The organism is Streptomyces sp. NPDC014676, from assembly GCF_043084105.1.
Classification (GTDB): Bacteria; Actinomycetota; Actinomycetes; order Streptomycetales; family Streptomycetaceae; genus Streptomyces.
Genome location: NZ_JBIBZI010000001.1, coordinates 1 through 57671 on the forward strand (window position 1 = coordinate 1; position 57671 = coordinate 57671).

At 72.0% G+C, this 57671-nt stretch carries 36 protein-coding genes, 1 other RNA gene and 2 pseudogenes; 18 read left to right on the forward strand and 21 right to left on the reverse strand.

Annotated elements, in window-relative coordinates; translation table 11 throughout:
• A partial coding sequence (locus ACF1DX_RS00005) for an ABC transporter permease (RefSeq protein WP_391788975.1) occupies nt 1-634 on the reverse strand: 634 nt, incomplete at its 3' end.
• 145 nt (nt 635-779) lie between these two features.
• Here ACF1DX_RS00005 and ACF1DX_RS00010 point away from each other — a divergent pair.
• Together ACF1DX_RS00010 and ACF1DX_RS00015 are read left to right on the forward strand one after the other, a co-directional pair.
• Nucleotides 780-1406, forward strand: a complete 627-nt coding sequence (locus ACF1DX_RS00010) for a TetR/AcrR family transcriptional regulator (protein WP_391788976.1) — start codon at nt 780-782, stop codon at nt 1404-1406.
• A gap of 167 nt (nt 1407-1573) precedes the next feature.
• Nucleotides 1574-2218: a dihydrofolate reductase family protein gene (locus ACF1DX_RS00015; RefSeq protein ID WP_391788977.1), complete on the forward strand. Its 645-nt coding sequence runs from the start codon at nt 1574-1576 to the stop codon at nt 2216-2218.
• A gap of 78 nt (nt 2219-2296) precedes the next feature.
• Here ACF1DX_RS00015 and ACF1DX_RS00020 read toward each other — a convergent pair.
• From ACF1DX_RS00020 to ACF1DX_RS00035, 4 genes and pseudogenes are all read right to left on the reverse strand, one after another.
• Nucleotides 2297-2419: pseudogene (locus ACF1DX_RS00020) on the reverse strand (ADP-ribosylglycohydrolase family protein); the annotation flags it as partial.
• Nucleotides 2419-3402, reverse strand: a complete 984-nt coding sequence (gene galE, locus ACF1DX_RS00025; RefSeq protein WP_391788978.1) for a UDP-glucose 4-epimerase GalE — start codon at nt 3400-3402, stop codon at nt 2419-2421. The pseudogene ACF1DX_RS00020 and the gene galE, both read right to left, overlap by 1 nt.
• A 55-nt stretch (nt 3403-3457) precedes the next feature.
• Nucleotides 3458-5059 (reverse strand): glycosyltransferase, encoded by a 1602-nt coding sequence (locus tag ACF1DX_RS00030; protein WP_391788979.1) that lies wholly within the window; start codon nt 5057-5059, stop codon nt 3458-3460.
• Between the two features lie 78 nt (nt 5060-5137).
• Nucleotides 5138-5635, reverse strand: coding sequence for a MarR family winged helix-turn-helix transcriptional regulator (locus ACF1DX_RS00035; RefSeq protein ID WP_391788980.1), 498 nt, complete (start codon nt 5633-5635; stop codon nt 5138-5140).
• A gap of 135 nt (nt 5636-5770) precedes the next feature.
• Here ACF1DX_RS00035 and ACF1DX_RS00040 point away from each other — a divergent pair, with 135 nt between their 5' ends.
• Nucleotides 5771-6184, forward strand: a complete 414-nt coding sequence (locus ACF1DX_RS00040; protein WP_384712989.1) for an organic hydroperoxide resistance protein — start codon at nt 5771-5773, stop codon at nt 6182-6184.
• On the opposite strand, the gene ACF1DX_RS00045 is transcribed toward ACF1DX_RS00040, so the two are convergent.
• The 9 genes from ACF1DX_RS00045 to ACF1DX_RS00085 form a co-directional block, all read right to left on the reverse strand.
• A complete protein-coding gene (locus tag ACF1DX_RS00045; protein ID WP_391788981.1) occupies nt 6174-7727 on the reverse strand; it encodes a hypothetical protein in 1554 nt (517 codons plus the stop codon). The genes ACF1DX_RS00040 and ACF1DX_RS00045 overlap by 11 nt on opposite strands.
• A gap of 101 nt (nt 7728-7828) precedes the next feature.
• Nucleotides 7829-9094 (reverse strand): hypothetical protein, encoded by a 1266-nt coding sequence (locus tag ACF1DX_RS00050; RefSeq protein WP_391788982.1) that lies wholly within the window; start codon nt 9092-9094, stop codon nt 7829-7831.
• Nucleotides 9091-11310 (reverse strand): CDP-glycerol glycerophosphotransferase family protein, encoded by a 2220-nt coding sequence (locus ACF1DX_RS00055; protein WP_391788983.1) that lies wholly within the window; start codon nt 11308-11310, stop codon nt 9091-9093. Before ACF1DX_RS00055 ends, ACF1DX_RS00050 begins: the two co-directional genes overlap by 4 nt.
• A 7-nt stretch (nt 11311-11317) precedes the next feature.
• Nucleotides 11318-13522, reverse strand: a complete 2205-nt coding sequence (locus ACF1DX_RS00060) for a CDP-glycerol glycerophosphotransferase family protein (protein WP_391788984.1) — start codon at nt 13520-13522, stop codon at nt 11318-11320.
• A 165-nt stretch (nt 13523-13687) separates the two neighbouring features.
• Nucleotides 13688-15958 (reverse strand): CDP-glycerol glycerophosphotransferase family protein, encoded by a 2271-nt coding sequence (locus ACF1DX_RS00065; RefSeq protein WP_391788985.1) that lies wholly within the window; start codon nt 15956-15958, stop codon nt 13688-13690.
• Nucleotides 15959-16106: 148 nt separating this feature from the next.
• The gene (locus ACF1DX_RS00070; RefSeq protein ID WP_391788986.1) at nt 16107-17009 is read right to left on the reverse strand and encodes a carbohydrate ABC transporter permease; all 903 of its coding nucleotides are present in this window, start codon (nt 17007-17009) and stop codon (nt 16107-16109) included.
• A gap of 91 nt (nt 17010-17100) precedes the next feature.
• The gene (locus tag ACF1DX_RS00075; protein WP_391788987.1) at nt 17101-18450 is read right to left on the reverse strand and encodes a carbohydrate ABC transporter permease; all 1350 of its coding nucleotides are present in this window, start codon (nt 18448-18450) and stop codon (nt 17101-17103) included.
• 7 nt (nt 18451-18457) lie between these two features.
• Entirely contained in the window at nt 18458-19864 is a 1407-nt protein-coding gene (locus ACF1DX_RS00080) for an ABC transporter substrate-binding protein (protein ID WP_391788988.1), read from the reverse strand.
• Nucleotides 19865-20210: 346 nt separating this feature from the next.
• The gene (locus ACF1DX_RS00085; protein WP_391788989.1) at nt 20211-23915 is read right to left on the reverse strand and encodes an FHA domain-containing protein; all 3705 of its coding nucleotides are present in this window, start codon (nt 23913-23915) and stop codon (nt 20211-20213) included.
• Between the two features lie 507 nt (nt 23916-24422).
• Between ACF1DX_RS00085 and ACF1DX_RS00090 the strand changes: the two genes are divergently transcribed.
• From ACF1DX_RS00090 to ACF1DX_RS00105, 4 genes are all read left to right on the forward strand, one after another.
• Nucleotides 24423-26120 (forward strand): serine/threonine-protein kinase, encoded by a 1698-nt coding sequence (locus ACF1DX_RS00090; RefSeq protein WP_391788990.1) that lies wholly within the window; start codon nt 24423-24425, stop codon nt 26118-26120.
• Nucleotides 26121-26229: 109 nt separating this feature from the next.
• Nucleotides 26230-27474, forward strand: coding sequence for a serine/threonine-protein kinase (locus ACF1DX_RS00095; RefSeq protein ID WP_391788991.1), 1245 nt, complete (start codon nt 26230-26232; stop codon nt 27472-27474).
• Between the two features lie 249 nt (nt 27475-27723).
• Nucleotides 27724-28830, forward strand: a complete 1107-nt coding sequence (prfB, locus tag ACF1DX_RS00100; RefSeq protein WP_391788992.1) for a peptide chain release factor 2 — start codon at nt 27724-27726, stop codon at nt 28828-28830.
• Nucleotides 28831-29137: 307 nt separating this feature from the next.
• Nucleotides 29138-29860: a hypothetical protein gene (locus tag ACF1DX_RS00105; RefSeq protein ID WP_391788993.1), complete on the forward strand. Its 723-nt coding sequence runs from the start codon at nt 29138-29140 to the stop codon at nt 29858-29860.
• Between the two features lie 99 nt (nt 29861-29959).
• Here the strand turns inward: ACF1DX_RS00105 and ACF1DX_RS00110 are convergent, their stop codons facing one another.
• Complete coding sequence (locus ACF1DX_RS00110) at nt 29960-30151, reverse strand: hypothetical protein (RefSeq protein WP_030868504.1); 192 nt, start codon at nt 30149-30151, stop codon at nt 29960-29962.
• A 331-nt stretch (nt 30152-30482) separates the two neighbouring features.
• On the opposite strand from ACF1DX_RS00110, the gene ftsE reads away from it, so the two are divergent.
• From ftsE to ssrA, 5 genes are all read left to right on the forward strand, one after another.
• The gene (ftsE, locus tag ACF1DX_RS00115; RefSeq protein WP_030834344.1) at nt 30483-31172 is read left to right on the forward strand and encodes a cell division ATP-binding protein FtsE; all 690 of its coding nucleotides are present in this window, start codon (nt 30483-30485) and stop codon (nt 31170-31172) included.
• Between the two features lie 29 nt (nt 31173-31201).
• Complete coding sequence (gene ftsX / locus ACF1DX_RS00120) at nt 31202-32119, forward strand: permease-like cell division protein FtsX (protein WP_030868508.1); 918 nt, start codon at nt 31202-31204, stop codon at nt 32117-32119.
• A 67-nt stretch (nt 32120-32186) separates the two neighbouring features.
• On the forward strand, nt 32187-33347 hold the full coding sequence (locus tag ACF1DX_RS00125; RefSeq protein ID WP_391788994.1) for a S41 family peptidase: 1161 nt from the start codon (nt 32187-32189) through the stop codon (nt 33345-33347).
• A 60-nt stretch (nt 33348-33407) separates the two neighbouring features.
• On the forward strand, nt 33408-33887 hold the full coding sequence (gene smpB / locus ACF1DX_RS00130) for an SsrA-binding protein SmpB (protein ID WP_030868512.1): 480 nt from the start codon (nt 33408-33410) through the stop codon (nt 33885-33887).
• 118 nt (nt 33888-34005) lie between these two features.
• Nucleotides 34006-34409: a transfer-messenger RNA gene (gene ssrA, locus ACF1DX_RS00135) on the forward strand.
• A gap of 177 nt (nt 34410-34586) precedes the next feature.
• Here ssrA and ACF1DX_RS00140 read toward each other — a convergent pair.
• On the reverse strand, nt 34587-35594 hold the full coding sequence (locus tag ACF1DX_RS00140) for a LacI family DNA-binding transcriptional regulator (RefSeq protein WP_391788995.1): 1008 nt from the start codon (nt 35592-35594) through the stop codon (nt 34587-34589).
• Nucleotides 35595-35684: 90 nt separating this feature from the next.
• Nucleotides 35685-37028, reverse strand: coding sequence for an MFS transporter (locus tag ACF1DX_RS00145; protein ID WP_391788996.1), 1344 nt, complete (start codon nt 37026-37028; stop codon nt 35685-35687).
• An 83-nt stretch (nt 37029-37111) separates the two neighbouring features.
• Here ACF1DX_RS00145 and ACF1DX_RS00150 point away from each other — a divergent pair, with 83 nt between their 5' ends.
• From ACF1DX_RS00150 to ACF1DX_RS00165, 4 genes are all read left to right on the forward strand, one after another.
• Nucleotides 37112-38080 (forward strand): LysR family transcriptional regulator, encoded by a 969-nt coding sequence (locus ACF1DX_RS00150; RefSeq protein ID WP_391788997.1) that lies wholly within the window; start codon nt 37112-37114, stop codon nt 38078-38080.
• Between the two features lie 179 nt (nt 38081-38259).
• On the forward strand, nt 38260-39861 hold the full coding sequence (locus tag ACF1DX_RS00155; protein WP_391788998.1) for a hypothetical protein: 1602 nt from the start codon (nt 38260-38262) through the stop codon (nt 39859-39861).
• Entirely contained in the window at nt 39861-42059 is a 2199-nt protein-coding gene (locus ACF1DX_RS00160) for a polysaccharide deacetylase family protein (protein ID WP_391788999.1), read from the forward strand. The genes ACF1DX_RS00155 and ACF1DX_RS00160 overlap by 1 nt, the downstream gene beginning before the upstream one ends.
• Nucleotides 42056-43369 carry an acyltransferase gene (locus ACF1DX_RS00165; protein WP_391789000.1) on the forward strand — a complete coding sequence of 438 codons (1314 nt, stop codon included), beginning with the start codon at nt 42056-42058 and terminating at the stop codon, nt 43367-43369. Before ACF1DX_RS00160 ends, ACF1DX_RS00165 begins: the two co-directional genes overlap by 4 nt.
• A gap of 87 nt (nt 43370-43456) precedes the next feature.
• On the opposite strand, the gene ACF1DX_RS00170 is transcribed toward ACF1DX_RS00165, so the two are convergent.
• Nucleotides 43457-46942 (reverse strand): DNRLRE domain-containing protein, encoded by a 3486-nt coding sequence (locus tag ACF1DX_RS00170; protein ID WP_391789001.1) that lies wholly within the window; start codon nt 46940-46942, stop codon nt 43457-43459.
• 541 nt (nt 46943-47483) lie between these two features.
• On the opposite strand from ACF1DX_RS00170, the gene ACF1DX_RS00175 reads away from it, so the two are divergent.
• The gene (locus ACF1DX_RS00175) at nt 47484-54656 is read left to right on the forward strand and encodes a polymorphic toxin-type HINT domain-containing protein (RefSeq protein ID WP_391789002.1); all 7173 of its coding nucleotides are present in this window, start codon (nt 47484-47486) and stop codon (nt 54654-54656) included.
• Nucleotides 54657-54672: 16 nt separating this feature from the next.
• On the forward strand, nt 54673-55119 hold the full coding sequence (locus ACF1DX_RS00180) for a hypothetical protein (RefSeq protein WP_391789003.1): 447 nt from the start codon (nt 54673-54675) through the stop codon (nt 55117-55119).
• Nucleotides 55120-55202: 83 nt separating this feature from the next.
• On the opposite strand, the pseudogene ACF1DX_RS00185 reads toward ACF1DX_RS00180, so the two are convergent.
• The 3 genes and pseudogenes from ACF1DX_RS00185 to ACF1DX_RS00195 all read right to left on the reverse strand — a co-directional run.
• A pseudogene (locus ACF1DX_RS00185) lies at nt 55203-55901 on the reverse strand (site-specific integrase); the annotation flags it as partial.
• Between the two features lie 635 nt (nt 55902-56536).
• Complete coding sequence (locus tag ACF1DX_RS00190) at nt 56537-56710, reverse strand: DUF397 domain-containing protein (protein WP_391789004.1); 174 nt, start codon at nt 56708-56710, stop codon at nt 56537-56539.
• 8 nt (nt 56711-56718) lie between these two features.
• Entirely contained in the window at nt 56719-57570 is an 852-nt protein-coding gene (locus tag ACF1DX_RS00195) for a helix-turn-helix domain-containing protein (protein WP_391789005.1), read from the reverse strand.
• Nucleotides 57571-57671: the final 101 nt, after the last annotated feature.

Below are 57671 nucleotides of genomic sequence, written 5' to 3' on the forward strand. Positions count from 1 at the left end.
GCGTCTTGCTGCCCATCCGCGCGAAGATCAGCGCCAGCCCGGTGTTGAACACGAACTGCAGCAGCAGCGCCGGGACCACCAGCAGCCACGACAGGGCGGGCAGGCTGCCGGAGGCCACCATGACGACGACCAGCACGATCATCGAGAACAGGAGCTGCTGGAGCTGCTGGAGCGCGAAGGAGACGGGCAGTGAGGCTCTGGGGAAGTGCAGGGCCCGCACCAGTCCCAGGTTCCCGGAGATGGCCCGTACCCCGGCCAGCACCGAGCTCTGGGTGAAGGTGAACACGAACACGCCCGTCACCAGGAACGGCACGTACACGTCCTTCGGGATGCCCCGGTTGGCGCCGAGCAGCAGGCCGAAGATGAAGAAGTACACGGCCGCGTTCAGCAGCGGGGTCGCCACCTGCCAGAGCTGGCCGAGCTTGGCCTGGCTGTACTGGGCGGTCAGCTTCGCCCGGGAGAAGGCGAGGATGAAGTGCCGCCGGTCCCAGAGCTGACGGACGTACTCCCTGAGGGACGGCCGGGCGCCGCTGACCGTGAGGCCGTGCCGGGCGGCGAGGGCCGCGAGGTCGCCCTCGGCGGGGGGGACCGGGGCGCCCGGTGCGGGGGGCGGTGTGTGGAGGACCTGACTCACATCCGGCGCTTTCGCTAGAGAGAGGGGGTGGCGACGGGCCGGTCGTACGTCGGAACGGGACCGTACCGTCGCAACGGGAGCGTAAGTCGAAAGAACGTCGGAACGCAACCGTTTCGTCGTGACGGTGGCGGCCTATGCTGTCCGCATGACGACGAACGCCGACGAGCCCCAGCCGCGTCCGCGCCGCAGGGCCCCCGCCGGGGCCGCCGTACTGCGCCAGGACGTGACGGAGGCGATCCGGGCGGCCGTCTTCGAGGAGCTGGCCGCGGCCGGCTACGCGCGGATGTCGATCGAGGGGATCGCGCGCCGCGCGGGTGTCGGCAAGACCGCGGTCTACCGCCGCTGGCGCTCCAAACTGCACCTCGTCCTCGACCTGGTCTCCGCGATCGCCGTCCAGGGCCTGCCCGCGCCGGACACCGGCTCCCTGGAGGGCGACCTGCGCCTGCTGTACGAGGTCACCTCCCGCGCCCTGCGCCACCCCGTCGCCTCGCAGATCCTCCCCGACCTCCAGGCCGAGGCCGCCCGCAACCCCGAGATCGCCGAGGCCCTCCAGAAGGCGCTGCGCGAGGGCCAGGACTCCGTCGCCCGGGGGATCGTCGCGGCGGCACAGGAGCGCGGCGACCTCCGCCCCGGCGCCGACCACGCCCTGGCCCTCGACCTGATCTCGGGCCCCCTGTACTGGCGCTCGGTGGTCATCCGCGGCCCGAAGCCGCCGAAGGGCTACCTGGAGGCGCTGACCCGGGCGACGGCGGAGGCGCTGAAGGCGCTGTGAGGGCGGCGGCCACGGGCACGGAGAAACCCGGCGGGTGCGCGGCGGCCCGTGAACCCGCCGGCTCGGAACACCGGGCAGCCGGATTTCCGGCCGGTCACGGACACGGCGATGACTTTCTCCGGCTCGGAGGGTCTTATCACCGTTGTCCGGCAACCCTGGAGGAACGCGTGACTCAGCTCCTGAGAGTCCAGAACTTCAACGTCTCGAGCGACGGCATCGCCGCCGGCGAGGACCAGAGCCTCGAGCTGCCGTTCGGTCTCGAGCACCCCGAGCGGCTGTTCGCGTGGGCCGGCGCCACGGCGAGCTGGCCCATGCGCACCGACCCCGGGGGCAGCCGGGGGCTCGACGACTACTTCACCCGGGACTTCGCGCGCAACATCGGCGCCGAGATCATGGGCCGCAACAAGTTCGGGCCTCAGCGCGGGCCCTGGCAGGACCACGAGTGGCGCGGCTGGTGGGGGGAGAAGCCCCCGTTCCGCACCCCGGTGTTCGTCATGACCCACCACGAGCGTCCCTCGTTCACGCTCTCCGACACCACGTTCCACTTCGTCGCCGGCGACCCGGCCGCAGTCCTCGAGCGGGCGCGGGAAGCGGCGCGGGGCAAGGACGTCCGGCTCGGCGGCGGGGTGACCACCATCCGGCAGTTCCTCGACGCCGGCCTCGTCGACACCCTGCACGTGGCGGTCTCGCCGGTGAAGCTCGGCTCCGGACTGCGGCTGTGGGAGTCCCCCGACGAACTGCGCGACCGGTACCACCTGGAGGTCGTGCCCAGCCCGAGCGGCGTGACCCACCATCTGTTCTGGCGGAAGTGACCGACCCTCAGGACCACCCCGACCGGTCGCGGAGGTCAGCCCGTCGTGGGGGGCTCCTGCTCCACAGGGTCACCGCGGCCCCGGTGCCGGGAAGCGGGCCGAGAAGGCGCCCTCCGGGCCGAACTCGAAGGGGGCGCCCAGGGCGTCGCCCACGGCGGAGCCGATGACGGCGCCCAGGGCACGTTCGGTGCGGGTCGGCATCAGGAGCGGGTCGCCGCCGACGGGTGCAGGTGCTGCCAGCCCGCCCAGGCCGAGGTGATCATGTCGTCGATGCCGTGGCGGGCCTTCCAGCCCAGTTCCGTGGCCGCGCGGTCGGCGGAGGCGACGACGCGGGGCGGGTCGCCGGGGCGGCGCGGGGTGACCACGGGCGGGAGGTCGTGGCCGGTGAGGGCGTTGACGCGGTCGATCATCTCCCGCACGGAGACGCCCTCGCCGCGGCCGATGTTGAGGGTGAGGTCCCGGCCGGGGGCGGAGCGCAGCGCGCGGGCCGCCGCGACATGGGCCTCGGCCAGGTCGACGACGTGGATGTAGTCGCGGACACAGGTGCCGTCGGGGGTCGGGTAGTCGTCGCCGAACACGCGCGGGGGCAGGCCGTCCGTCAGCCTCTCGAAGATCATGGGGACGAGGTTGGAGACGCCCGTGTCGGCGAGGTCCGGGCGGGCGGCGCCGGCCACGTTGAAGTAGCGCAGGCAGGCCGTCGAGAGCCCGGCCGCTCCGCCGGCCGCGCGGACCAGCCACTCGCCGGCCAGCTTCGTCTCGCCGTACGGCGACATGGGCACGCACGGGGTCTCCTCCGTCACGAGGCCCACGTCCGGCATGCCGTACACCGCCGCCGAGGAGGAGAAGACGAAGGAGCGGACCCCGGCCGACGTGACCGCGTCCAGCAGGACGCGCAGGCCCTCGACGTTCTCCCGGTAGTAGTGCAGGGGGAGGGAGAGCGACTCGGCGACCTGCTTCTTCGCCGCGAGGTGGACGACCCCGGTGACCTCGTGGTCCGTGAGGGCGCGCGCGACCCGCTCGCCGTCCAGGGTGGAGCCCACCACCAGCGGCACCCCGTCCGGCACCCGGTCGGCGAGGCCGGTGGACAGGTCGTCGTACACCACCGCCCGTTCGCCCGCCTCGGTCATCGCCCGTACGACGTGCGCCCCGATGTAGCCGGCGCCGCCGGTGATCAACCAGGTCATGGACGGCCCTCCCCTCGTCGTTGGCCCGTGCTTCCGCAATCGAACAGGTCGACCCTCAGTGAAGCAGGCGCCACAGCCTTCCGCGCAGCACCGGGACGATTCCGCGTACGCCGGCCGCCACGCGCAGGGCCAGCGCACCCGAGTGCGTGGCGTACGGCCGCACCAGCACCACGCCGTGCCAGGGACTCGGCAGCACACAGCGGCGCAGCAGGCCCGGCCCGGCGAGCGCGTGCGCGGTCACCCGGCGGCTCGAACCGTCCCGGAAGCGCACCCGCAGCCGCAGGTCCCAGGTGCCCGTGCCGAGCGCGGCCAGCCGGTCCGGCCGTACGGTCGTCTCCGCGACCCAGGTGCCGTCCGCCGCCGTCCGCAGCGGCACCGTACGGCGGACCCGGGCGCCGCCTTGGTCCCGGTGGCGCCACTCCACCTCCGCCGCCACCGGTCCGGCCCGCGCCACCCGGCCGTACAGCTCGTGCAGGCGCACCCGCAGCCGCGGGCCGTGCGCGCGGGGGCGCAGTTCCGCGTCCACGGCGAGCGGGAGGAGGGGGACGGGACGGGTCAGCAGGTGCTCCAGGGTGAGTCCGGGCAGGTCGGCCGACCAGCAGGGCGTGCCGTCCGCCGCGCGGGCGTACGGCGGGCACAGCCGGGCCGGCCGGGCCGCCAGTTCCCGCAGCCGGGGCAGGTCGCACGGCTCGGGGGAGGCCAGTACGACCCGCCCGATCAGCCGCCCGGGGGCGACCGGGTCGCGGGCCCGGTCGGCGGCGTCGTACTCCGCGAGGAACGCCCGTGTGTGCGCCCACCACTGCCGCCGGTACTCCTCGTCGTGCAGCGGCACCTCACGGGCGTACATGCGCAGGTCGTGGTCGAGGAACTTGGCCCTCGCCCGGCGCGCCAGCCGTTTCTCCCCGGCGGCCAGCAGGATCCCGTGGGCGGTGCGGCACGCGCGCGTGCGGGCCCGCCAGTTGTCGACGCCCGCGCGGTCCAGCGAGATCGACAGCCGCCGCGCGGACCGGCGGACGTGCCAGACGTACACCCGGTCGGGGACCAGCGCGACGCGCGGGGCGGCGGCCCACACCCGCGCGGTGAACACGACGTCCTCGTAGGGGAAGCGGCCGTCGGGGAAGCGGATGCCGTGCGCGCGCAGGAAGGCCGTGGCGTAGAGCTTGTTGACGCACAGCGTGTCGTGGACCAGGCGCGGGCGCAGCGCGGGGCGGGCGAGCACGGCGGGCGCGGCGTACAGGGCCGGCTCCCACGGCACCTCGTGCCCCGACGGCAGCTCGCGGCGCACGCACAGGCCGCCCGCGACCTGCGCGTCCGCCCCGGTCGCGGCGGTGAGCAGCGCGTCCACCGCGCCGGGCGGCAGTACGTCGTCGCTGTCCAGGAACATCACGTACGGCGAGGTCACCGCGGCGAGCCCGGTGTTGCGCGGGGTGCCGCAGCCGCCGCTGTTGACGGGAAGCCGGATCACCCGCAGCCGGGGTTCGCCCTCGGCGAGCCGGTCCAGCAGGCCGGCGCTGCCGTCCGTCGAGCAGTCGTCGACGGCGACGACCTCCCGTACGGCGGGCCCCTGCCCGAGCGCCGAGCGCACGGCGTCGGTCACATGGGCGGCGTCGTCGTAGCCGATGACGACGACGGAGACCTGGGGCTGAGGGGGCTGCATGGCGTCCTCGGGCGCGTCACGGGGCTGCTCCTGCCTCCATTGAGGACGCTCGGCGCGCGCGGCGCACGTCGGCCGCCGTCACGCGCCCTCGGCCACCGCCGTGTCCAGTGCCGCCGTGAGCCGGTGCAGACGGGTGCCGAGGTCGCGGATCTCGTCGATGCCGAAGCCGGTCGCGGCCATGATCCGGCGCGGCACCTCCAGGGCCCGCTCCCGCAGCGCCGTGCCCTCCTCGGTGGGCCGGACCTCCACCGACCGCTCGTCGCGCGCACTGCGCTCCCGGCGTACCAGGCCGGCCGCCTCCAGCCGCTTGAGCAGCGGGGACAGGGTGCCGGAGTCCAGTCGCAGGTGCTCGCCGAGCTTCTTCACCGGCAGCGTGCCGTGCTCCCACAGCACCAGCATGACCAGGTACTGCGGATAGGTGAGCCCGAGATCCTTGAGGACCACCCGGTAGACGCCGTTGAAGGCGCGGGAGGCCGCGTTCAGGTTGAAGCAGATCTGCTGGTCGAGGCGGAGCCAGTCGTCCGCGGCGCCCGGCAGCGGGGCCGTCGCGGGGGGTGGGCTCGGGGTGGCTGTCATGGCTCCAGGGTAGCTCTCGCGGGCCATTTGGTTGCACACAATTCAATTGCGTGCTCTACTTGTGGTCGTACGGCGGCCGGACCCACCGAACCGAGGGGCCCGGCCGAGCCACGACTCGAGAGGGAAGGTCCTCCCATGGACGCGCTCTACACCGCTGTCGCCACCGCCACCCACGGCCGCGAGGGCCGCGCCGTCACCTCCGACGGCAAGCTGGACCTCGGCCTGAGCGCCCCCGTGGAGCTCGGCGGCAACGGCGAGGGCACCAACCCGGAGCAGCTCTTCGCCGCCGGTTACGCGGCCTGCTTCGGCAGCGCCCTCGGCGTGGTCGGCCGGGCGGCGAAGGTCGACGTCAGCGACGCCGCGGTGACCGCCGAGGTCGTCCTCGGCAAGCAGGGTGAGGGCTTCGCGCTCGCGGTGACGCTGCGCGTCGAGCTGCCCGAGGGCATCGAGGAGGAGACCGGCCGCAAGCTGGTCGAGCAGGCCCACCAGGTCTGCCCCTACTCCAACGCCACCCGCGGCAACATCCCCGTCGACCTCGTCATCGAGTAGTCCCCGGCACCCGCGCCAGCACCTCCCCCGTCCGCCGGCTCCACGCCACCACCACCGCCTCCTCGGGCACCCGCTGCGCGGGCGTCAGCAGCAGCCAGCGCGCGTGGTACCGGCGGACGACCGCGGCCCGCTCCGCGCGGGTCGAACCGGGGTCCAGATACGCCCGCACATCGGCCGCCCGCCGCAGCCGCTCCCCCTCGTCCAGCGAGGCGTCCGGCCAGGCGGGCGCGGCGAGGTTCGGGCCGTACCCGGCGAGCGCGTGGACGGCGTGGTAGCCGTCGGTGATCACCACCTCGCCCGGCCCGACGTACCGCGCGGCCCAGTCGTACGACGGCCAGTCCGGCGGCCGTGCGAAGCCCGCCGGCACCACCGCCCCCGCGTGCACGGTCAGGAACGCCGCGCACGCCCCCGCCGCCGCGGCCCCGCCCAGCAGCCGCCGCCGCACCGGCCACGGCCGCGGCGCCGCCAGCTCCACCGCCAGCGCGAACTGCAACGGCACCAGCGTCAGCCCGAGGATCCTGCCGTAGGTGTAGTGGCCGCTGACCCAGCCGTACGCCACCACCAGGCAGTCCAGGACGAACATCAGCACCAGCGGGTCGCGCCACGAGGTGCGCCGGGCCCGCAGCCACAGCGCCGGCAGCCCGAGCAGCGCCAGCCCGAACCGCCCGCCGAGGTCCAGGTACAGCCGCCGGTGCATCGCGTCCACGCTGTCGTCCCCGGCCAGCGCGAACACGTCGAAGTACGGCCAGCAGGCGGCCGTCAGCAGCGCCACCGCCCCCGTCACCGCCCACCGCCCGGCGACCGAGGCCCCCCACCGCCGCTGCCACCCGGCGACCAGCGCCACCGCCCCCAGCGCCGCCGCGACCGCGGTGATCGGGTGCACCAGCAGGACCAGCCCGTACAGCGCGCCCAGCGCCGCGTACCCGGACACCGGGCGCAGCCCGCTCGGCCCCACGTACCGCACGGCCCCCGCGTTCCGGGCCCGCGCCCCCGTCAGCGCCCACGCCCAGAAGGTGAGGCCGATCGCGCACGCCGACGGGTAGGCCAGGTTGCCCGTCATCGACATCAGGTTCAGATAGCCGCTCCACCAGGCCCGCTCCACCCCCCACAGCAGCGTCATCGCGCCGAGCGCCAGCACCGGCGCCCAGGGGCGCGGGGTCAGCACGCGCACGAAGCGGCCGATCCCGGTCAGCAGCACCAGCAGGTTCAGCGGCCCGGTGAGCCTGAGCACCTCCCAGCCGCCCAGCCCCGTCAGCCGGGCGGCCACGCCCTGCGCCAGCGCGAACGGCGAATAGTAGGGGCTGCCCGCCCCCGGCAGGTCCGCCATCGGGTGCCGGGGGTTCAGCAGGTCGTCCTTGAGACGCTCGATGACCGCCGCGTGCTGCCCGGCGTCGCAGCACAGCGGCACCCTCCAGTACGCCAGCGACATCACGAGCCAGAACAGGAAGCCGAAGAGCCGGTACGGGGTGGGACGCCAGGCCCCGCCGCCGCGCAGCGCCGTGGCACCGCGCACGGCCGGCCGGACGAGGACTCCGGAGCTCATCGGGCGGTGAGGGAGAAGGGGAGCGTCTCGGGCATCTGCCGTATGTTCCCGGCGCGGCCGGCGGCATGACCTCGCATCACCTCATCGAGTGATACGACGGTTCAGCGCGCCGACTCCACCGGCGCCCCCTGCGCCGGCACCACCGCCCGCCGCACCACCGGCTCCAGCAGCAGCGGCACCCCCAGCACCGGCAGCAGCCAGGCCAGCGTGATCAGCCGGTCGCCCCAGATGTTGATGTCCGGATGCCCGGCCTGGTTGAGGAACCCCGTACAGGCGGCGCCCACCAGGAAGGCGCCGAACGCCGGCCGCCGCGGCGCCCCCGCGACACCGGCCGCCAGGAACGCGACGAACACCGGCTCCCACAACTGCCGCCGCAGCCACTCCGTCCAGAAGTTCCCCTGCAACTGGAGGAACTCCGCCCACGGCCGCTCCCGGTCGGGACGGGCGAAGTGACCGGTGAGCAGGTCCTGCACGCTCTCCGACGCCGACGGATACCCCAGCAGCCGGGCCAGCAGCACCGTGCCGAACACCCCCGCGCACCCGGCCCCCGCGAGCGCCGCGATCCCGCGCCCCGGCTCCAGGCCCCGCCACCGGCGCCGTACGGCGATCACCGCGCCCGCGCCCGCCAGGCACAGCCCGAGGAACAGGGCCTGCGAGTGCTTGACGGTGAACAGCGCGAGCAGCGCCGCACCCACCAGCACCAGACCCGCCCGCGTCCTGTGACCCTCCAGCACCAGCGCACAACCCCACAGCGCCGCCAGGGTGAGCGCCAGCAGCAGCCCCTCGGTCATCGGACGCATCGCCGTCGTCCCGCACGGCAGGACGAGGAACAGCGCCTGCCCGGTGAGCGCGAGCGGCACCGGCACCGACAGGGCGCGCAGCACCAGGAAGGCGAGCACCCCGCCCGCGCAGGTCACCGCCACGCCCGCCGCCCACACCCCCCAGGTCACCCCGAACAGGGCGACGAACGGCGCCAGGAACACCGGGTAGCCGGGCCGCACCTCGAAGATCCGCATGAACCGCTCCGGCATGAACGGCACGGTGTGCCCGCCGGTCCGCCCGGCCGCCGACATCGCCTCCACCTGCCGCCACTCCCGCTCCCGGCACTCCCGCAGGACCTCCGGAGCGGGGTCGGGGGCGTGGAAGCGGATCACGTCCACGTTCTGCTCGCGGTGCGCGATCGTCGCCCGGCCCGCACAGAACCAGTCGATGGTGGCGGTGGCCGCCTCCCGCTTGTCCGCACCGGTCAGACTCAACGCGTACGACAGGTAGTTCTTGCTGTCGGGGGTGTCCCGGCCGGTGACGTTGGCGAGTTGCAGCAGCGCGAAGACGGCGGCCAGCAGCAGGACCCGGGCGCGCGGCGTCACGACGGGGCCGGCAGGCCGGCGCCGGTGGCCTGGGCCGGCACCCGGGCCGGTCCGGGTGCCGGCCGCCCGGGCATCGGCTCGCCCAGCATCAGCGTCCGCACCACCCGCTCGGCGGCCCGCCCGTCGTCGAACTCGCAGAACCGCCTCCGGAACGCCGACCGCAGCCGCGCCGCCTCCTCGTCCCGCCAGGTCCCGGAGTCGAACAGCCACGCCAGCTCCCAGGGGGAGCGCGCCACATGACCCGGCGCCTCGGCCGTGATGTCCAGGTAGGCGCCCCGGCTCGCCCGGTAGGCGTCCCAGTCGTCGGCGTACACCACGATCGGCCGGTCCAGCAGGGCGTAGTCGAACATGACCGACGAGTAGTCCGTGACCAGCACGTCGGCGGCGAGCAGCACGTCCTGCACCTCCGGTTCGTCCGTCGCGTCGACGAGCACGCCCCGCCGGTGCAGCTCGGACAGCCCGAGCCCGCGCGCCGGCCCGGCGGCCAGCGAGGGGTGCAGGCGGACCACGAGGGTGCGGCCCTCGCCCAGGTCGGCGGCGAACCGGGCCAGGTCGAGCCGCTCCACCAGCCCGTCCCTGCGGTAGTCGCGGCGGGTCGGCGCGTACAGCACCACCGTGTCGCCGTCCGGGACGCCGAGCCGTGCGCGCACCGCACGCCCCCGCTCCTTGGACGCCCCGACCAGCACGTCGTTGCGCGGGCTGCCGCTGCGCAGGGAGGTGAAGTGGCAGGGGTAGGCCCGCTCCCACACCAGCTCGGAGTGCCGGTTGGCGACCAGGCTGTAGTCCCAGCGGTCGGCCCGGCGCAGCATCCGCGGCACGTCGAAGCCGAGCCGGGAGCCGGGCCGGTCCAGCAGATCGGCGCCCAGGTACTTCAGCGGGGTGCCGTGGTGGGTGTGGATGTGCACGCTTCCGGGGCGTTTGACCAGCGCCCCGGACCAGTTGACGTTGTTGACGAAGTACGTGGCCCGCTCGGTCACCCGGCGGTATCCGGGCGAGCCGGGCAGCACGTACTCGGTGCCCGGCTCGAGCCCGGCCGCCTGCTCCTCGTCGGCCAGCACCCACACGTTCCTGAGGTGCGGGGCGAGGGCGCGCGCCGCGCGGTGGATCGCCGCCGGGTCGCCGAGCACGCCCCGGTGCGAGAACGCCGAGTACACGGCGAGGTCCGGATCGAGCGGGCGGCGGAAGGCGGACCGGGCCCGGGACCGGGCGTACCGCGCCGCCGTCGCCGTACCCGCCTGCCGGGCCCGCCGCCCCAGCTCCCGCCCGGCCGTCCCCGCCCGCTGCTTCAGGACGTACCCGGCGTAACTCCCCTCCAGCACCCGCAGTTCCGCCGGGACCACCGCGCCCTCCGGCCGGTGCGTCCGGAACATCTCGGCCGTACGGCGGAAGAACTCGCCCTTGTCGGACGGCGGCAGCCGGTCCGGCTTGGAGAGGATGTCGAGGCAGTGCTCGCCCATCTTGGCGTGCAGGAAGGGCCGCCAGTGCGCGAGCGCCGGGCGGGCGTCGACGAACCGGAACACCCGCGCGTACTGCTCGTGGACGTCGAAGTGCCCGCGGCCGGTGGTGGACAGGATGCTGCCCCGGCGGCGCTGCCGGTAGTACACGCAGATCCGGTCCAGGGTCGCGATGCGCTCCGCGCTGAGCAGCACCGGGAACGTCCAGGGCGTGTCCTCGTAGTAGCCGGGCGGGAAGACGAAGCCCTCCCGTGCGACGAAGTCGCGGCGGTAGACCTTGTTCCACACCACCATCAGCAGATCGAGGATCTCCGGCCGCTCGGCCGCCGTGAACACCTCCTCGACGGCCAGCAGACGGGCCAGCACGTTGCGGCGGGTGCCGCCCCACCAGTGGGTGCGGGCGTAGTCGAAGACCAGGACGTCCGGGTCGCCGGTCTCGTCGAGCCGGTCGGCCACCGCGCGCAGCGCGCCCGGCGTGAGGGTGTCGTCGCTGTCGAGGAAGAACAGGTGGTCGCCCGTCGCGTGCTCCATCCCCGCGTTGCGGGCCCGGCCGAGGCCCACGTTCTCCGACAGGCGCACCACCCGCACCCGCTCGTCGCGGGCCGCGTACGCGTCGAGGATCGCGCCGCAGCCGTCGGGGGAGCGGTCGTCGACGGCGATCACCTCGAGGTCGCGGTACGACTGCCCGAGCACCGAGTCGAGGCAGGCGTGCAGGTACCCCCGCACCTTGTGGACGGGAACGATGACGCTGAAGCGGGGCACTGTTCTGTCAGCTCCTCACCAGGGTGGTGGCGGCCGCGGGGGCGGGGACGCGCTCCGCGAGCGGGATCACGGGCGGCAGGGCCTCGGGCGGCTCACCGAGCAGCACCCGGCGTACGACCCGTTCGGCGGCCCGCCCGTCGTCGAACGGGCAGAACCGCTCCCGGAACCGGGCCCGCAGCGCCGCCGACCCCGCGTCCGCGTACGAGCCGTCGCGGAACACGCGGGCCAGCTCCTCGGGGGTGCGGACCACCGGCCCCGGCGGCCCCTCCATCAGGTCGAGGCAGACGCCCCGGACCTCCCGGTAGACGTCCCAGTCGTCGGCGTACACGACGATCGGCCGGTCCAGGTTGGCGTAGTCGAACATGATCGACGAGTAGTCGGTGACCAGCGCGTCGGCGGCCAGGCACACGTCCTCCGACGAAGGGTGCGCGGTGACGTCGATGACCCGGCCCCCGGCCCGCGCGGTGCCCCGGTCGTAGAAGTAGTGGGCGCGCAGCAGGACCACGACGTCCTCGCCGGCCGCCGCGCAGAACGCCTCCAGGTCGAGGCCGGGCTCGAAGCCGGTGCGGTGGTCGCGGTGGGTGGGCGCGTACAGCACGGCCCGCGCGCCCTCCGGCACGCCCAGCTCCGCGCGGATCCGGGCCACGTCGCCGGCGCCGGCCGTCAGATACACGTCGTTGCGCGGATAGCCGTACTCCAGGTGCTCGTAGGAGCCGGGGAAGGCGCGCTCCCACACGCGCGTGGAGTGCGGGTTGGCGGAGAGGTTGTAGTCCCAGCGGTCCACCCGGCCCAGCAGCTTGGCGAAGCTGCCGGTGGCGGCGGCCACCACCGGGTACACCGACTGGTCGACGCCCATCGTCTTCAGCGGGGTGCCGTGCTGCGTCTGGAGGTGGACGCTGCCGGGGCGCTTGACCACGCCCTCCGCGAAGTTGGCGTTGTTGACCAGGTACGTGGCGCGGGCCAGCACCTCCCAGCAGCGCCGGCTGCCGAGGACCGCGTACTCGACGCCGTCCGGCACGGTGTGTTCCCGGCCGGCCTCCACCAGGAACACCGAGCGGATGTGCGGGGCGAGTTCGCGCGCCTTGGCGTGGATCGCGGCCGGGTTGCAGGCGTAACCCCGGCCCCAGTACGCGCAGTACACGGCGAGGTCCGGATCGAGCGGGCGGCACAGGTGCATCCGGTACAGCAGCCGGGTGCGCAGACCTCTGGGGCGCGGCACCGCCGCCACGGTCCGCGCCACCGCGCGGCGGGCGCCGCGCAGGGCGGCGAAGGCCCCGTAGGAGCCCGACGCCAGCAGCCGGTGCTGCACCCCGAGGCTGCCGCGCGGGGGCCGGTGTCCGGCGGGGCGGTGGCGGCGGTACAGGGTGCTCGCCCGGCGGAAGAAGGCGCGGCGGCCCGACGGGAGCCGCCGGGGACGGGCGGCCGTCCTCAGCACGGCGGTGAAGAGCTGGTCGAACAGCGGCGCCGACCGCTCGGCGGACAGCCCCAGCCCGGCGGCCCGCTCCAGCACCAGTTCGACCTGGTCCAGCAGTTCGGCGTGGTGCTCCCCGGGCAGGTTCAGCCGGCTGCCCTGCCGCCGCACCAGATGCCGTACGACGACCGCGCGCAGCACCGCCACCCGCTCGGCGAGGAGCATCGCCTGCCCGCCCCAGCCGATGTCCGTGAAGTGACCCGCGGGGAAGGCGAGACCCCGCTCGGCGACGAAGGCACGGCGCCAGGCCGCGCTCCACGCCGGGAGACCCACGCCGGTGAGGTACGGGGCACGGTCGGGGGAGAACGCGCCGTCGGGGGCCCTCGCCAGCAGGGGCGCGGCCGGATTGCCGGGCTCGCCCTCCCACCAGGGCGCCCGCTCGTGCTCGAAGTGCAGCACGTCCACCGGGCCGGTCTCGGCCAGACGCGCGTCCAGAGCCGCGAGCGCGCCCGGTACGAGGACGTCGTCACCGTCGAGGAACAGCAGGTACGTCCCCGTGGCCGCCCGCGTCCCCGCGTTGCGCGCCCCCGCCAGCCCGGCCGACGGCGGCGCGTGCACCGGCGCCACCCGCGAGTCCCGCTCGGCGTGCCGGGCGGCCACGTCGGCCGCGGCGGACCCGGGCGCCTCGCAGACCGGGATCAGCTCGAAGTCACCGAAGGACTGGGCGAGGACCGAGTCCAGCGCCCGGCCCAGCCGGCCGGCGACCCCGTGGGACGGGACGATGATGCTGAAGCGGGGCATTCTGCTCTTTCCGTGGTCCGTGGTCCGTGATCCGTGGAGGATGGCGTGGTGCCCTCAGCGGGCGGGGCGCCGGCCGGGCCGTCCCGCCGGGGGCCGGGTCGGGGGTGGGCCGTGACGATCCGGATGACATGGGAACTCCCTGTCCGCACAAGGGGGAAACGACGGTCAGCCGCGGTCGGTGACGGCCCGGACACCGGCGGGCTGCTGCCGCGGCACCGTCGTGAGCGCCGACGGGCCGGACACGGCACCGGCCGCCGGCACCGGGCGGCGTCCCTCCAGCGGCACCACCGGCGGCAGGTCGCTCTCCCCGAACACCACCCGGCGCACCACCCGCTCGGCGGCGCGGCCGTCGTCGTACGGGCAGAAACGGGCGCGGAAGTCCGCCCGCAGCCGGGTGGAGCGGGCGCCACACCAGTGACCGCTCGCGAAGACGTCGATCAGCTCGTCCTCGCCGCCCGCGACCGCGCCCGGCGGGAACGCCCGCGGATCGAAGTAGACGCCGCGGGCCGCCTCGTACGCCTCCCAGTCGTCGATGTGCAGCACCACCGGCCGGTCCAGGCCCGCGTAGTCGAACATCAGCGGCGAGTAGTCCGTGACCAGGGCGTCCGAGGCCAGGCACAGCGCGGTGACGTCCGGGTGGCCGGAGACGTCCAGGACCCGGTCGGAGGCGGCCTCGCGCGGCCCGCCGTACGGGTGGCGGTCGGCGAGGGACAGGACGACGAACCGCGGGCCGAGACGGCGCGCCACGCGCTCCAGGTCGAGCAGCCGGCGCTGGGTGCGCCGGTAGTCGCGGTGGGCCGGCGCGTACAGGATCGCCACCGACCCCTCCGGGACGCCGAACGACTCCCGCAGCCGGGCCACGTCCGTTTCGGTCGCCGTGTGGAACCGGTCGGTGCGCGGCCTGCCGTACTCCAGGGTGGTGTAGCGGCCGGGGCAGACCCGCTCCCAGGTCAGGGTCGAGTGGCGGTCGGCGGAGACGACGTAGTCCCACTGGTCGACCCCCGCGAGGAACCGCGCGAAGTCGGTGTCCCGGGCCGCCGCGGGACGTTCCAGCAGGTCCAGGCCCTCGTGCCCGAGGGGGGTGCCGCGCCGCGTCTGCACCAGGACCTGCCCCTTGCGCTTGACCAGCCCCGGCACGGTGTCGGCGTCGGTCACCAGGTACGCGGACCGGGCGAGCGCGCTCCAGTGGGCGGCCGTGCCGGGCACGAGCCGGCGGGCGCCCGGCGGCAGGGTGTGGTGGTACTCGGGACGGGCCACCCAGGCGGTGCGGATGTGCGGGGCCAGCTCGCGCAGCGCCGACTCCAGGGCGCCCGGGTCACCGCCGTGACCGCGGCCCCCGTCGGCGGCGAAGACGGCCCGGTCGGCACGGAGCGGGAGCAGCCGCTGGAACCGGTAGTGCAGGCGCAGGGCCGCGCGGCGCAGGGCGCGCGGCAGCCGCCCCGCGATCCGGGCCCACCTGCGGCGCAGCGCCGCCGCCAGCCGCAGCGCCCGGTAGGTGCGGTGCAGTCCGAGACGGACCATCGTGTGGTGGACCCGGGCGCGCGCGGACCCGGCCGCACCGGGCGTCCGATGGTGCCGGCAGTGGACACGCGCCCGGCGCAGGAAGGCGGCGCGCGACCCGCGCGGCAGCCGTTCCCGCCGGGTGTACACCGTCGCCAGGTGGTCGACCATGCGGTGGAACAGCACCGGCCGCCAGCGCCGCAGCTCCGGCCGCTCGTCGAGGAACGCGAAGACCCGGTCGTACTGGTCGAAGACGTCGAAGTGCCGTTCGCTGGTGGTGCGCAGGATGCCGCCGGCCCGGCGCTGCCGGTAGTGCACGCACACCCGGTCCAGGGTGGCGATCGACTCCGCCGTCATCAGGACCGGGTACGTCCACGGGGTGTCCTCGTAGTAGCCGGGCGGGAAGGTGAAGCCCGCACGCTCGACGAACTCCCGCCGGTACGCCTTGTTCCAGGCCACCATCAGCAGGTTCAACAGCCCCGGCCGGTCCTCGAGACGGAACGGCGCCGGTCCGTGCTCGGTGAGTTCGGCGGCGGCCCGGTTGCGCACGGCCTCGCCCGACCAGTAGGTGCGCGCGTAGTCGTAGACCAGCACGTCCGGTTCGCCCGTCTCCTTCAGCCGGTCGGCGAGGGCGAGCAGCGCGTCGGGCGTGAGGGTGTCGTCGCCGTCCAGGAACACCAGGTAGTCACCGGTCGCCCGCTCCATCCCGGCGTTGCGGGCCGGGCCGAGACCGGCGTTCCGGGGCAGGTGCACGGCCCGTACGCGCGGGTCGCGGGCCGCGAACTCGTCGATCACCGCACCGCAGGCGTCCGGCGAGCCGTCGTCGACGGCGATCAGTTCGAGATCGGGGTACGACTGGGACAGCACCGATTCCAGGCACTCGTGCAGATACGCCTGAACCTGGTACGCGGGGACAATGACACTGAACCTGGGCAAGGGGCATCCAACGGTCGGTGCGGGCGTTCGGCCCGGCAACGGCCGCCGGCCCCGCTTGGTTACGCGCCCTGCGGCATCCGGGGGACACCCGTCACACGAAGGGGCGGACCTGTGACGGCCCGCCCCTTCAACTTCAGCCGCTTTCCCGCTACTTCACCGCGCCCGCCATCACACCGGAGACGAACTGCCGCTGGAACGCGAAGAACACGACCAGCGGGACCACCATCGAGATGAACGCGCCGGGCGCCAGGACGTCGATGTTGTTGCCGAACTGCCGTACCTGGGTCTGCAGGGCGACCGTGATCGGCTGGCTTCCCGAGTCGGTGAAGATCAGCGCGACCAGCATGTCGTTCCACACCCACAGGAACTGGAAGATGCCGAGCGCGGCGATAGCCGGACCGGCCAGCGGCATCACGACCCGTACGAACAGCCGCAGTTCGCCCGCGCCGTCCAGCCGGGCCGCCTCCAGCAGCTCTTTCGGGATCTCCGCGAAGAAGTTCCGCAGCAGGAACACCGCGAACGGCAGGCCGAAACCGACGTGGAAGAGGACCACACCGGCCACGGAGCCGAAGAGGCCGATGCCGCCGAAGAGTTCGGCGATCGGGATCAGCGCCACCTGCACCGGCACCACCAGCAGCCCCACCACCGCCAGGAACCACCAGTCCCGGCCCGGGAACTCCATCCAGGCGAAGGCGTACCCGGCGAGGGAGCCGATCACCACCACCAGCACGGTCGCCGGGACGGTGATGTACACCGTGTTCAGCAGCGAGCCGGTGATGTCGTCGTTCTCCAGCAGCGTCTCGTAGGCGCCGAAGGTGAGCTGCGAGGGCTCGGTGAACACCTTCCACCAGCCGTCGGCGGCCATGTCCTGAGGGGTGCGCAGGCTGGCCAGCAGCAGCCCGACCGTCGGGACCAGCCAGAACAGGCCCACGACGATCAGGAAGACGCGGACCAGGCCGCCGCTGACCCACTCACTCAGCCGGGAGCCCAGTGACCGCTCGGCCTTGACGGTGGGGACCGCCTTGGTGACGCTGCCGGCGTCCGCACTCATCGCCGCACCTCCCGCCTCAGCCGCCGTACGTTGCTGTGCCCACCCGGGGGACGACCCCCGGACCCCCGGCAGCCACCGGGCCGAGGCCGGTTCATCGCCGCACCTCCCGCCTCAGCCGCCGTACGTTGAACCACATCACCGGGATGACGAGCAGCAGCAGGAACACCGCGATCGCGCTGGCGATGCCCGGCTGGTCCGACGCGAAGCCCTTGCGGTACAGCTCCAGCGCGAGGACGTTCGCGTCGTCCTGGGACGAGCCCGGCGCGATGATGAAGACCAGGTCGAACACCTTCAGCACGTTGATCATCAGGGTGACGGTGACGACCGCGAGGACCGGCGCCAGCAGCGGCACCGTGACACGTCTGAACACCTGCCACTCGTTCGCGCCGTCCACCCGCGCGGCCTCCAGCAGCTCCCGGGGCATCCCCGCGAGCCCGGCCGCGATCAGCACCATCGCGAAGCCCGCCCACATCCAGATGTACGAGCCGATGATCGCCGGGGTGACCAGCGACGGGCCGAGCCAGTCCAGGCCGTTGTACGGCTCGGCGAAGTTGCCCGCCGGGAGCCGCAGCCGGGCCCCGTCGGCCTTCGACGAGAAGGAGAACGCGCCGTCGTCGCCCGCGGTGGCCGTCTCCACCACCTCGCCGTCCTTGACGGCCTCGATCCTCATCCCCGGATAACCCAGCTCGGCCGCGTCGACGCCGTTCAGCGTGCCGACGCCCTTGCCGCGGGTGAAGTCCTGCCAGGTGGTGCCGGTGATCCGGTCGTCCTCCGGTTTCGGCGCCGCCGCCCGCTCCGCCTCGTCCGGCATCAGGTCGGGGGCGACCCCGACCAGCGGCAGCGTCACCGTGTCACCGGCGCTCACCGTCCCCTTGGTGATGAACGCGCCCCCGCCGGCCGGTTCCAGCGGCGACTCGCGGCCCGGGTGCGCCTTCGGGAACGCCGAGGACTGGGCGAAGGTGTCGTGCACCCCCACCCACACCGCGTTCGCCACGCCCTTGTCCGGGTCCTGGTCGTACACCAGGCGGAAGATGATGCCGGCCGCCAGCATCGAGATCGCCATCGGCATGAAGACGACCAGCTTGAACGCGGTACCCCAGCGCACCCGTTCGGTCAGCACCGCGAAGACCAGGCCGAGCGCGGTCGCGACGGTCGGCGCGAACACCACCCAGATGACGTTGTTCTTCAGGGCGGTGCGGATGCCGTCGTCGGTGAACAGGGCCCGGTAGTTGTCGAATCCGGCGAAGCCGTCGCCGGACTGGTCGTAGAAGCTGCGGACGACGGAGTACCCGATCGGGTAGACCACGAGCGCACCGAGCAGCACGAGCGCGGGCAGCAGGAACAGCGCCGCCACGGTGGTGCGGGTGCCGGTGACGCTCTTGCGCGACTTGGGAGCGGCAGGGGCCGCCTTCGGTGCCCCTGCCGCCGTGTCCGACGCCATCGCCGGATCAGTTCCCGTACGCCGCGGCCGCGTCGGCCTCCAGCCTCGCCTGCGTACCGGCGACGTCCTTCGGGTTCTTCAGGAAGTCCTGCAGCGCCTTCCACTCGCCCTTGCCGGGCGTGCCGCCGAACGCCTGCGGGGCCTGGTCGGACATGTCGAAGCGGAAGTCGTCGCCGGCCGCGACCAGCGCCTCGGCGATCTTCCTCTGCACGTCGTTCGGATACGTCGACGGGTCGACGTTCTTGTTCGGGGAGAGGAAGCCGCCCAGTTTCGCGTGGATCGCCGCCGCGTCGGGGGAGGCCAGGAAGGTGGCCAGCGCCTGTGCCGCCTCCGAGTCCTCCAGGATCACGGCCGCGTCGCCGCCGGAGACCACCGGCGCGGTGTCGCCGACGGCCGGGAACGGGAACACCTTGGCGTCCGTACCCACCTTCGCCTCGGTCTCGCCGATGTTGACCTGCGCGAAGTCGCCCTCGTAGACCATGCCGGCCTTGGGCTGGTCGCCGCCGGTGAAGGTCTGCGTCACGGACGTCGGGAAGTCGGTCCCCAGCGCACCGGACGCGACGTAGTCCTTCTTGCCCCAGATCCCGGCGAGCGTGGTCAGCGCCTCCTTGACGGACGGATCCGTCCACTTGATCTCGTGCTTCGCGAGCTGGTCGTACTTCTCCGGTCCCGCCTGCGAGAGGTAGACGTTCTCGAACCAGTCGGTCAGCGTCCAGCCCTCGGCGCCACCGACCGAGAACGGGGTGACACCGGAGTCGTACACCGTCTGCGCGGTGGTGAGCAGTTCGTCCCACGTCTTGGGCTCGGTGGCCCCCGCGTTCTCGAAGACCTGGGCGTTGTACCAGATCAGCGACTTGTTGGCGGCCTTGTAGTAGACGCCGTACTGCTTGCCGTCGACCGCGCCGATGTCCTGCCAGCCCTGCGAGTAGTTCTCGCCGAGCTCCTTGGCCGCCTCGGCGCCGAGCGGCTTGGCCCAGCCCTTGTCGACGGCCTGCTTGATGGCGCCCGGCTGCGGCAGCATCGCCACGTCCGGCGGGGCGCCGCCCGCGACCTTCGAGCCGAGGAAGTTGATGATCGGGTCCTGGGCGGGGACGAAGGTCACCTTGGCGCCGGTGCGCTTCTCGAACTCCGCGAGGACCTTCTTGAAGTTGGCCTGCTCGGCGCCGGTCCACACGGCGGCGACCTCGAGGCTCTCGCCGTCCAGCTCGGGAAGGGTGACGGTGGTCCCGGTGGCGCCGGTCCCGCCGCCCTTGTCCTCGTCACCGTCCTTGTCGTCGTCGCCACCGCCGCACGCGGTGAGCGAGACCGCGAGCACCCCCGCGGCGAGCACCGCGGCGGCCCTGCGGGTGCGGGGAGCCGTCACATGGTTCTCAGGCGACCTGCGTGTCCGGATGATCCTGCTCGTCCTGCGCATCACTGCCCCGTTCTTCGTACTCCGTCGAACGCCCAGCGCTGTCCCGTGCGCTCTGGTCTACGCCCGGGGGGTGGGGGTGGCAAGACCGCGTCCCGTGTCAAGTCCGGGATCGTGACACCGTCGTGACCCTGGGTCACCGTTTCCGCAGGCGGTCGTGTGCCGCTGTTCCCGCGTTTCCGTGGGCAGTCGTGCCGCAGCCCCATCGCTCCCGCGGGCAGTCGTGCCGCAGGGCGGCACGGGTGGGCTGGGGGTACCCCCTCTGGGGGAGGCACCCCGCAAGCGCCGGGCAGCGCGATCGGCCCCCGCCCAGCCGCAACACCGGGCACCCGCACAACCAACCGCCCCGTCAGAGCAGCGACGGAACCTCCGCCGCCGCGACCTGACGGGCCGCCCGCTCCAACGCGCTGGCGAGCAGGGCCAGATCGGTGGGCCCGTTGCCGAGCTCGCGCACCTGCCGGCGGGCCGGCGGATCCCCCATGCGGTGCCACTCCAGGGGCACGACCGTCGGCCGCAGCGTCGCCGTCCGCGGGATACGGCCGGTCACCCGGCCCCCCTGGAACGCCGTCTCCCGCCCGTCCGGCCGGACCACCCGCCCCCGCCCCGGCGCCGGCGCCTCCGGTCCGCCCCCCGGCACCACCGCGTCGAGCGCGACACGCAGCGACGCCTGCCGCACCGGCTCGCTCTGCGCCGTACGGGCGCAGGGCCCGGTGGCCACCACCAGGTGCACGCCCAGCCGCTCACCGTCCCGCGCCACCGCCTCCAGCGCCCGCATCACCGATCCGGCGGCGGGCCGCCCCGGCGAACCGAGCGCGGGGGAGACCAGCGCGTCCAGATCGTCCACGACCACCACCAGCCGGGGCAGCGGCGGCGCGGCCACCGTCCTGCGCCGGTCCGCGCCCGGCCGCAGCCGCAGCGTCGAACTGGGCGGGGTGTCGAGGTCCCCGTTGTTCTGCTCCGCGCGGGACGCGACCGCCGTGCGCTGGGCGACCATACGGTCCGACAGCTCCCGCCCGGTGTGCCACTCCGTGAAGTCCGACCGGCCCAGCAGCTCCGCGCGCCGCTTCAGCTCGGCGCTCAGGGACTGCGCGAACTCCCGCATCCGCACCGGGTCGTTGGCGCACAGGTGCGTGGTGACGTGCGGTACGTCCGTACAGACGCGCAGGTCCTCGCCGGGCGCGTCGCCCGTCGTGGGCACGCCCCGGCCGTCGACCAGCACGATGCCCAGCCGGTCGGGACGCTCGGCGGCGGCCAGCGAGGCGACGACCGCCCGCAGCAGTTCCGTACGACCGCTGCCGGGCGGCCCCTCGACCAGCAGATGCGGTCCGTCGGCGGCGAGGTCGGCGGTGACCGGGCCGCGCGGTCCGGCACCCAGTACGGCGGTGACGCGTCCGCCGAGCGCCTGGGTGTCGTCGGCCGCGTCCGCCCAGCGGGCCATCAGCGAGGCCGGGGTGGCCCGGGCCAGGCCCAGCTCGTCGAGGAGCCGCGCCGACCGGGGCAGCGGCGCCGACACGCGCGCGTGCCGCTCCCCGCCGGCGCCGTCCGTGCGCAGCGGCGCGAGCGCCCGCGCGAACCGCTCGGCCCAGGCGGGGGAGACCGCGTCGACCGTGGCGAGGGTGCCGTGGCCGACGGGGCCGGTCCCGGTGACCCGCAGCAGCCGCAGGGCGGTCGCCACGTCCCCGCTGAGCAGGGCGACGGCCCCGCACCGCCGGAACGCCGGCACCGCCGCGCAGGCCGCCTCGTAGGTCTCCGTCACCGGGGACGCGGGGGAGGCGGCGGCCGTCTCGGCGAGGCACACCACGTGGATCCCGGCCCGGGGCCCTTCCAGGGCCAGCCGCGCCACCGCCTCGCGCGCGTCGGGGCCGCCGGGGTCGCCGTCCACGACGACCACGGTGTACGGCCCTTCACCGCCGGATATGCGGGGGGCCGCGTGGTCGTGGTCCGCGAGCCGGCGCAGCAGTTCCCCGGTGCGGGCCGTGGCCTGTTCGTGGTCGTGCGCGAGGAGCAGGCGGCAGTCCTGGCCGTGCCCCGGGCGTACGTGCGGCAGCCAGCCCAGCCAGGACCACTCGGCGGTGCGCTCCGCCAGGGGGCGGGAGTGGTCCGCGGCGATCAGGACGATCTCCAGGGAGTCGGGGGAGTGCAGCGCGGCGAGCTGGGCGAGCACCGCGCGGGCCAGCCCGGCGAGCCGCTCGCGCGGGCCGGCCAGTCCCAGCGCGCCGACCTCGCGCAGCCCCGAGGTCACCGGTACGGCGGGCAGCAGACCCGAGCCGTCCGGCGCCGGCCGGTCCGCCGTACCGAGCCGCACCGCGAGCGCCTCCGGGTGGTCCGGCCCGCGCTCCCACAGCCGGGGGCCGGGACCGAGCGCGGTCAGCAGCAGCGTGGCGGGGTCCGGCCAGGTCTCGGGCCGTACGGGGGCGAAGGGGGCCGGCCCGGCCACGAACCCGCCCGGCTCCTCACGGCGCCCGTCCCACGCGCCCGCGGCCTCCCGCTCCTGCCGTCCCCCGGCCAGCCGCCGGGCCCAGGCCCCGATACCCCCCCGCTTCCGCCCGACGGGCGGCTGCGGGACATCGGTCCCCCGCGGAGGAGTGTCCTTACGGGAACCGCCCCCGCTTCCGCCCGCCCTGCCGCCGAGACCGTCACCGGCCGCGGAAGCGGAACCCCGACCGGCACGCCGCCCGTCACGCGCGTCGTCGGCCGCCGGGAAGGAGTCACGGCCCGGCACCTCACCGCGCCGCCCCTCACGGGCGCCGTCGGCGTACCGGCCGTACCGCGCGTCGTCATCCGCGCGGGCGGGGCCCTGGTCCGGCACCTCACCGCGCCGCCCGCCACGGGCGCCGTCGGCGTACCGGCCGTACCGCGCGTCGTCATCCGCGCGGTGGGAGCCACGGCCCGGCACCCCGCCGTGCCGCCCGGCGGCGGGTGCCTCGTCCCGGGAGTCGCCGTGGGCCGCGCCGGAGGGCCGGTGTCCCGGGGCGACGGCACCGTGACCGAAACCGCCGTCGAGGGAGCCGCTGCCCGCGTGGGTCTCGTCACCGACGGGCCCGGGCCGCGACACGCGCCGCCCCTTGGGCACCTGTGGCACGTCCCCGCGTGCCACGACGCGCACCGCCCGCCGGCCGGTGGCGCGTTCCTCCGCCTCGATGTCCGGCGCGCCCCCCTGCCCGGGCACCAGTGGTGCCCGGCCCGTGCGCGGGCCGGCCGGGTCCTGGACGCCGGGAGAGTGCCCGGCGCCGTCGCCGGAGGCGGCCCACTCCGCCGAGCCGTAGGTGTGATGGGTCCGCGCGCGCGGTGGGGACACCGGCTCCGTACGCTCCGCACGCGCGCGTGCGGAGTCGGCGGCGCTCGGGGAACCGCCGGCGTTCCCGGACGTCCCGGCCCCCTCCCCGCCCCGCGCCCCCGGTACCCGTACGTGCCCCTCGCCGTCCGGTGTCGTGGCCGCTCGCGCGGAGGGACCCGCCGCCGGGGTCAGGCGCAGGGCCGACTCGCCGATGCGCAGGAGCGCGCCCGGGGCGAGGCGGACCGGGCGGGGGCCCACGCGCCGGCCGTCCAGGGTCGTGCCGTTGGTGGAGTCGAGGTCGGCGACCGAGACGCCGCCGTCCGGGGCGACCGTCACGGCGCAGTGCAGCCGGGAGACGTCCGGGTCGTCGAGCGGGACGTCGGCGTCGGCGGAACGGCCTATGCGGATCTCGCCGCCGTGCAGCAGGTGCACCCCGCCCGCGTCGGGACCGGCGACGACGTGCAGCCGGGTCGGGGCCTCGTCCAGCTCGGGATGCGGCTCGGGCTCGCCGGGGGCGCCCACGGCCAGCACCGCGCCGTCGATCAGCGGTGGCTCGCCCAGGGTGCAGCGCTGGGCGTCGAGCCGCTGGTCACCGGCGTACAGCACCGGTGAGCCGGACGAGCCGTCACCGCCGGAGACCGCCGAGGCCAGCGCGGAGGCGACCGCGGCCAGGGCCGTGCCCGCGGGCGCCGTGACCAGCACGTCGCAGCTCGCGGCCCGCTCCCGCGCGGGGGAGGAGGGGCCCAGCGGGTCTACGACGGTCAGCCGGATCTGCATCGCCGTCAGCGGTCCCTTCTGCGCGAGCGCCCGCGACGCGGGGGGACACCACCGCCCCGCGGATCCCCCGACCGCGGACCTCCCCCACCGCCACACGCGCACGTACGGCCAGTACTGCACGCATCCTCGCACCTGCCACCGACAACGCGCCCGCCCTCCGGCAGCAAATGATCTTGATTGGTCGGCTCTGCCCTTAAAAGTGCCTGACCAGTGAGGAGCGAATGATCGTTCCGAACCCACTTGAGATCGGTCACGTTCGGCATGCGGCAACCAACGGATCGAGTCGAGCGTCTTTCCTTCGAAAGATTCAGACCCTTCGAACCCGGACGGGAGCCGGTACGTAAGACCCACCGTGAGATCACCCGCGCAGGACCCGCCGCGAGATCACCGTGAGATCACGTCGAAGACGGCCGGCCGGTATCCCGCGCGGCGGCACTACAGTGGGTCGGAACATTCCGTAGCACGGTGGACCACGGTGTACGCCAGGCAAGCAGCAGGGAGCGCGACGTGCGGCCGGTTGGCAGCAAGTACCTCCTCGAGGAGCCGCTCGGTCGCGGCGCCACGGGGACCGTCTGGCGAGCCCGCCAGCGGGAGACCGCGGGCGCCGAGGCGGCCGTGCCCGGACAGCCCGGCGAGACCGTCGCGATCAAGGTCCTCAAGGAGGAGCTCGCCAACGACGCCGACGTCGTGATGCGCTTCCTCCGCGAGCGGTCCGTCCTGCTCCGGCTCACCCACCCCAACATCGTCCGGGTCCGCGACCTGGTCGTCGAGGGTGATCTGCTGGCGCTGGTCATGGATCTCGTCGAGGGCCCCGACCTGCACCGCCACCTCCGCGAGAACGGCCCCTTCACCCCCGTCGCCGCCGCCCTGCTGACCGCGCAGATCGCCGACGCGCTCGGCGCCAGCCACGCCGACGGCGTGGTGCACCGCGACCTGAAGCCCGCCAACGTCCTGCTCAAGCAGCAGAACGGCGAGATGCACCCGATGCTGACCGACTTCGGCATCGCCCGCCTCGCCGACTCCCCGGGCCTGACCCGCACCCACGAGTTCGTCGGTACGCCCGCGTACATCGCGCCCGAGTCCGCCGAGGGCCGCCCGCAGACCTCCGCCGTCGACATCTACGGCGCCGGCATCCTGCTCTACGAGCTGGTCACCGGCCGTCCGCCGTTCTCCGGTGGCTCCGCCCTGGAGGTGCTGCACCAGCACCTGAGCGCCGAGCCGCGCCGCCCCTCCACGGTCCCCGACCCGCTGTGGACGGTCATCGAGCGCTGCCTGCGCAAGGACCCCGACCAGCGGCCCAGCGCCGAGAACCTCGCGCGCGGCCTGCGCGTCGTCGCCGACGGCATCGGCGTGCACGCGAACTCCGCGCAGATCGCCGCCGCCGAGAACGTCGGCGCGCTCCTCGTCCCCGACCCGGCCCCCGCGCCCGTACCCGGCGCGCCCGGTACGCCCGGCGCGCCCGGTGACGCCGACCCGACGCAGGTGCTGCCGCACAACGCGGGCGGCTACGACCCCAACGGCGCGACCAGCGTCCTGCCGCAGACCGGCGGCCCGGCGGGCGCCGCCGACCCCACGGCCGTCATGCCCCCCGTGCCGCCCGGACAGACCGGCGGCCCCGGAGCCGGTCCGGAGGACCCGCACCCCTGGCAGAGCCAGCTCCGCGCGGCTCGCGACCGCAACGAGCAGACCCAGGTCCAGTACCTCGACCCGAGCGAGGACCCGCTGCGCCGCCGCCCCCAGCGGCAGGTCGCCCACCCCCAGCAGCCGCCGCAGCCGCAGCAACGACGCCCGCAGCCCCAGCAGCGGCCCGGCCCGGGATACGGCTACCCGCAGCAGCCCCCGCCGCAGCAGTACGCCCCGCCGCCGGAGCCGCAGCGCCGGCAGCAGCCGCAGCCGCAGCGTTACGCGCCGCCGCCCCCGCCGCCGGAGCCGCAGCGTCCGGTCCGGGAGCCGCGCCAGCCCCGGCAGCGCGGCGCCAACCCGATGCGCATCCCCGGCCTGGGCTGTCTGAAGGGCTGCCTGTTCACGCTCCTCATCCTGTTCGTCGCGAGCTGGCTGATCTGGGAGCTGAGCCCGCTCCAGGACTGGATCGGCACCGGCAAGGGCTACTGGGACCAGCTCAGCGACTGGTTCGGCTCGGTGACGGGCTGGATCGAGGACCTGGGCGGCTCCGACGAGCCCTCGGTGCCCTCCGGGACGAACTGAGCTTGTTTACTGATTTGTCGACACCTGAGGGCTGATTTCCGGATCCGCTGTGAAGGCCGGCGCCCCGGACGCGTAGCTTTGGCGACAACACGCGTCGGTAGGAGCAGTCTTGGCACGGAGAATCGGCAGCCGGTACACCGCCCACCAGATCCTCGGGCGGGGCAGCGCCGGCACGGTGTGGCTGGGCGAGGGACCCGACGGGCCCGTCGCCATCAAGCTGCTGCGTGAGGATCTCTCCTCGGACCAGGAGCTCGTCGGCCGCTTCGTGCAGGAGCGGACGGCGCTGCTCGGTCTGGAGCACCCGCACGTCGTCTCCGTGCGCGACCTGGTGGTCGACGGCAACGACCTCGCCCTCGTGATGGACCTCGTCCGGGGCACGGACCTGCGCACCCGCCTCGACCGGGAACGCAGGCTGGCCCCCGAGGCCGCCGTGGCGATCGTCGCCGACGTCGCCGACGGCCTGGCGGCGGCCCACGCGGCCGGGGTCGTGCACCGGGACGTGAAGCCGGAGAACGTCCTGCTCGACATGCAGGGCCCGCTCGGTCCCGGCGGCTCCCACCGCGCCCTGCTCACCGACTTCGGCGTGGCGAAACTCATCGACACCCCGCGCCGCACCCGCGCCACGAAGATCATCGGAACGCCCGACTACCTGGCCCCGGAGATCGTCGAGGGCCTGCCCCCGCGCGCGTCGGTCGACATCTACGCGCTGGCCACGGTCCTGTACGAGCTGCTCGCCGGCTTCACACCGTTCGGCGGCGGCCACCCGGGCGCGGTCCTGCGCCGTCACGTCACCGAGACGGTCGTCCCCCTCCCCGGCATCCCGGACGAGCTGTGGCAGCTCCTGGTGCAGTGCCTGGCGAAGGCCCCGGCGTCCCGGCTGCGCGCCTCCGAGCTGGGCGCGCGGCTGCGGGAGCTGCTGCCGATGCTGGCGGGGATGCCGCCGCTGGACGTGGACGAGCCGGACACCGAGCCCGCGGAGGAGGCGGGCGAGGAGCTCCAGCCCTCCGGGCCCGCCCCGGCCGCCGGGGCGCCGGTGCGGCGCCGTGGCGCGGTCCCGCTGGTGCCGGGCGCGAAACCGGCCGACTCCAACCGTGACACGCACACGTCGATGAGGGTGCCGTCCCCCGACGAGCTGGCCGGCGGCGCCCGGGGCACGGCCCGCGCCCCCCGCGCGGCAGGCGCCCGCCGCCCGGGCTCCGCCCGCAACCGCGCGGTCACCCGCCGCCGCCGGCTCACCCTGGCGGTGGCGGCGGCGGTGCTCGTGGCGGCGGGCGTGGGCACGTGGCTGGCCGCGGCGGAGGACGAGGCGGCCCCGCCCCAGGACACGCGGAACTCGGCCCCGGCCACCCCCTGACCCCTTGGGGCGCGGGGCTGTGTCGACGTGCGGCTCCGCCGCGTGGACACAAAGGGGCGCGGGGAACTGCGCGAAGGGGGTCTGGGGGCGAAGCACCCAGGGACGGGACGGGAAGGGGCGGCGGGGGCGAAACGAACGAGCGCCCCACGGCGGAAGCCGCCCCGCCCCGACGGGCCCAGCCGGGTAATGCCCCGCCCCGGCCCCGCCGCACTGCGTGGGCCGGCGCGCGGAGCCGTTACGCTGGAGGGCGTGGCAGTCGTCGATGTATCCGAAGAGCTCAAGTCCCTCTCCTCGACCATGGAGTCGATCGAGGCCGTTCTGGACCTCGACAAGCTGAGGGCAGACATCGCCGTGCTCGAGGAGCAGGCAGCCGCGCCGTCCCTGTGGGACAACCCGGACGACGCGCAGAAGATCACCAGCAAGCTCTCCCACCTCCAGGCCGAGGTGCGGAAGGCCGAAGCGCTCCGGGGCCGGATCGACGATCTCTCCGTGCTCTTCGAGATGGCCGAGGAGGAGGACGACCCGGACACCCGCGCGGAGGCCGAGGCGGAGCTCGTCCTCGTCAAGAAGGCGCTGGACGAGATGGAGGTCCGGACGCTGCTCAGCGGCGAGTACGACTCCCGTGAGGCGCTCGTCAACATCCGCGCCGAGGCCGGTGGCGTCGACGCGGCCGACTTCGCCGAGAAGCTCCAGCGGATGTACCTGCGCTGGGCGGAGCAGAAGGGCTACAAGACGGAGCTGATCGAGACGTCGTACGCGGAGGAGGCCGGCATCAAGTCGACCACCTTCTCCGTCCAGGCGCCCTACGCCTACGGCACCCTCTCCGTCGAGCAGGGCACGCACCGACTGGTGCGCATCTCGCCCTTCGACAACCAGGGCCGCCGCCAGACCTCCTTCGCGGGCGTCGAGATCCTCCCCGTGGTCGAGCAGACCGACCACATCGAGATCGACGAGACCGAGCTGCGGGTGGACGTGTACCGCTCGTCCGGCCCCGGCGGCCAGGGCGTGAACACCACCGACTCCGCGGTGCGCCTCACCCACCTCCCCACCGGCATCGTGGTCTCCTGCCAGAACGAGCGCTCCCAGATCCAGAACAAGGCCACCGCGATGAACGTCCTCCAGGCCAAGCTCCTGGAGCGGCGCCGTCAGGAGGAGCAGGCCAAGATGGACGCCCTCAAGGGCGACGGCGGCAACTCCTGGGGCAACCAGATGCGTTCGTACGTGCTGCACCCGTACCAGATGGTCAAGGACCTGCGCACGGAGTACGAGGTCGGCAACCCCGAGTCCGTGTTCAACGGCGAGATCGACGGCTTCCTGGAGGCCGGAATTCGCTGGCGCAAGCAGCAGGAGAAGTAACCTCCCGCGCGAACCCCGATTTGTCGACAAGGCAACTGCCGTCACTTGGACGGCGGTTGCCTTTTTCGTCCGGTGGTATCCGGGATTTACATCACACTCACAGTTTCGTTTTCGCGCAAAGCGTGCGTAGGGGGACATCGCGTACGCAACGGCCTTGACGTTCTTTTGGAAAATGGGAAGGGTGAAGCGTGGCATGCGTATCTCTGGGGCGCATGTGAACCGGGGGGCGTTTCATCGCAGTTACCCCCGTTGATCACCGCCCCGAGCGCCGCCTCATGGACGATGAGCTACTGGGGGTAGCAACCATATGACGAAGAAGACGCGGATCCGTGTCGCTCGGATCGCGGCCGGCGCCGTGATCGCGGCCGGTGCCTCGCTGTCGGCGGCGGGTGCCGCTTCGGCGCTCGACTTCAACATCGGCATCACCGCCGGCGATGAGCCGGACCCGGGCTGCGACCTCGTGGTCGATCCGGAGTGTGAAGACGAGGGTGGGGAGAACCCGGGCGGTGAGAACCCCGGTGGGGAGAACCCGGGCGGTGAGAACCCGGGCGGTGAGAACCCCGGTGGGGAGAACCCGGGCGGTGAGAACCCGGGCGGTGAGAACCCCGGTGGGGAGAACCCGGGCGGGGAGAACCCGGGTGGCGAGAACCCGGGCGGTGAGAACCCCGGTGGGGAGAACCCCGGTGGGGAGAACCCCGGTGGCGAGAACCCCGGTGGCGAGAACCCCGGCGGGGAGAACCCCGTAGAGGAGGAGCCCACCCCGGACGACAACGGTGACGGCGACACCGGCACCACCCCGGACGGCGGCAACAACGCCTCTCCGCAGGACCAGGGCTCCTCGGCCCTCACCGACACCGGCGATGACGTCCCGGCCACCTCGGCCCAGGGCGGCGACGGCAAGGAGCTCGCCGAGACCGGTGCCGCCGAGACCACGTTCCTGCTGATCGGTGCCGCCACGATGATCGCCGGCGGTATCGGCTTCCGGGTGCTGCCGCGCATGATGTCCGGCCGCGGCGGCGCCGCCGCCTGACGGTGGCCGCGCGCATACGCACCGTACGCATGACGTAGGGAGAAGGGCCCGGAGCGCAACCACGCTCCGGGCCCTTCTCCCATGTCTGTGCGACCGGCGTCAGACGGTCTGGTGGGCGAGCAGCGCCACCGCCGCGACCAGCACCGCCAGCAGCGCGATCAGCGTCATGGGGTTCAGCCCCGCGAAGAAGTTCCCTTGCTGCAGCCGCTCGCGGTTCGCGCGGCACACCGGGCACCGGCCCTCGCTCACGGGCGCGGCGCAGTTCGCGCACACCAGCCGGTCGTACGTCATGCGCTCGCCCTCCTCGCACCGGTTCCAGATGAACAACGCCCACCTTCTCGCGAACGTTCCCCTCCACTGTGCCAGGTTCCTGCGGAAGCTGCGTGGGGTCGCTTCGGGAAGGGTGGTTTCGGGTGGTTTCGCGGCCGCGGGCCGTGGAGGGCCGGTCGCGCCCACGCGGCGGAGCCGCACATGTCACAGCCCCGCGCCCCTAGGGGGTTGTGCCCACCCGGCACTGGAACAAAAGGGCGCAAGTCTTGCACAACGGCTTCGGTGCCTGCGCACGCCTGCCCGGTTCGCGTATGGTCACGCTCATCTACCCCCGGCTAACCGTGGTGCATCCGTGATCCGATTCGACAACGTGTCCAAGGCCTACCCCAAGCAGAACCGCCCCGCACTCAGGGACGTCACCCTGGAAGTGGAGAAGGGCGAGTTCGTGTTCCTCGTGGGGTCCTCCGGCTCCGGAAAGTCCACCTTCCTGCGGCTGATCCTCCGCGAGGAGCGGGCCAGCCACGGACAGGTGCACGTCCTGGGCAAGGACCTCGCCCGCGTCTCCAACTGGAAGGTGCCGCAGATCCGGCGCCAGCTGGGGACCGTCTTCCAGGACTTCCGTCTGCTGCCCAACAAGACGGTCGCCGAGAACGTCGCCTTCGCGCAGGAGGTGATCGGCAAGTCGCGCGGTGAGATCCGCAAGTCCGTGCCGCAGGTGCTCGACCTCGTCGGGCTCGGCGGCAAGGAGGAGCGGATGCCCGGCGAGCTCTCCGGTGGTGAGCAGCAGCGCGTCGCCATCGCGCGGGCCTTCGTCAACCGTCCCAAGCTGCTCATCTGCGACGAGCCCACCGGCAACCTCGACCCGCAGACCTCCGTCGGCATCATGAAGCTGCTCGACCGCATCAACCGGACGGGCACCACCGTGGTGATGGCGACGCACGACCAGAACATCGTGGACCAGATGCGCAAGCGCGTCATCGAGCTGGAGAAGGGCCGTCTCGTCCGCGACCAGGCACGCGGCGTCTACGGCTACCAGCACTGACGCTCCACGGAAAGGCTTGATCAGACGCCATGCGCGCCCAGTTCGTCCTGTCGGAGATCGGCGTCGGTCTCCGCCGCAACCTGACGATGACCTTCGCCGTCGTCGTCTCCGTTGCCCTGTCGCTAGCCCTGTTCGGCGGGTCGCTCCTGATGAACGACCAGGTGAACACCATGAAGGGCTACTGGTACGACAAGGTCAACGTCTCCATCTTCCTGTGCAACAAGGCTGACGCCGAGTCCGACCCCAACTGCGCCAAGGGCGCGGTGACCGACGACCAGAAGGGTCAGATCAAGACCGACCTGGAGAAGATGTCGGTCGTCGACTCGGTGTCGTACGAGTCGCAGGACGAGGCGTACAAGCACTACAAGGAGCAGTTCGGCGACTCCCCGCTGGCCAGCTCCCTGACGCCGGACCAGATGCAGGAGTCGTACCGCATCAAGCTGAAGGACCCGGAGAAGTACCAGGTCATCGCGACCGCCTTCGACGGGCGGGACGGCGTGCAGTCGGTGCAGGACCAGAAGGGCATCCTGGACAACCTCTTCGGGCTGCTGGAGGGCATGAACATCGCCGCCCTCGCGATGATGGCGCTCATGCTGGTCGTCGCCCTGATGCTGATCGTGAACACGGTGCGCGTCTCCGCGTTCAGCCGCCGCCGCGAGACCGGCATCATGCGCCTGGTCGGCGCCTCCGGCTTCTACATCCAGACGCCGTTCATCATGGAGGCCGCGGTCGCCGGACTCATCGGCGGCATCCTCGCGTGCGGGTTCCTGGTGCTCGGCCGGTACTTCATCATCGACCACGGACTGGCCCTGTCGGAGAAGCTGAACCTGATCAACTTCATCGGCTGGGACGCCGTCCTGACGAAGCTTCCGCTGATCCTCGCGACCAGTCTGCTGATGCCGGCGTTGGCCGCGTTCTTCGCGTTGCGCAAGTATCTGAAGGTGTGACTCTTGCCAAGAGGGGCGTACGGCCAACCTGCCGTGCGCCCCTTCGCGTTGTCCTAGACTCACCGGCATGTCAGGTCGTGCCCTGTTCTGTCAGCCCCGCCGCATCCGCCGCGGGGCCGCCCTGACCTTGGTGTTCGCGAGCGTGCTCGTCGCCGGCGCGGCCACGGGCAACCTCCCCGAGGCCGACGGCGGGACCACGGCGGAGGGGACCGGTCCGGCCGCTCCCGTCGGCCACCAGGCCGACGTCACCAGGGCGGCCGAGGAGGCCGCCGCCGACGGAACCTCCCCCATGGAGGCCGCCCAGCGGGCCGTCAGCCGCAGCGGGGACCGCTGGGCCGCCGTCTACTCCCCGGACGAGTACGAGGAGTTCGAGGAGGCCCTGGACGGCCGGTACACCGGCGTCGGCCTGTGGGCCCGCGAGCGGGAGGGCCGTATCGAGGTGACGAAGGTGGGCGACGACACGCCCGCCGCCGACGCCGGTATCCGCGCGGGCGACCGGCTGCGCAGCGTCGACGGCCAGCGGGTCGACGGCCGGCCCGTCACGGAGGTCGTCTCCTTACTGCGCGGCGAGACCACCGGCGAGTCCGCCGGCACCACCGTCCGGCTCGGTCTGGAGCGCGGCACGCGCACCTGGCACGAGACCGTGCGCCGGACCAGGCTGTCCCAGGACACCGTCACGGTCCGCGAGCTCGCCTCCGGGGTGACCGTCGTCAAGGTCGGCGCCTTCACCAAGGGCTCCGGCGACGAGGTCCGCACCGCCGTCCGGCAGGCCCCCGCCGGCGCCGGCATCGTCCTCGACCTCCGGGGCAACTCCGGGGGACTGGTCGCCGAGGCGGTCACCGCCGCCTCCGCCTTCCTCGACGGCGGCCTGGTCGCCACGTACGACGTCGAGGGTGAGCAGCGCGCCCTGCACGCCGAGCCCGGCGGCGACACCACCAGACCCCTGGTCGCGCTCGTCGACGGCGGCACGATGAGCGCGGCCGAGCTCCTCACCGGCGCCCTGCAGGACCGCGGAAGGGCGGTCGTCGTGGGCTCCCGCACCTTCGGCAAGGGCTCGGTCCAGATGCCGACCGAGCTGCCCGACGGCTCCGTCGCCGAGCTGACCGTCGGCCACTACCGCACCCCCTCCGGCCACGGCGTCGACGGCCACGGCCTCACCCCCGACCTGGAGGCCGACGAAGAGGCGCTCCAGCGGGCCGAGACGGTCCTCAGCGGGCTCGGCCGGTAGGGCACCGTCGATAATCGGCTTCCCGCCGGCCCCCTCCGTAGTGCGAAAATGGGCGGCACTATGGCTAAGGAAAAAGGGCGCAAGCTGATCGCGCAGAACAAGAAGGCGCGGCACGACTATCTCGTCATCGACACCTACGAGGCCGGCCTGGTCCTCACCGGCACCGAGGTGAAGTCCCTGCGTCAGGGCCGGGCGTCGCTGGTGGACGGCTTCGTCCAGCTCGACGGCAACGAGGCGTGGCTGCACAACGTGCACGTCCCGGAGTACAGCCAGGGCACCTGGACGAACCACAGCGCGCGGCGCAAGCGCAAGCTGCTGCTGCACCGCGAGGAGATCGACAAGCTGGAGTCCAAGTCCCAGGAGACGGGCCACACCATCGTGCCGCTCGCCCTGTACTTCAAGGACGGCCGCGCGAAGGTCGAGATCGCGCTGGCCAAGGGCAAGAAGGAGTACGACAAGCGGCAGACGCTCCGGGAGAAGCAGGACCGGCGCGAGACCGAGCGGGCGATCTCGGCGGTCCGCAGGAAGCAGCGCGCGTAGGCCCGCGCGGAGTGCCGGGGAATATGCTGGCACGGACCCGCGTTGGTCACGTACGATGGCGACAGCACCCCACAGCGGGTGCGGGCCCCCTCCTCGGAGGGACTTGAAAAATCAACATGGGGATGATCGGTTTCGACAGCGGCTGTCGAAGCAGGGGAAGCGTGTCGAGGAAGCGGCCATGATCTCGTAAACCACAGGCCGAAAAAAATAATCGCCAATTCCAAGCGATCTGTCTCCCAGGGCGAGCTCGCCCTCGCTGCCTGATCTTCAGGTAGCGAGCAGCGGCTCCCCTACTTAAGGGAGTGTCAGCCCGGGGATGTTCCCGACCCGGATCCTGGCATCAGCTAGGGAACTAAACCTTGATCCCGGTCACGGGGTGAAGAGGGAAACCACACAGTGACTGGGCCCGTCGGAGACTTGTCGGCGTGATCTCCGGGGCCGAGAAAAGCACAGCCGACTGCACACGGAGAAGCCCTGGTTCCGCACCGTTGGACGCGGGTTCGATTCCCGCCATCTCCACTCCACCCCATGTGGGCACAGGCCCCGTCGCTTCGAGCGACGGGGCCTTTGTCATGCGGTCCGGGAAGCCCGAGGGCCGGGCTGGGGCATCGGGCTTGAGGCGTCGGGCCGAGGTGCCGGGCTTGAAGCGCCGGGCTTGAGGCGCCGGACGAGGCGCCGGGCCGATGCCGCACCGGCCGGTCACGCCCCGCGCGGTGCCGTGCTCGCCCGCTCCGTCAGCCGGGGCGGCAGCAGGGTGGCCTCCGGCACGGGGGCACCGGACAGCTTCCGTAGGAGCAGGTGCACCGCGCGGGTGCCCAGTTCCGCCGACGGCACGGCGACCGAGGTGACCGGGACACGGGCCGACGCGGCGACGGGGGACGGGCAGACGGCGGTCAGGGACAGATCGCCGGGGACGCTCAGCCCCAGCTCCTCGAAGGCGTCGATCAGCGGATCGATCAGCGGTTCGTTGTGCACGACCACCCCCGTCAGCGACGGCAGCTCGCGCACCAGCCGCTCGGCGATCGCGCGGGCGGCGTCACGGCCGGCCCCGCACGGACGCACGGCTGAGGTGAGCCGGTGCCGGTCGGCGGCCGCCGTGAAGCCCTCCACCAGCCGCCGCGCGAACGCGGTCCGCCGCACGTACACCTCCGGCGGCGAGCCGACCAGCGCCACCACCCGGTGCCCGAGCCGCGCCAGATGGTCCACGCACAGCTCACCGGCCGCCCGGAAATCCAGGTCGACACAGGTCAGCCCGTCCGGCTCGGCGGGCACGCCGATCAGCACGGACGGCAAGGCCCCCGTGCGTAACAACGGCAGCCGGGGGTCCTGGAGCTGTACGTCCATCACGATCACCCCGTCCGCCAGCCGGGTGTCCGCGACGCGCCCGAGGCCCTCCTCGCCCTCGCCCTGGGTGAGCATCAGCACATCGTGGTCGTGGGCGCGGGCGGCGGTGACCACCGACACCGCGAACCGGGTGACCACCGGCACATGGACGCCGGAGCGCATCGGGACCGCCAGGGCCAGCACCTTCGACCGGTGGCCGGCCGCGCCCCGGCCACCGCCGTCCGCGCGGTAGCCCAGCTCGCGGACGGCCGCCTGCACCCGGAGCCGGGTCGCGTCGGAGATCGGACGCTTGCCGCTGAGCGCGTACGAGACCGTACTGGGGGAGACCCCGGCGCGCCGGGCCACATCCGTGATCTTCACCATCGGGCGTCCTCATCTGCACGATCCGCGGGGATGCAGAAAGCGGTTTCGAAGCGCTTCGACGGGTGAAGGTATGTGCGGGATCCGTGACCGTCAATGGGTCGGGAGGGAATCGGTGGAGCGGTTCGACGGCCCGAACGGGACAAACGCGCAGAGGGCCACGAGAAGGGCGATCGCGGCCGCCGCCACCGGCACGCCGTACCCGGCCGTCGCCGAGACGTGCTCCACCGTCCAGCCGCCCGCCGCGCTGCCGCAGGCGATCCCGCCGAGCAGACCGGTCACCGCGAGCGTCATGCCCTCGTTCAGCCGGTCCTCGGGCGTGTACCGCTGGACCAGGGTCATGGTGGTGACCATGGTGGGCGCGGTCGCCATCCCGGCGACCAGCAGCGCCCCCGCCAGCAGCACCAGCGAGCCGGTGAGCCCGGCCGCGAGCAGCGGCAGGGTCATCAGCGCGGCCATCGCGGCCAGGCACCACGGCAGCCGGGACCGCGCGGACCCCGCCGGGCGCATCGCCCCGTACAGCAGCCCCGCCGCACAGGAGCCGGCCGCCTGGAGCGCGAGCACGGCGCCGGACGCCGCGCGGTGTCCCCGCTCGTCCGCGAACGCGAGGGTGACGACCTCCAGCGAGCCGAACACCGCGCCCGTCGCGAGACAGACCGCCAGCAGCGGCCGCATGCCGGGCGACCGCAGCGGCGCCCGCGCGGAGGAACGCCGTGCGGCCGGCGGCTCGGTCGACCGCTGGGCGGTGAACAGCACGGTGCCCGTCAGCAGCAGCACGGCACCCACGAGCGTGCCCGCCTCCGGGAAGAACGTCCCGCACAGGAAGGCCGCGAGCACCGGGCCGAGCATGAAGCACAGTTCGTCGGCGGCCTGTTCGAAGGAGTTGGCGGTGTGCAGGGCCGCAGTGTCCCCCTTCAGCAGGTGCGTCCAGCGGGCCCGCGACATCCCGCCGGTGTTGGGGGTGGTGGCGGTGGCGGCGTAGGAGGCGAACAGGGTCCAGTCCGGGGCGCCGTGGCGCACGCAGAGCAGCAGCGCGAGGGAGCCGAGCACGGCGAGCACCGTGGCCGGCAGGGCGACCCGGGCCTGCCCGTACCGGTCGACCAGGCGCGCGGTCCACGGTGCGACCACCGCCGTCGCCGCCAGGCCCGTCGCGGTGACGGCGCCGGCCAGGGCGTACGAGCCCCGCGTCCCGGCGATCATCACGACCGCGCTCACGCCGAACATGCCCATCGGCAGCCGCGCGATCAGGTTCCCCGCGGTGAACGCGCGGGCGCCGGGCAGCGCGAGGAGACGGCCGTACGGTCCCTTGGGGCGGCGGTGCGGGCCCTTCGCGCGGGGCTCGCTCCGCCCGCGCGGGCCGAAGTCGACGGCGACCAGGGTGTCGGCGGTGACCGTGAGCAGGGGAGTGTCCCGGGAGCGGGAGGTCGTCTGGGGCATGACACCACCGTCGCCCGCGCCCATGGGTCCGGTCCAACACCTTCCCGGCACCGATTGACGCACCTGTGTTGTAAGTTCGCGTCATGCCCGCCCCCGCCCACCTCGACCCCCGCCTGTTGCGCGCCTTCGTGACCGTCGCCGAGGAGCTGCACTTCACCCGGGCCGCCACCCGCCTCTACGTCGCCCAGCAGGCGCTCAGCAGGGACGTACGGAGGCTGGAGCGCGAACTGGGCAGCGAGCTGTTCGTACGGACCACCCGCCAGGTGACGCTCACCGCCGACGGCGAACGCCTGCTGCCGTACGCCCGCGCGGCGCTCCAGGCGCAGGACGACCTGCTCGCCGCCGCCGGACAGGCCCGGCCCCTGCTGGTGGACCTCAACTCGCCGGGCCTCGTCACCCCGCGCCGGGTACTCCACCGGGCCCGCGAACTCGCCCCCGCCCACGAACTGATGGCCCGCTACGAGAGCGGGCTGACCGGGGCCGCGGGGGAGCTGCTCGCGGGGCGGCTCGACGCGTCGTTCGGACGGTTCGCGGGCCTCGCCCCCGCACTGCGGGCCGGACTCGACCAGCAGCCCGTGCGCCACGAGCCGATGGCGGTCGTCCTGCCCGAGGACCACCCGCTGGCCGCGCTGGCCGAGGTGCCGCTCGCCGCACTCGCCGGCGAGACGGTCTACGCCGGGGCCGGCAATCCCCGTACGCCGGAGTGGACGGACCTCGCGCGGTCGCTGTTCGAGGGGCGGGGGATCACGCTCGCGCCGCCCGCGCCGCTGGCCGTCGGGGAGGAGGAGTTCCAGCGGATCATGGCCAGGACACGTCACCCGATCCTCGCCGTGGTCGATTTTCCGCCACTGCCCTCGACGGTTCTGCGCCCCCTCGTGGACCCGGTTCCGCTGTCACCCGTGTCCCTGGTGTGGCGGAAGGGGCTGACTCATCCCGCCCTGGACGCCCTCCGGCGGGCGGCGGCCGTCGTCGCCGCCGAGGAGGGCTGGCTGCGGCGGCCGGACCGGGGATGGCTGCCCGAGCGGGACATTGTCGTGATGGGGGCCCGGTGATGTCTCACTACTGACACGAACGACCGCCCCGGGAACACGGGACCTCCACGTACGCTACATTCGGTCCCCGAGCACAGTGTGATAACCGGGGCGCTCGGAGCGGGTGGGGGCCCGGTCCGTCGGCGGGTGCTCGGGTCGTACGCGCGCCGGAAATGTCCTCTGGGGGGAAGTGCGTGCGCGTGGAGAACTGGCGAGAAGACGCCCAACCGGATCGGCCCGAGGCCGTGTCGGCGTTCGACGGGAACGCCGAGGACGAGGACCTGCGCGAGACGAGAGTCCTCCCCCTGAGAGAGAAGCCCGCCGACGCGGACGTGCGCGACGCCGGCTCCCTCGACGACCGCTGGGCCCGCCTCGGAGTCTTCCCCGGCGGTGACGACAAGACCCAGGTCCTGCCCGACACCGCTCACCGCGCGGAGCCCTCCGCCCGGCCCGGACCGCGGCCCGGCGACACCCGTGGCCCCGCGGCACCGTCCGCGGGCCGGCCGGACGGCCCCTGGACCGCCCGGCGCCCCGCGGCGCCGGGGCGGACGACGCCGTCCGGAAGCCCGGTGGACGGTCCCCGGCACGCCGGGCGCCCCGCGGCGCCGCACCGGACCGCGCCGTCCGAGAGCCGGCCGGACGTTCCCTGGGACACCGAGCGCACCACCGCCCTGCGCGTCCCCCGCCAGCCGGGCGGCGCCCCCGGCGCCAAGCCGGCCGACCCCTCCTCCCGACCGGGCGGGGCACGCCCCTCGGGCGGCCGGGGCGTGACCGGCGCCCCACCGTTCGGCACCGGAGCGGCCGACTTCCCGCCGGCTTCCGCGGGCCCGTCGTCCGAGGCCGGGACCGCCGTCTTCCCCGCGGCCTCCGGGCACTCGTCGTCCGCCCCCGGCGCAGCCGACGCCCCGACCGAGTTCCTGAGCCCGTCCTCGGACTCCGGGGCCCCGACCGAGTTCCTGAGCCCTTCTTCGGACTCCGGCGCCCCGACGGCCTCCCGTACCTCCGTCCGTGACCCCTGGCAGGAGGAGGCCGGCGACTCCGCCGCGGCCACCCACGACCCGCACGAGGTGACGGTCCAGCTCGACTCCGTGCAGATAGGGGAGGGCCTCGAACTGCGCCGCGCGCCGGGCCGGGCGGGCGGCGGCGGGCAGGACGCCGCCGGTGGTCCCGTGTTCGTCGACGAGTCCGGCCGCCGCAGCCGGCTCTACCGCCGTATCGGCCTGGCCGTCGGCCTCGCCTGCGCCGGCTACGCCGTCGTCATGGTCGCCACGCTGCTGTCCGGCAACTCCGACGCCCCCTGGATGCCCGTCCCCGGCCAGGAGGACAAGCCCGCCGGTCAGGTCGAGACGACACCACAGCCCACCGAGACGGACGCCACACCCGGCTCCGGCACCGGCCTCCTCCCGGGCGGCACGCCGACCACCGGCACCCCGACCCTGCCCGCGCCCGACACCACCGCCCCCGTGGCGGGCGGCGGAACCGGCACCGGGAACCAGCCGGACGCCGCCGACCCGACACCGCCGACGACCGAGCAGAACAGCACGGACCCGGCCGCCGGCGGTGACGAGGACACCTCCTCCACACCCTCGGACGACACCGTGAGCACACCGCCCGCGGACCAGCCGGTGTCGGAGATCCCAGACCCCGTGACGACCGCCCCCACGGGCGGTGGAGGGGCCGACGGCACCGACGACCTCGCCGATGCCCCCGCCGACCAGCCGGTCGTCGCCGACGACGGCTCCGCCGCTCAGCCGGACCCGTCCACCACCCCCGCCGCACAGTCCCCGGAGAACGTCGTCTGATGGCATCCCGCTCCCCCCGTCACCGGCCTCCCCGCCAGGCCCGTGGCGGTGCCCTGCGTCGCCGTGTACCCCTGCGCCTGCTGCTCCCGGTGCTCGTCCTCGTCGCCCTGGCGGCGATGCTCATGCTGCGCGGATACGTGCACAGCGAGATCCTCGCCGACCACCGTGTCCAGAAACCCGCACCCACCACCCAGGTGCCGAAGGACATACTGGAGGGCGGCCCGGTCATCGACGCCCGCACGGGCAAGCCCCAGAGCCTGAGCGTGCCCGACCACCGCCTCGTCCTCACCTTCGACGACGGCCCGGACCCGACCTGGACCCCGAAGGTGCTCGACGTGCTGAAGAAGCACGACGCGCACGCGGTCTTCTTCGTCACCGGCACCATGGCCTCCCGCTACCCGGACCTCGTCCAGCGCATGGTCGACGAGGGCCACGAGATCGGCCTGCACACCTTCAACCACCCCGACCTCGCCCTCCAGTCCACAAAGCGCATCGACTGGGAGCTGTCGCAGAACCAGCTCGCGATCACCGGCGCGGCCGGCATCCGCACCTCCCTCTTCCGCCCGCCGTACTCCTCCTTCGCCGAGGCCATGGACAACGAGTCCTGGCCGGTCACCCAGTACATCGGCAGCCGCGGTTACCTCACCGTCGTCAACAACACCGACAGCGAGGACTGGAAGCGGCCCGGCGTCGACGAGATCATCCGCCGCGCCACGCCCGAGGGCGGCAAGGGCGCCATCGTCCTGATGCACGACTCCGGCGGCGACCGCAGCCAGACCGTCGCGGCGCTCGACGAGTTCCTGCCCGGCCTCAAGGACAAGGGCTACGAGTTCGACAACCTCACCGAGGCCCTGGACGCGCCCAGCGCGCACAGCCCGGTCACCGGCGCCGAACTCTGGAAGGGCAAGGCGTGGATCTTCCTGGTCCAGGCCTCCGAGCACATCACCGACGTCCTGGTGGTCGGCCTCGCGATCATCGGCACCCTGGTCATCGCCCGTTTCGTCCTGATGCTCCTCCTCTCCGGCGTCCACGCCCGCCGGGTCCGCCGGAAGAACTTCCGCTGGGGCCCGCCGGTCAACGAACCGGTGACGGTGCTGGTCCCGGCGTACAACGAGGCCAAGTGCATCGAGAACACCGTCAACTCCCTGATGGCGAGCGAGCACCCGATCGAGGTCCTCGTCATCGACGACGGTTCCACCGACGGCACCGCCCGCATCGTCGAGGCGATGGGCCTGCCCAACGTACGGGTGATCCGCCAGCTCAACGCGGGCAAGCCGGCCGCGCTCAACCGGGGTCTGGCCAACGCCCGTTACGACATCGTCGTGATGATGGACGGCGACACCGTCTTCGAGCCGTCCACGGTCCGCGAACTCGTTCAGCCCTTCGGCGACCCCAGGGTCGGCGCGGTGGCGGGCAACGCCAAGGTCGGCAACAAGGACAGCCTCATCGGCGCCTGGCAGCACATCGAGTACGTGATGGGCTTCAACCTGGACCGCCGGATGTACGACATCCTCGGCTGCATGCCGACCATCCCCGGCGCGGTCGGCGCCTTCCGCCGTTCCGCCCTGGAGCCCATCGGCGGCATGAGCGACGACACCCTCGCCGAGGACACCGACGTCACCATGGCGCTGCACCGCGCCGGCTGGCGCGTGGTCTACGCCGAGAACGCCCGCGCCTGGACCGAGGCCCCGGAGTCCGTCAGCCAGCTCTGGTCCCAGCGCTACCGCTGGTCGTACGGCACCATGCAGGCCATCTGGAAGCACCGCCGCGCGGTGATCGACAAGGGCCCCTCCGGCCGCTTCGGCCGCATCGGCCTGCCCTTCGTCTCCCTGTTCATGATCGTGGCCCCGCTGCTGGCCCCGCTGATCGACGTCTTCCTGCTCTACGGCGTCGTCTTCGGCCCGACCCAGAAGACGATCACGGCGTGGCTGGGCGTCCTCGCCATCCAGGCGGTCTGCGCGGCCTTCGCCTTCCGCCTCGACCGCGAACGCATGACCCACCTGATCTCGCTGCCGCTGCAGCAGATCCTCTATCGCCAGCTCATGTACGTCGTGCTGCTCCAGTCCTGGATCACCGCGCTCACCGGAGGCCGCCTGCGCTGGCAGAAGCTGCGGCGCACCGGCGTCGTCGAGGCGCCCGTCGGCGGAGCGGTACCGAGCCAGAGCCGGCGCAGCGATGATCGGAGGCCCGTGGCATGACCCACGGATACACGACCGGTACGGGCACGAGCCCGGAACCGGCGGGCCCGTACGGAACGCCGCACGCGGGGAGCGCGGGCGCGGTCCCGGAGACGCCGTACACACTCCCGCAGCAGCGCGCGGCCGAACCCGCGCCCGAGCCGGCTCCCGCTCCGGCGGCCAAGAAGCCGGGCCGGGACCGGTACTTCGACCTCCTGAGGGCGGTGGCCCTCTTCCGGGTGGTCCTCTACCACCTGATGGGCTGGGCCTGGCTGCCCGTGGTGTTCCCGTCCATGGGCGTGATGTTCGCCCTCGCCGGCAACCTCATGGCGCGCTCCCTCAAACGTCCGGCCGTACAGGTCGTACGGAGCCGGATGCGCCGACTGCTGCCACCGCTGTGGCTGATGGGCGCGTTGGGTGTGGCAGGCATGCTGCTGCAGGGCTGGGGGCCCGACGACGACGGTCATCCGGGCTGGTGGTGGTTCCACCTCCTCTACTGGATCCTGCCGCTGAGCGACCCGCCCTATGGCGAGGATCTGCCCGGTATCCATGGCATCCTGGGCGAGAACTGGGCCTCGGACTTCGCGGGTCCGCTGTGGTACATCCGCGCCTACCTCTGGTACGTGCTGCTCTCCCCGTTCCTCCTGCGCGCCCTTCGCGCGTTCCCGTGGGTGACGCTCCTGGCGCCTCTGGCGCTCTCGGCCGCCCTCGAGTTCGGCTACCTCAACCTGCCCGGCGAGCGGTTCCCCTCGGCCCTCACGGACTTCAGCACCTTCGGCGCCTGCTGGGTCCTGGGCATGGCCCATCAGGAGGGCATCCTCAAGCGCCTCCCGCGCTACATCGTGCCCTCGGTGGCACCGGTGATCGCTGCCCTGGGTCTCTGGTACGCCTTCAGGCAGGGCTTCAAGACCGGCTACGACCTGGACTCCATCCCCTTCGCCCAAGCCGTCTGGTCCTTCGCGACGGTGCTCCTGCTCCTGCACCTGAGCCCGTCGTGGTCCGAGTGGCCGCGCCCGCTGCGCCGCTGGGACCGGCTGATCACGCTGCTCAACTCGCGGGCGGTGACGATCTACCTGTGGCACAACCTCTGCATCCTGATCGCCGCCACGCTGTGGGACCAACTGTGGGGCTTCGACGTGCTGTACGAGAACGTCCCCTGGCTTCTGGAAAGCCCCTGGCCGGTCCTGGTCCTCGCCTGGGTGCTCATCGGCAGTTGTGTCGTGTGGTTCGGCTGGATGGAGGACGTGGCGGCGAAGCGCAAGCCGCAATTGTGGCCGGACGGAAGCAAGAGCAAGCGTTCCCAGCCGAGCGCCGGGGTGCACCGGGGCTGACATCACGGTGCTGACGCGCGAAGCGGGCGAGGGCCGTCGGAAGTGTTACCCGACGGCCCTCGCCCGCTTCGCTTGCAGCCGTGCGGCTCACCCGATGGCGATGCGTGTCTTCCAGTAGCTCGCCGTTCCGATGATCTCGGTGCCGGATCCGGACAGGACGGTCCTGCCGCCGGCGTAGAAACGGACGGTTCCGTCGGTGCGTGCGGTCCAGATGTCGGGGATGGCGTCGCCGTTGGCGTCCGGCGTGCCGATCAGCAGGTAGATGCTGGAGCTGCCCCAGCCGGAGGCGCCGTAGACGGCGTCGGTGCCGTCGGCGGAGTTGGCGGCGGAGGCCAGGGAGGTCAGGTCGGTTCCGCCGCCGGCGGCCTTGATGCCCTTGCGCAGGAGGAGCCGGCCGGAGGCGTCGCTGCGGTAGACCAGGTCGGTCACCCCGTCGCCGCTGATGTCGGCCGCGGTGACGATGTCGCGGTCGGCCCAGGGGGTGGAGGACAGCCGGATCGCCTTGTCGACGGTGGCGCCGTGGTAGCCGGTGAAGGCCCAGATCTCCTCGCCCACGGTGGCGAAGAAGTCCGTGCGGCCGTCCCCGGTGGCGTCGCCCGCCGAGACGATCTGGGTGAGGGAGGCGGGGCTGGGCGCGTTGTCGGGCAGGAGGATCTCCACCCGGCGGTCGATGTTGACCGCGCCGTAGCCGTCGCCGGGGTAGACCCAGAGCTTGCTGCCGACGCGGACGATGAGGTCCTGGAGGCCGTCACCGCCGTAGATGTCGCCGTTGTGGGTGATCAGGGCGCCCTTGAAGTGGCCGGAGGGTGCGGCGACGTACGGGGGCAGGTTGTCGCCGTTCGGGTCCTTGTCGGGGTTGGAGCGGTAGGCGCCGGACATGGAGTAGTCCAGGTCGCCCGAGCCCTTGGCCAGGTCGTTGGTGGCCTGGGAGGGGTACAGCGCCAGATTGCCGCCCTCGGTGACGACCATCAGGTCCGGCAGTTTGTCGCCGGTGAAGTCGCCGGGGGTGTCGGCCTGGTCGCGTGGGGTGACGTAGAAGAAGTACTTCGTCGCCTGGGAGGGGTTGCCCGCACCGTCGACGGTGCGCACGTACAGCACGTTGGGGCCGGCGGTCGGCGGCTTCGCGTTCGCCAGCGTCGCGCTGACGCTCGTGGCCGTCCCGGAGGCGCGGCTCACGGAGAACGGGTAGCTCGCCGAGTTGAAGCCGTACTCGTAGCGGACCACGTCCGTGTTCAGTGCGCGCACGGTGAAGGATCCGGGCGTGCCGAACTTCTTCGCGGACCAGTTGGCGTCCTCGGCGTCGTTGCCGAAGCCGTTCTCACTGCCGTCGGCGTTGGGGAAGTCGGTGGAGCTGACCTTGGGCGGTTTGGGCGCGGTGGTGTCCAGGACGAAGCGGCAGGGTGTCTTGGCGGGGGCGTAGGCGGAGGTGGAGTTGGCGTCGTCGATCGCGCGCACCCGCCAGGAGTAGAGGGTGTTGTTGGTGAGCTTGCTGGTGGCGAACCCGCCGGTGGTGCGCAGAGCGACGTCCTTGTCGCCGCCGACGGAGACGTTCCCGGTGGTCTTCAGCAGGTCACCGGTGGTGTCCCACTTGCCCGTCGGCCACAGGTCGAAGTCCAGGCGGTCGAGGTTGTTGTCCTTGTCGGACGCCCGTGCGGTGAAGGTCAGGTCGCCCGAGCCCATGCGGACGTACGGTTCGGTGGTGGTGCACTTGGCGTCCGGGCCGAGGTCGAGGGACTTGGAGTCGACGACCGGCTTGCGGTTGTAGACGAGTTCCAGTATGGGCGCGTTGTCGCCGTTGGCCCGGAACTTCTTCCACGCGTACTGCGATTTCTCGTCCCGTGCCCGCAGCCCGAACGTGATGCTGTCCTTGCCCTGGTCGGCCCGCTGCTGCGCGGCCTTCTTCACGTCGAAGGTCTCGTAGGCGTCCCGGCAGCCGGACTTGTAGCCGTGCGCGAAGCTCTTGGTCGCGAACTTGTTGCCGTCGGTCAGCTTCGGCGCGTTCTTCCAGTTGGTGTGCCCGTTGACCGCTCCGGTGAGGTGCACGCTCATCGAGCGGGCGCTGCACGACCAGGAGTACGTCTCCAGCATCCGCAGCTTCGCACTGGTGATCTTCGTGCCCTTGAGATCCTTGTCGAAGGCGATGTTGAAGTACGAGCGCGAGGTACCCCAGGTGTCCGACTCGAAGCCGACCCGCGCCTCGTGCGTACCGCCCTTGTTGAAGCCCTTGCCGTTGTAGAACGTGGCGTTGGGGTGTCGGCTGTAGGCGGTGGTCCAGTTCTGGGTGTGCTTCTTCACCGACGGGTCGACGAACACCGGATAGGTGGTCGCCGGGTCGTCGAGGAAGGACGGCTCGGGGGTGAGGACCCAGTTCGCCCCGGTCAGGTCCGCCTCCACCAGCTCACCGCGAGAGTCGGGCGAGGGCCCGTCGAGCCCGGCCAGGCCAAGGGTGGCCGCTGGACCGGGCTGTGTGGGCGCGGGCGTCGGCTCCGCCGGCGCGGACGGCAATGGTGACTCCGACACCATCACCTCGGGACCGTCGCTGGCCGCCGGCAGGGTTTCCGGGGTGGTGTCGGCCTGTTCGTCGGTCTCGATGAGCTCCTCGGTCGGGCTCGCGCCGTTGCTCGGCTCGTCCGAGGGCGAGGTGCTCGGCTCCGGGCTCTCCTCGGCGGTCGGCTGTGCGGTCGCGCCGACGCCGCCGTCCGTCACCGCCGGCGCTCCGCTGCTGTCCCACATCAGCGGGGTCGGCGAGACCGCGATCTCTTGGGCGTAGAAGTTCTCGGCGGACAGGACACCCGTGACCGGGTCCAGCCGGAAGGTCAGGTCCGGAGAGGTGATGCCGTACGACAGCCGCTGGGCACGGGGGTCGGCTGCTGCCTGCCGGTTCTTCAGGACCAGTAGTTGGGCGAAGCCTTCGTCGTCGGCCGTGAGCACCAGATCGGCGCCCGGGAAGATCTCCGGGTACAGGGCCCGCGAACCGTCGATGACGGGGGCGGGGACGGCGCCCGGCCAGGTGAGCTGGATGTCGTGGCCGTCGACGGTCAGGGTGACGAGCGGGCTCGCGGTTTCGTCCGAAGCGGCCCCGGCCCCGTTGAGCAGAGAGACGCGGCGTACGGTCGAGCGCGAGGCACGCCGGTCCTCCCGCGTCGGCGAGCCCTTGTCGGAACCGGCCGAGAAGACCATCCGCGCGTTGGTCGCCTTCGGTTCCCAGCCGTCCTCGGTGCGGTGGAGGTCGTAGTCGATGTCCTTCCACTCGCCGCCCACCTTGGCCCGGATCGGCGAGGAGTGCAGGTTCTTGACCATGAGGCCGTCGGGCCGCGCCCACGTGGTGGAGCGCGCCGTACGCGATGCGGTGACCTCGACGGGCTTGCCGGTCTTCCGCGCCCGTGACACAGCGGTGGCTTCGGTCACCGGCTTCACACTTCGGTCGCGGTGCGGTTCCCCGTGTGAGCCGGAGTCGTCCAGGCCGAGGCCAACGAAGGTGATGCCAGTGGCGGCGAGAGCCGCGGTCAGTACGGCGGCGGTGGTCCGATTTCCGGGCAGCCCCAGGCGCCGGGTGCGCTCTGTGCGCGTCATCGGGCGAGTTCCCCTTCCCCCCTTGGAACCGGCACGGAAACAGGCGCGGCCGGGCGAGCCGATGATGACCCATGAGCGCGCCGACGTCACGCTTCGCGTTGAACACGTGGGATGAGCGGAACGAGCACCGGGGCCGTACCTCCAGAGGACACGAATTACCGTCAACTGCCGTTTCAGGCTTTTAAGCTGACCTCAATTCAGTTTCAAGCAGGGCAAAAACTCCTCGCGTAGATGAGTGTTTGCGACTGAATCCGATGAATCGCGCGCTACCTCAGGGAAATGCGGGTGTCGGCGTTACAGTCGATAGGCGAGAACTGTGCATTACGGAAGGTTATGAAGTGTTACGCAACGTGATGGTGATCACATCGGCGCGGTCGATCTGGCGGAACTTCACAGACGCTGCACAAAATCAGCTCATCTGATACGCCATCACGCGTGGTCCGAACCCGGTCCCGCCTCACTGGTCCGGGGGGACCCCGTCGTGTTCGGTCGCTACTCACCTGCCCGCCGTGGCCGCACGCGCCGTGTGCGCGCGGCCGTCGTGCCCACCATCGGGGCGGCCCTGCTGGTGGGCCTCCTGCCCACGCAGTCACTGGCCCTTCCACCCGATCCGTCCGTGGCCGAGAAGGGCCGTGAAACCCTTGACCTCGAGGCGCTCGACCAGGATAAGCCGCTTTCGGGCGAGGCCTTCGAGCGGGACCTGGAAACCCTGAAGGTCGACGTCCCCGCAGACCAGGAACAAGCCCCGGCCGGCACGGCGACGGCGCCTGCCGCCGACTCCGGGCTCGTCAGCTTCGGCTCTGCCGCGGCGGCCGACCAGGCCACCGTGCGCGCGGGCACGGACGCCCAGCAGGTCGACCTCACCCCGGTCGAGGACCTTCCCGTCAGCCTCGGGCAGGCTGCGGACCAGCCCGCGCCCACCGGCACCTGGCAGGTGTCCGTCACCGCCCGCACCGCGCCCGTCTCCCAGGGGGTCGACGGCGCGCTCATCACCGTCCAGGCTCCCGCCACCGGCTCCGTGCCTGTCTCGGTCGAGCTCGACTACGCGAAGTTCAAGAACCTCTACGGCGCGGACTGGGCCTCCCGGTTGCGCTTCGTCCAGTTCCCGGAGTGCTACCTGACCACGCCCGACGTCGAGGCGTGCCAGACGTACGAGGAACTGGAGACGACCAACGACACCAGGACCCAGACGATCACCGCGACGGTCGACACGGCGGCGGACGGCACCGTCACACCGGCCGTGGCGAAGACCTCCGAAGCCACCGGGCCCTCCGTCGTTCAGGCCGCGTACCGCGCCTCGGTCACGCCGGCCGCAGCAGGTGGCGACACGGCCGTTGTCGGCGCGGTCGATTCCGGCGGAGGCGCGGGAGGGACCTTCAAGGCCACGCCGCTGGCCTCCAGCGGCTCCTGGCAGGCCGGTGGCTCCTCGGGAGCGTTCACCTGGTCGTACCCGCTGACGGTTCCCGCCGCTCCGGCAGGTCCCGCTCCGCAGATCGCCTTCACCTACAACTCCCAGTCGGTGGACGGCCGCGTCGCGGTCTCCTCACCCCAGTCCTCCTGGATCGGTGAGGGCTGGGACTACGACCCCGGTCACATCGAGCGCCGCTACCGCTCCTGCCAGGACGACCGCAAGACCCTGGACGCGGGCACCCCCAACAACACGGCCAAGGCGGACAAGACCTCCGACCTGTGCTGGGTGTCGTACAACGCGGTGATGTCCCTGGGAGGCAGGAACGTCGAGCTCGTGCGGGACGCCCCCGCGGGCAGCGACCCGGAGACCGACACCGAGGTCTACCGTGCCCAGACCGACGACGGCACCCGCGTCGAGCGCAGGACGGGCGGGACCAACGGCGACGACAACGGCGAGTACTGGATCGTCACCACCACGGACGGCACCAAGTACTACTTCGGCCTCAACCAGGTCGGCGGCGGTCACTCCGACGCCAACTCCGTTTCCACCGTGCCCGTCTTCGGCAACCACCCGGGGGAACCCTGTCACGCCACCGCGTTCGCCGACTCCCGCTGCGGGACCGGCCGGCAGCAGGCCTGGCGCTGGGGCCTCGACAAGGTCGTCGACGTGCACGGCAACGTGATGGTCGTCAACTGGAAGCAGGAGACGAACCACTACGCGGTGAAGAAGAAGTTCTCTTCCCCCGAGCAGTACGAGCGTTCCGCCTACCCGACGACCATCGAGTACGGCATGCGCTCCTCCGACCTCACCAAGCCGTCCGCGACGGTCGAGTTCGGCGCCGAGCAGCGCTGCCTGAAGTCGGAGACGGCCTGCGACGCGGCGAACTTCGCCAAGACCGACGATCCTGGGGCCTACCGCCCCTGGTGGGACACTCCCGGCAACCTCAACTGCAAGTCGACGTCGAAGCTGTGCCCCGCCTTCCCGTCGTTCTGGACGCAGATGCGTCTGGACACGGTGACGACGAAGGCCGCCCGCGCCGGCCAGACCGGCCTGGGCAAGGTCGACACCTACCAGCTCCACCAGTCCTTCCCGGAGGACTGGTACGACACGGCCCCCGGTTTGTGGCTGAACTCGATCACCCGCCGGGGCTTCGCCCCCGGTGACACCACCGGCACTCTCCAGCACAAGGACGGTGTCAGCTTCGCCGAGTACTCGGTCGGCTCCACGTCACCCCTGCGCGCGAGACTGAAGGACCGCCAGCTTCCCAACCTCGTGCCCAGCGGCCCGGACGACCAGCGTCCCGCCTTCACCCGGCCCCGCATCGGTACGGTCGCGACGGAGCACGGCGGTGACATCGAGGTCGAGTACAAGGGCGGCTGCGCCAGTGAGCCGTCCGAGGACAAGGGCAAGGACAACGGCACCTGCTACCCGGTCCGCTGGTCGCCGGACGGTGACGAGAAGACGCCGGCGAAGGCGTGGTTCAACAAGTACGTCGTCCACTCCGTCACCCAGACCGACAAGGTCACCTCGCACGGCAAGCCCGTTTATACGACGTACAAGTACACCGGCCCCGCCTGGGCCAAGAGCGACGACGAGTTCACCCGACCGTCCCTGCGGACGTTCAGCGTCTGGCAGGGCTACCGCCAGGTCGCGGTCACCAAGGGGAGCAAGACCACCTCCCAGTCGGGCGAGCCACAGGGGCAGTCGTACTCCGAGACCCGGTACTTCCAGGGCACGGGCGGACAGGTCAAGGACTCCACGGGTACGTACACGCTGGTCACCGACGACGCACCGCAGTACGCGGGCATGACGGCGGAGAGCATCACCTACCTGGACTCCGACAAGCGGGTGCAGAAGCGTGCCCTGAGCTTCCCCTGGTCGAGGCAGACCGCCTCCCGCTCCCGTGAGGCCGAGAACGGCACCGCCCTCGACCCGCTGCTCGCCCACCGCACCGGCGTCAAACGGTCGGACGAGATCCAGACCGTCGACACGAGCTGGCGGGCGGTACGGACCCTGACAACCGTCGACGACACCTACGGTCTGCCGGTCCAGGTCGAGACGTCCGTGGTCAAGCCGAACGGCACCGGCGAGACCCTGTCCGACCAGAGCTGCACCAGGACGTCGTACGTGCACAACACCACGGCGTGGCTGATCGGCCTGACGAAGGAACAGCGGACCACGGGCACCTCGTGCGCGGGGTACGACACCGCGGACCCCGCGACCAAGCTCGTCAAGGCGGTCCACAACAGCTACGACAACCTGTCGTACGGCGCGACCCCGACCAAGGGCCTGCTCACCTCCCAGGCCGGTGTCGACGGTGCCGGGACCTCCTACTCGGTCGTCACCAGCACGACGTACGACCCGCTGGGCCGCGTCCGCACGGTCGCCAGCCCGGGCGTCGGCACGACCGAGACGCAGTACACCCCCGCGGACGCCGGCGGTCCGGTCACCGCCACCAAGGTGATCAACGCCAAGGGCCATGCCGTCACGACGACCTTCGACCCCGGCCGGAGCCTGGCGCTGACGGTCACCGACGCCAACGGCCGGGTCACGCGCAACGAGTACGACGCCCTCGGGCGCCTGGTGAAGGGCTGGTCGCCGTCCCGCTCCTCCGGCGGCAAGTCGCCCGACGTGGAGATCTCGTACCAGGCGGCGATCGCCACCGCCGAGACGACCCGCCCTGCCGCGGTCACCACCAAGAACCTCAAGGACGACGGGACGTACAGCCGTCAGGTGGCGATCTACGACGGCCTGATGCGCCCCGTGCAGACGCAGTCCGAAGCCCACGGCCCCGGCCGTGTCGTCACCGACACCACCTACAACGACCACGGCCTGGTCGACGAGCAGACCAGCGGGTACCTCGCGAAGGGCGAACCGGCCGCCGAGCTCTTCGCCCCCAGGTCCCGGTCCCTGATCCCGAGCTGGATCAAGTACCGCTACGACGGCCTGGAGCGCAAGCAGCGCGAGTCGACGTACCACGACGGCGACTTCGCGTACGCGACCTACACCTACTACAGCGACACCAGCACGTACGTTGACCCCGCCGGATCCACGGTCCCGCGGACCCGCACCTTCACCGACGCCCTCGGCAGGGTCACCTCCGTCCGCCACTACAAGGACGACGGGAGCACCGCCGAGGGGCGCGCCACCTCGTACGAGTACGACGCGCGCGGCTACCGCACCAAGGTCACCGACCCGGCCGGCAACGCGTGGACGTACACGTACGACGCACGGGGACGGGTGACCTCCGCCACCGACCCCGACACGGGCGAGACGAAGACGTGGTACGACGAGGCCGACCGGCCGGAAAAGGTGACGGACGCCGAGTCCAGGACGACGTACACCGAGTACGACGAGCTGGGCCGGGTGGAGTCCGTCCGTGAGGGCTCCGCGACGGCCGTCCCGGTCAAGGAGTTCACGTACGACAGCTTGCCGGGCGCGCTCGGGCAGCCGGTCGCCTCGATCCGGCACACCTTGAACGGGGACTACATCGAGCGCGTCACCGGTTACGACACCGAGTACCGGCCCACCGGCACGGAGACGGTAATCCCGCCCAGCTCGCTGACGACGGGCGTCGCCGGGACCTACACCTACGCGTACACCTACACACCCGTCACCGGACAGGTCCAGTCGGTCACGCTGCCCGCCGTGGGCGGGCTGGCGCAGGAGAAGGTCGTCACCCGCTACAACGCGGACGGCCTCCCCGAGTCGACGTCGGGCCTGGCCTGGTACACGTCCGATGTGACCTACTCGCCCTACGGCGAGGCCCTGCGCACGGTGTCCGGCGCGCAGCCGTACCGGGTGTGGACGACGAACTTCGTCGACCCGCACACCGGCCGGCTCCAGCGCACGGTCGCGGACCGTGAGACCTCCGGTCCGCACCGCATCGCCGACGGCTACTACGCGTACGACAAGTCCGGCACCGTCACCTCCCACGCACGCCGGCTGACGGACGCCTCGGGCTCGTCGTGGGACACCCAGTGCTTCACCTACGACGTGATGGGTGAACTGCTCAACGCCTGGACGTCGAACATCACCCCGACCGGCTCCGACGACGGCTGCAAGGCGTCGAACGGCGCGACCTGGGGCCCCCGCACGGACTACATGGCCTCGTCCGGTCCGGTGGCCGACGCCCCCGACGCGTCGACGGACGTGTCGAGCCCGGACACCTCGCTGGCCTCCACCCGGGCGGCCACCGCTCCCGACGCGGCTACGGTCTCCACCGGAGGGACCGCCTACCACCAGTCCTTCACCTTCGACTGGCTCGGCAACCGCGCCGCCATGACCGAGCACGACCCGGCGGACGCGACGAAGAACGTCGGCTTCACGTACGGCCACGGAACGACCCAGCCGCACACGCTGAAATGGGTCAGCTCCGACCCGGCCGGCAAGGGCAGCAGCTACGCGTACGACGCGACGGGCAACACCGAGGTCCGCGACCTGTCCGCCACCACGCAGAACCTCACCTGGACGCACGAGAACAAGCTCGACACGATCACGGACGACGGCAAGAAGACCACGTACGTCTACGACACCGCCGGAAACCGCGTCCTGGAGAACTCCCCGTCGGGTTCGACGCTCTACCTGGGCGAGACCGAGGTGACGACCGACGCCACCGGGGCGATCGTCCGGGCCTCCCGCACCTACGGGCAGGCCGGCGCACCGTCGGTGACCCGCACGACGAGCAACGGCGCGACGACGGGTCACCAGCTCAGCGTGCTGCTCACCGACCACCTCGGCACGGCGAACACGGCGGTCTCCCTGTCGAGCGGCCAGGCGGTCACCCGCCGGGCCTTCAAGCCCTACGGCGAGACCCGCGGGACCAAGCCGTCGGCCTGGCCGAACAAGCGCGGCTACCTGGGCGTCGGCATCGACGACACGGCCACCGGGCTGACCCACATCGGCGCCCGCGAGTACGACCAGGACTCCGGCCGCTTCCTCTCGGCGGACCCGGTCATCGACATCGCGGACCCGCTCCAGATGAACGGGTACGCGTACAGCAACAACAATCCGGTCACCCACTCGGACCCCACCGGCCTGTTCTGCGACGGATGCAGCGTGAACAACCCGGACTCCGTCTGGACCCCGGAGAACGGCCCCGGCTGCACCACGACGCACTGCTACGACCACGACGGCAAAATTCTCTACTCGACATCCGGAGGTGGCAAAGGCGGAGGCGGCAGCACTGGCAGCGTTGGTACCACCAATTCAGCAGCCGCTGATTACCGGTGTGGGTTCCCAGGCTGTTCCTCGGCTAGTTACAGCGGGTATGGGAAATCGGTAGACGAGCACATCAAAAATTCCCTCCCCTACCACTCTCCCGTCCCCGGGGTTGAGGGAATCTGGAAGGCGCTCAAGTCCGTGGTTCTCCCGGATGTCGGCGAGTGGAAGGCGTGCGGAAAAAACCCCGGCATCAATTCCCATTGCGGCTGGGCCGCGACTGACCTTCCCTGGTTCAAGGCCCTGAAGGGCTTGAAGTTCCTGAAGGTGAAGAAAGCCGATGATGCTGTTGATGCAGTCACGTGCACGCGATGCTTCCTAGCCGGCACGGACGTCCTCATGGCCGACGGGACCACCAAGGACATCGAGGACGTCGAGCTCGGGGACGAGGTCCTGGCCACCGACCCGGAAACCGGCGAGACGGGCCCCCGTAAGGTCACCCGCCTCATCGTCACCGAGGACGACAAGCACTTCAACGAGCTGTCGATCGCCACGGCCGACGGCATCGAGGAACTCACCGCGACCCACGAGCATCCCTTCTGGTCCCCGTCGGAGCGGGACTGGATCGAAGCGGGCGAACTCGCCGCGGGCATGACCCTGCGCACCGACACCGGCGACACAGTCATCGTCACCGGAAACCGTGCCTTCACTATGCATGCCCGTACCTACAACCTCACGGTTGACGACCTGCACACGTACTATGTGCTGGCGGGGAATACTCCGATACTGGTTCACAACAGTGGAGGGTGCATTCCGGCCCTCCGGGATTGGAGCAGCCAACGCTTCCAGTTCGGGAACCAGGCCTTCCTTCTGGACAAGAAGGGAATGGAGCACATCCTCACTCGTCATCATCCGAAGATGTGGGATGGCTCGGTAAAGGCTCAGCAGTCTTTCTTCGACCCCAAGATGAGCGTTGCTGATGTTCAGGACGCAATCGGGCAGGTCATGCGCCAGAACAGAGATACGCTCGTTCAGCGAGGAAGCAGGGGTATGTATCAGATTCAGGGAAACGTCAACGGAGTAGACTATGTTCTCGGCATGAATAAAGGCCGAGTCGGCCAGTTCTACCCTGTTACTCCCTGACATGAGGAATCACGGCGTGATCGAGATCGAGACGTACCTGAGGGATTCGGGCGGCAAGTTCGTGCAGGTCGATGCTTGCACCGCACGCCCAGCTGATGCCGACTACGTCGAGGGTGCGATGCGAATCGCCATCCACGGAGTTGAGATCATCGGGATCAGTGAATGGGATTATGTTGACCAGCTGTGGGCATACATGGCCAGCATGGTCCCGCAACTCTTGGCCGCGGGGTACGCGTCGACTTATTTCCCGGATCAGCCGATTGAGCTCTCTTTTCGACGGCAAGGGTCTCAGGTTCTCGTTTCGGCGAAATCGGGCGACGGCGCGAAGAGGGCGAGCGTTTCAGCGTCTGATTTCGTGGCGGCGCTGAGGGGTGCGGGAGCGGCGTTCTTCGGCAAGATGTCGGAGCTTCTCCCGGAGAACGCGGACTCCTATTCGGAGTCTCGTCGCGAATTGTTGTCGTGAATTGACTCGACGCTGAGAGGCCCCGCCAGAGCCGACTCTGGCGGGGCCTCTCGCCGTCTTGACGACAGTAGCTGACGGCAACGTCAGTGGACGAGCGCGTTGCAGGGTGGCGGTTCATCGCCGTCGGAGCGCGCCGTCTCGGTGGTCTCCGGGCTACCGAGCGCGGTGCCGAGGGTGTCGATGACGTCGCGCTGGAGGCGGAGCCGGACGTGGGCATAGACGGTGGCTGTGACGCCGATGTGGGCGTGGCCGAGGAGTTCCTTGATCACGACGAGTTCGACGCCCTGTTCCAAGAGCAGAGTGGTGGTCGAATGGCGGAGGTCGTGGAAGCGGATGCGGCGGAGGCCGGCCTTGCGGAGGAGCGTGGTGAAGGTGCGGGTGAGGTTGGTCGGGTCGATCGGTCGGCCCTGCGCAGTGGTGAACACGTGCCCGTCGTGCCGCCATGTGGTGCCTGCGGTCGCACGTTCGCGCTGCTGCTGATCGTGGTGGAGCTTCAGCGAGTGGCGGCAGAGGGTGGGGAGGGCGATGCGGCGTTCGGAGGCCCGGGTCTTGGTGGGCAGTGTGGTGAGCCCGCCTGCGGCGGTGCGCTGAAGGGTGCGGCGGATGGCGGCGGTGCCCGCGTCGAGGTCGAGGTCTTCCCAGTGCAGGCCGAGGAGTTCGCCCTTGCGGAGTCCGGTGTGGAGGGCGAGTTCGAACAGCGCGTGCAACCGGTGTCCGCGCGTGGCCGCGAGGAGTCGGCGGGCTTCGTCGGTGGTGAGGGGGTCGAAGCGGTGGGGTACCGGTGCGGTAATTGCGAGAACGGCTTGGCCGTCTGTGCCACGTCGTGGGGCGTGGCCCTTCGTCGCTCGGCGGGAGGCATGTGCCGTTTTGAAAAGCGGGAGCATCTCGGCCCGCGGTGTTCACGTTCCGCTCATCTGAGTGCGCGAGTTACATCCGCCAGGCGGATGTTCACTCTTTTCGGCAAGGTGAGGGGGCATGGGTTCCCGGAGAGATCGTGTCCCGCCGGGTGATGCAGCCGGTCACGTACGGGGAATGTGCGGGGCACCGCCACATCGGCGCGGTCCAGGGCCGCCGACAGTGCTGACGGCAGGTAGGCCGCCCGCGATGCCGGCGGTGCTCACCCTCGAAGCGGGGCACGATTCGAGGCGCAGCCGCCCGCTCGGTGCGCCCCACCCACCGGTTGTTCGCCACTGATCTCTCCCCGCGTGCAGGCGAGGCGCGGGCGCGCTGCCCATCCCGCCGGCCTCGCAGGTGTGCCTGGCCACCCGTTCTTCCGTGCCGCTCGCTCGCTTCTTCCCCGTGCTGGAGCGAGCCGAGTCAAGGATGGGCCGCAGGTCCATCGCCGAAGGCGACGCGGAGCGTCCTTTACTCGGATCGTGGAAGCACGACACTGACAAAGAAGCGAGTGGCCCAGTGGTCACTTGATGATGTGCGTGAGGAAGACGGCCCACGTGGTCGGGGAGAGGTCGAGCTGGGGGCCGGACGTCGTCTTTGAGTCGCGTATGAGGACGGCGGCGGGAGTGGTGGCCACTTCGACGCAGTTGGAGGCGTCGGGGCTGTAGGAGGACTTGCGCCATTGGTGATCGGGCATAGTGACTCTCAGGTCTCCTGGGCGATGTGGTGGATCAGGTCGCGGGACTTGGCAGGCTTGAGGGCGTTCGACTCCATGCGGTCGAGCACTGAACGGTACTTGTTCAACTGGGCTTCTGCGTCCAGGAATTCGCACCCGTGGTGGGTGTCCAGCTGCACGGTGTCGAGCTGTGGGACAGGACCCAGCAGGTAGTCGATCGACTGTCCCGTTCCCGGGAAGGAACCCTTGCCGAACGGGATGATCCGAACGGTGACGTGTTCCAGTTCGCTCATGTCCAGCAGGTGCCGGAGTTGGGCGCGGACGGTCGTGGAGCCGCCGTACCCCATGTGCAGGGCGGACTCGTGGATCACCGCCGTATAGGGAGGCGGGTCCTCGCGATGAAGGATGCCTTGGCGCTTGATGCGGTGGGTCACGCGGTGCTCGATCTCGTACTGCCGCAGCGGCGGTACCGCTTCGCAGAAGAGCGCGCGGGCGTGGTCCGTGGTCTGTAGCAGCGCCGGGATGTGGACGACCAGCGCCACACGCAGGGCTGCCGCGTGGTGCTCCAGTTCGGCGAGGTCGATGAGGCCCACCGGAAGGTGTTCGCGGTACTCCTCCCACCAGCCTCGCGACCGCCGCCCGGTCATCGCGGCCAACGCGTCTACCAGCGCGGTGTCGGAACAGGCGTAGGCGTGTGCCATGGAGTGGATCCGGTCGGCGCTGACGGGTGTGCGGCCCGTCTCGATCATGCTGATGCGCGCTTGGTTGACGCCGAGCAGTTCACCGGCGCCGGTCGCGGTGAGGCCGGCCCGTTCACGGAGCTTGCGCAGCTCAGCGCCCAGTCTCCGCTGCCGCAGCGTCGGATTGTTCGTGGGCGGCAAAGTGTGTCCCTCCCGGCCGCGAGGCGGCGCGTTTCTCCCTCACACGAGTGAAGCATGGATGGTTTCCGCTGGTTTCGTAGGAACCATCTAACCATCGGTTC

Excerpts from the sequence above, each read along its gene's own strand:
- ACF1DX_RS00010 (WP_391788976.1), top strand. The coding sequence starts at position 780 with ATGACGACGAACGCCGACGAGCCCCAGCCGCGTCCGCGCCGCAGGGCC.
- galE (WP_391788978.1), bottom strand. The coding sequence starts at position 3,402 with ATGACCTGGTTGATCACCGGCGGCGCCGGCTACATCGGGGCGCACGTC.
- ACF1DX_RS00030 (WP_391788979.1), bottom strand. The coding sequence starts at position 5,059 with ATGCAGCCCCCTCAGCCCCAGGTCTCCGTCGTCGTCATCGGCTACGAC.
- ACF1DX_RS00035 (WP_391788980.1), bottom strand. The coding sequence starts at position 5,635 with ATGACAGCCACCCCGAGCCCACCCCCCGCGACGGCCCCGCTGCCGGGC.
- ACF1DX_RS00040 (WP_384712989.1), top strand. The coding sequence starts at position 5,771 with ATGGACGCGCTCTACACCGCTGTCGCCACCGCCACCCACGGCCGCGAG.
- ACF1DX_RS00045 (WP_391788981.1), bottom strand. The coding sequence starts at position 7,727 with ATGAGCTCCGGAGTCCTCGTCCGGCCGGCCGTGCGCGGTGCCACGGCG.
- ACF1DX_RS00060 (WP_391788984.1), bottom strand. The coding sequence starts at position 13,522 with ATGCCCCGCTTCAGCATCATCGTCCCGTCCCACGGGGTCGCCGGCCGG.
- ACF1DX_RS00070 (WP_391788986.1), bottom strand. The coding sequence starts at position 17,009 with ATGAGTGCGGACGCCGGCAGCGTCACCAAGGCGGTCCCCACCGTCAAG.
- ACF1DX_RS00075 (WP_391788987.1), bottom strand. The coding sequence starts at position 18,450 with ATGGCGTCGGACACGGCGGCAGGGGCACCGAAGGCGGCCCCTGCCGCT.
- ACF1DX_RS00080 (WP_391788988.1), bottom strand. The coding sequence starts at position 19,864 with ATGCGCAGGACGAGCAGGATCATCCGGACACGCAGGTCGCCTGAGAAC.
- ACF1DX_RS00085 (WP_391788989.1), bottom strand. The coding sequence starts at position 23,915 with ATGCAGATCCGGCTGACCGTCGTAGACCCGCTGGGCCCCTCCTCCCCC.
- ACF1DX_RS00105 (WP_391788993.1), top strand. The coding sequence starts at position 29,138 with ATGACGAAGAAGACGCGGATCCGTGTCGCTCGGATCGCGGCCGGCGCC.
- ACF1DX_RS00110 (WP_030868504.1), bottom strand. The coding sequence starts at position 30,151 with ATGACGTACGACCGGCTGGTGTGCGCGAACTGCGCCGCGCCCGTGAGC.
- ftsX (WP_030868508.1), top strand. The coding sequence starts at position 31,202 with ATGCGCGCCCAGTTCGTCCTGTCGGAGATCGGCGTCGGTCTCCGCCGC.
- ACF1DX_RS00125 (WP_391788994.1), top strand. The coding sequence starts at position 32,187 with ATGTCAGGTCGTGCCCTGTTCTGTCAGCCCCGCCGCATCCGCCGCGGG.
- smpB (WP_030868512.1), top strand. The coding sequence starts at position 33,408 with ATGGCTAAGGAAAAAGGGCGCAAGCTGATCGCGCAGAACAAGAAGGCG.
- ACF1DX_RS00140 (WP_391788995.1), bottom strand. The coding sequence starts at position 35,594 with ATGGTGAAGATCACGGATGTGGCCCGGCGCGCCGGGGTCTCCCCCAGT.
- ACF1DX_RS00145 (WP_391788996.1), bottom strand. The coding sequence starts at position 37,028 with ATGCCCCAGACGACCTCCCGCTCCCGGGACACTCCCCTGCTCACGGTC.
- ACF1DX_RS00150 (WP_391788997.1), top strand. The coding sequence starts at position 37,112 with ATGCCCGCCCCCGCCCACCTCGACCCCCGCCTGTTGCGCGCCTTCGTG.
- ACF1DX_RS00160 (WP_391788999.1), top strand. The coding sequence starts at position 39,861 with ATGGCATCCCGCTCCCCCCGTCACCGGCCTCCCCGCCAGGCCCGTGGC.
- ACF1DX_RS00165 (WP_391789000.1), top strand. The coding sequence starts at position 42,056 with ATGACCCACGGATACACGACCGGTACGGGCACGAGCCCGGAACCGGCG.
- ACF1DX_RS00170 (WP_391789001.1), bottom strand. The coding sequence starts at position 46,942 with ATGACGCGCACAGAGCGCACCCGGCGCCTGGGGCTGCCCGGAAATCGG.
- ACF1DX_RS00190 (WP_391789004.1), bottom strand. The coding sequence starts at position 56,710 with ATGCCCGATCACCAATGGCGCAAGTCCTCCTACAGCCCCGACGCCTCC.